Annotated in this window: 51 protein-coding genes and 1 riboswitch (1 of these 52 running past the window's edge); of the genes, 46 read left to right on the top strand and 5 right to left on the bottom strand. The window is 32.8% G+C overall.

Annotated elements, in window-relative coordinates:
• The 21 genes from KQI85_RS03895 to KQI85_RS03795 form a co-directional block, all read left to right on the top strand.
• On the top strand, nt 1-847 hold the 3' portion of the coding sequence (locus KQI85_RS03895) for a polysaccharide pyruvyl transferase family protein (RefSeq protein WP_216574783.1). 275 nt of this gene lie to the left of the window's left edge; the window shows 847 of its 1,122 coding nt (coding positions 276-1,122); its start codon lies off the left edge, out of view; the stop codon is at nt 845-847.
• Between the two features lie 2 nt (nt 848-849).
• The gene (locus KQI85_RS03890; RefSeq protein ID WP_216574782.1) at nt 850-1,989 is read left to right on the top strand and encodes a Coenzyme F420 hydrogenase/dehydrogenase, beta subunit C-terminal domain; all 1,140 of its coding nucleotides are present in this window, start codon (nt 850-852) and stop codon (nt 1,987-1,989) included.
• Between the two features lie 11 nt (nt 1,990-2,000).
• Entirely contained in the window at nt 2,001-3,017 is a 1,017-nt protein-coding gene (locus tag KQI85_RS03885) for a glycosyltransferase (protein ID WP_216574781.1), read from the top strand.
• A 106-nt stretch (nt 3,018-3,123) separates the two neighbouring features.
• Entirely contained in the window at nt 3,124-3,813 is a 690-nt protein-coding gene (locus KQI85_RS03880; RefSeq protein WP_216574780.1) for a DapH/DapD/GlmU-related protein, read from the top strand.
• 75 nt (nt 3,814-3,888) lie between these two features.
• Nucleotides 3,889-4,881: a glycosyltransferase gene (locus tag KQI85_RS03875; protein WP_216574779.1), complete on the top strand. Its 993-nt coding sequence runs from the start codon at nt 3,889-3,891 to the stop codon at nt 4,879-4,881.
• Nucleotides 4,882-4,944: 63 nt separating this feature from the next.
• Entirely contained in the window at nt 4,945-5,820 is an 876-nt protein-coding gene (locus KQI85_RS03870; protein WP_216574778.1) for a beta-1,6-N-acetylglucosaminyltransferase, read from the top strand.
• A 55-nt stretch (nt 5,821-5,875) separates the two neighbouring features.
• Nucleotides 5,876-7,027 carry a hypothetical protein gene (locus KQI85_RS03865; protein WP_216574777.1) on the top strand — a complete coding sequence of 384 codons (1,152 nt, stop codon included), beginning with the start codon at nt 5,876-5,878 and terminating at the stop codon, nt 7,025-7,027.
• A gap of 583 nt (nt 7,028-7,610) precedes the next feature.
• Complete coding sequence (locus tag KQI85_RS03860; protein ID WP_216574776.1) at nt 7,611-9,716, top strand: transglutaminase domain-containing protein; 2,106 nt, start codon at nt 7,611-7,613, stop codon at nt 9,714-9,716.
• Nucleotides 9,717-9,844: 128 nt separating this feature from the next.
• Nucleotides 9,845-10,843 (top strand): glycosyltransferase, encoded by a 999-nt coding sequence (locus KQI85_RS03855; protein ID WP_216574775.1) that lies wholly within the window; start codon nt 9,845-9,847, stop codon nt 10,841-10,843.
• A 178-nt stretch (nt 10,844-11,021) separates the two neighbouring features.
• On the top strand, nt 11,022-12,929 hold the full coding sequence (locus KQI85_RS03850; protein ID WP_216574774.1) for an asparagine synthetase B family protein: 1,908 nt from the start codon (nt 11,022-11,024) through the stop codon (nt 12,927-12,929).
• Nucleotides 12,930-13,096: 167 nt separating this feature from the next.
• Complete coding sequence (locus KQI85_RS03845; RefSeq protein WP_216574773.1) at nt 13,097-13,249, top strand: hypothetical protein; 153 nt, start codon at nt 13,097-13,099, stop codon at nt 13,247-13,249.
• A gap of 94 nt (nt 13,250-13,343) precedes the next feature.
• Nucleotides 13,344-14,258: a hypothetical protein gene (locus KQI85_RS03840; RefSeq protein ID WP_216574772.1), complete on the top strand. Its 915-nt coding sequence runs from the start codon at nt 13,344-13,346 to the stop codon at nt 14,256-14,258.
• Nucleotides 14,259-14,350: 92 nt separating this feature from the next.
• Nucleotides 14,351-15,592: a nucleotidyltransferase family protein gene (locus tag KQI85_RS03835; RefSeq protein ID WP_216574771.1), complete on the top strand. Its 1,242-nt coding sequence runs from the start codon at nt 14,351-14,353 to the stop codon at nt 15,590-15,592.
• Nucleotide 15,593: 1 nt separating this feature from the next.
• Nucleotides 15,594-16,031, top strand: coding sequence for a lasso peptide biosynthesis B2 protein (locus KQI85_RS03830; protein ID WP_216574770.1), 438 nt, complete (start codon nt 15,594-15,596; stop codon nt 16,029-16,031).
• A gap of 255 nt (nt 16,032-16,286) precedes the next feature.
• A riboswitch (cyclic di-GMP riboswitch) is annotated at nt 16,287-16,387 on the top strand.
• Between the two features lie 82 nt (nt 16,388-16,469).
• Nucleotides 16,470-18,935 carry a hypothetical protein gene (locus tag KQI85_RS03825; protein WP_216574769.1) on the top strand — a complete coding sequence of 822 codons (2,466 nt, stop codon included), beginning with the start codon at nt 16,470-16,472 and terminating at the stop codon, nt 18,933-18,935.
• A 192-nt stretch (nt 18,936-19,127) separates the two neighbouring features.
• Nucleotides 19,128-19,283 carry a hypothetical protein gene (locus KQI85_RS03820; protein ID WP_216574768.1) on the top strand — a complete coding sequence of 52 codons (156 nt, stop codon included), beginning with the start codon at nt 19,128-19,130 and terminating at the stop codon, nt 19,281-19,283.
• Nucleotides 19,284-19,784: 501 nt separating this feature from the next.
• Entirely contained in the window at nt 19,785-19,937 is a 153-nt protein-coding gene (locus KQI85_RS03815) for a hypothetical protein (protein WP_216574767.1), read from the top strand.
• A 134-nt stretch (nt 19,938-20,071) separates the two neighbouring features.
• Nucleotides 20,072-21,349, top strand: a complete 1,278-nt coding sequence (locus tag KQI85_RS03810) for a nucleotidyltransferase family protein (RefSeq protein WP_216574766.1) — start codon at nt 20,072-20,074, stop codon at nt 21,347-21,349.
• A gap of 37 nt (nt 21,350-21,386) precedes the next feature.
• Entirely contained in the window at nt 21,387-22,547 is a 1,161-nt protein-coding gene (locus tag KQI85_RS03805; protein WP_216574765.1) for a hypothetical protein, read from the top strand.
• 11 nt (nt 22,548-22,558) lie between these two features.
• Nucleotides 22,559-24,673 (top strand): glycosyltransferase family 2 protein, encoded by a 2,115-nt coding sequence (locus KQI85_RS03800; RefSeq protein ID WP_216574764.1) that lies wholly within the window; start codon nt 22,559-22,561, stop codon nt 24,671-24,673.
• 441 nt (nt 24,674-25,114) lie between these two features.
• Nucleotides 25,115-26,143 (top strand): DUF3137 domain-containing protein, encoded by a 1,029-nt coding sequence (locus tag KQI85_RS03795; RefSeq protein ID WP_253293737.1) that lies wholly within the window; start codon nt 25,115-25,117, stop codon nt 26,141-26,143.
• Between the two features lie 84 nt (nt 26,144-26,227).
• Here KQI85_RS03795 and KQI85_RS03790 read toward each other — a convergent pair whose 3' ends face one another.
• Nucleotides 26,228-28,183 carry a glycoside hydrolase family 5 protein gene (locus KQI85_RS03790; RefSeq protein WP_216574763.1) on the bottom strand — a complete coding sequence of 652 codons (1,956 nt, stop codon included), beginning with the start codon at nt 28,181-28,183 and terminating at the stop codon, nt 26,228-26,230.
• A 92-nt stretch (nt 28,184-28,275) separates the two neighbouring features.
• Nucleotides 28,276-29,094: a metallophosphoesterase gene (locus KQI85_RS03785; RefSeq protein ID WP_216574762.1), complete on the bottom strand. Its 819-nt coding sequence runs from the start codon at nt 29,092-29,094 to the stop codon at nt 28,276-28,278.
• 134 nt (nt 29,095-29,228) lie between these two features.
• On the opposite strand from KQI85_RS03785, the gene KQI85_RS03780 reads away from it, so the two are divergent.
• From KQI85_RS03780 to KQI85_RS03760, 5 genes are all read left to right on the top strand, one after another.
• Nucleotides 29,229-30,170, top strand: a complete 942-nt coding sequence (locus KQI85_RS03780; RefSeq protein WP_216574761.1) for a glycosyltransferase family A protein — start codon at nt 29,229-29,231, stop codon at nt 30,168-30,170.
• A 281-nt stretch (nt 30,171-30,451) separates the two neighbouring features.
• The gene (locus tag KQI85_RS03775; protein WP_216574760.1) at nt 30,452-31,423 is read left to right on the top strand and encodes a glycosyltransferase; all 972 of its coding nucleotides are present in this window, start codon (nt 30,452-30,454) and stop codon (nt 31,421-31,423) included.
• A gap of 37 nt (nt 31,424-31,460) precedes the next feature.
• Nucleotides 31,461-32,609 carry a glycoside hydrolase family 5 protein gene (locus tag KQI85_RS03770; protein WP_216574759.1) on the top strand — a complete coding sequence of 383 codons (1,149 nt, stop codon included), beginning with the start codon at nt 31,461-31,463 and terminating at the stop codon, nt 32,607-32,609.
• 236 nt (nt 32,610-32,845) lie between these two features.
• The gene (locus KQI85_RS03765) at nt 32,846-33,811 is read left to right on the top strand and encodes an acyltransferase (RefSeq protein ID WP_216574758.1); all 966 of its coding nucleotides are present in this window, start codon (nt 32,846-32,848) and stop codon (nt 33,809-33,811) included.
• Between the two features lie 357 nt (nt 33,812-34,168).
• Nucleotides 34,169-35,560, top strand: coding sequence for a sugar transferase (locus KQI85_RS03760; RefSeq protein ID WP_216574757.1), 1,392 nt, complete (start codon nt 34,169-34,171; stop codon nt 35,558-35,560).
• A 139-nt stretch (nt 35,561-35,699) separates the two neighbouring features.
• Here KQI85_RS03760 and KQI85_RS03755 read toward each other — a convergent pair whose 3' ends face one another.
• Nucleotides 35,700-35,978 carry a PqqD family peptide modification chaperone gene (locus KQI85_RS03755; protein WP_216574756.1) on the bottom strand — a complete coding sequence of 93 codons (279 nt, stop codon included), beginning with the start codon at nt 35,976-35,978 and terminating at the stop codon, nt 35,700-35,702.
• A 142-nt stretch (nt 35,979-36,120) separates the two neighbouring features.
• On the opposite strand from KQI85_RS03755, the gene KQI85_RS03750 reads away from it, so the two are divergent.
• Genes KQI85_RS03750 through KQI85_RS03735 form a run of 4 tightly spaced genes read left to right on the top strand, consistent with a single transcriptional unit; the run spans nt 36,121 to nt 39,430 of the window.
• Entirely contained in the window at nt 36,121-36,609 is a 489-nt protein-coding gene (locus tag KQI85_RS03750) for a S24/S26 family peptidase (RefSeq protein ID WP_216574755.1), read from the top strand.
• On the top strand, nt 36,596-36,877 hold the full coding sequence (locus tag KQI85_RS03745) for a PqqD family protein (RefSeq protein ID WP_216574754.1): 282 nt from the start codon (nt 36,596-36,598) through the stop codon (nt 36,875-36,877). The genes KQI85_RS03750 and KQI85_RS03745 overlap by 14 nt, the downstream gene beginning before the upstream one ends.
• A gap of 1 nt (nt 36,878) precedes the next feature.
• A complete protein-coding gene (locus KQI85_RS03740; protein WP_216574753.1) occupies nt 36,879-37,724 on the top strand; it encodes a hypothetical protein in 846 nt (281 codons plus the stop codon).
• A 2-nt stretch (nt 37,725-37,726) separates the two neighbouring features.
• Nucleotides 37,727-39,430, top strand: coding sequence for an ABC transporter ATP-binding protein (locus KQI85_RS03735; RefSeq protein WP_216574752.1), 1,704 nt, complete (start codon nt 37,727-37,729; stop codon nt 39,428-39,430).
• A gap of 214 nt (nt 39,431-39,644) precedes the next feature.
• On the opposite strand, the gene KQI85_RS03730 is transcribed toward KQI85_RS03735, so the two are convergent.
• On the bottom strand, nt 39,645-40,475 hold the full coding sequence (locus KQI85_RS03730) for a sensor histidine kinase KdpD (protein ID WP_216574751.1): 831 nt from the start codon (nt 40,473-40,475) through the stop codon (nt 39,645-39,647).
• Between the two features lie 16 nt (nt 40,476-40,491).
• On the bottom strand, nt 40,492-41,178 hold the full coding sequence (locus KQI85_RS03725; protein ID WP_216574750.1) for a response regulator transcription factor: 687 nt from the start codon (nt 41,176-41,178) through the stop codon (nt 40,492-40,494).
• 160 nt (nt 41,179-41,338) lie between these two features.
• Between KQI85_RS03725 and KQI85_RS03720 the strand changes: the two genes are divergently transcribed.
• The 16 genes from KQI85_RS03720 (at nt 41,339) to KQI85_RS03645 (ending at nt 57,469) form a co-directional block, all read left to right on the top strand.
• On the top strand, nt 41,339-41,797 hold the full coding sequence (locus KQI85_RS03720) for a bacteriohemerythrin (protein WP_216574749.1): 459 nt from the start codon (nt 41,339-41,341) through the stop codon (nt 41,795-41,797).
• 109 nt (nt 41,798-41,906) lie between these two features.
• The gene (locus KQI85_RS03715) at nt 41,907-42,530 is read left to right on the top strand and encodes a CDP-alcohol phosphatidyltransferase family protein (RefSeq protein ID WP_253293736.1); all 624 of its coding nucleotides are present in this window, start codon (nt 41,907-41,909) and stop codon (nt 42,528-42,530) included.
• A gap of 85 nt (nt 42,531-42,615) precedes the next feature.
• Nucleotides 42,616-43,083: a hypothetical protein gene (locus KQI85_RS03710; protein WP_216574748.1), complete on the top strand. Its 468-nt coding sequence runs from the start codon at nt 42,616-42,618 to the stop codon at nt 43,081-43,083.
• Between the two features lie 67 nt (nt 43,084-43,150).
• The gene (locus KQI85_RS03705; RefSeq protein WP_216574747.1) at nt 43,151-44,419 is read left to right on the top strand and encodes a D-alanyl-D-alanine carboxypeptidase family protein; all 1,269 of its coding nucleotides are present in this window, start codon (nt 43,151-43,153) and stop codon (nt 44,417-44,419) included.
• Nucleotides 44,420-44,623: 204 nt separating this feature from the next.
• Nucleotides 44,624-45,967, top strand: coding sequence for an MATE family efflux transporter (locus KQI85_RS03700; protein ID WP_216574746.1), 1,344 nt, complete (start codon nt 44,624-44,626; stop codon nt 45,965-45,967).
• Between the two features lie 108 nt (nt 45,968-46,075).
• Nucleotides 46,076-47,524, top strand: a complete 1,449-nt coding sequence (locus KQI85_RS03695; protein WP_216574745.1) for an acyl-CoA carboxylase subunit beta — start codon at nt 46,076-46,078, stop codon at nt 47,522-47,524.
• A 14-nt stretch (nt 47,525-47,538) separates the two neighbouring features.
• A complete protein-coding gene (locus KQI85_RS03690) occupies nt 47,539-48,339 on the top strand; it encodes an OadG family protein (RefSeq protein ID WP_253293735.1) in 801 nt (266 codons plus the stop codon).
• 27 nt (nt 48,340-48,366) lie between these two features.
• Nucleotides 48,367-48,738, top strand: coding sequence for a biotin/lipoyl-containing protein (locus KQI85_RS03685; protein ID WP_216574744.1), 372 nt, complete (start codon nt 48,367-48,369; stop codon nt 48,736-48,738).
• Between the two features lie 43 nt (nt 48,739-48,781).
• Nucleotides 48,782-49,930 carry a sodium ion-translocating decarboxylase subunit beta gene (locus tag KQI85_RS03680; protein ID WP_216574743.1) on the top strand — a complete coding sequence of 383 codons (1,149 nt, stop codon included), beginning with the start codon at nt 48,782-48,784 and terminating at the stop codon, nt 49,928-49,930.
• A gap of 34 nt (nt 49,931-49,964) precedes the next feature.
• A complete protein-coding gene (locus KQI85_RS03675) occupies nt 49,965-51,377 on the top strand; it encodes an oxaloacetate decarboxylase subunit alpha (RefSeq protein ID WP_216574742.1) in 1,413 nt (470 codons plus the stop codon).
• Between the two features lie 211 nt (nt 51,378-51,588).
• Complete coding sequence (locus KQI85_RS03670; protein ID WP_216574741.1) at nt 51,589-52,515, top strand: MurR/RpiR family transcriptional regulator; 927 nt, start codon at nt 51,589-51,591, stop codon at nt 52,513-52,515.
• Nucleotides 52,508-53,740 (top strand): NAD(P)/FAD-dependent oxidoreductase, encoded by a 1,233-nt coding sequence (locus tag KQI85_RS03665; protein WP_216574740.1) that lies wholly within the window; start codon nt 52,508-52,510, stop codon nt 53,738-53,740. The genes KQI85_RS03670 and KQI85_RS03665 overlap by 8 nt, the downstream gene beginning before the upstream one ends.
• Before the next feature lie 193 nt (nt 53,741-53,933).
• Entirely contained in the window at nt 53,934-54,593 is a 660-nt protein-coding gene (cmk, locus tag KQI85_RS03660; protein ID WP_216574739.1) for a (d)CMP kinase, read from the top strand.
• A gap of 156 nt (nt 54,594-54,749) precedes the next feature.
• Nucleotides 54,750-55,595, top strand: coding sequence for a 4-hydroxy-3-methylbut-2-enyl diphosphate reductase (ispH, locus tag KQI85_RS03655; protein WP_216574738.1), 846 nt, complete (start codon nt 54,750-54,752; stop codon nt 55,593-55,595).
• A complete protein-coding gene (gene rpsA, locus KQI85_RS03650) occupies nt 55,576-56,655 on the top strand; it encodes a 30S ribosomal protein S1 (RefSeq protein ID WP_216574737.1) in 1,080 nt (359 codons plus the stop codon). The genes ispH and rpsA overlap by 20 nt, the downstream gene beginning before the upstream one ends.
• 37 nt (nt 56,656-56,692) lie before the next feature.
• Complete coding sequence (locus tag KQI85_RS03645; RefSeq protein ID WP_216574736.1) at nt 56,693-57,469, top strand: protein-glutamate O-methyltransferase CheR; 777 nt, start codon at nt 56,693-56,695, stop codon at nt 57,467-57,469.
• Nucleotides 57,470-57,671 lie beyond the last annotated feature (202 nt).

The raw sequence follows: 57,671 nt of genomic DNA, 5'->3' as shown, positions 1-57,671 counted from the left end.
AAAATATCTTCCTATGATAGGAGTTACATCTGAGAAAAAATACAATACAAAAGAAGATGTAATAGTTATAGGAAGTGATGAAGTATTTAACTGCGTTCAGTCTAACCCTGATGTAGGTTTTTCGCCTGAACTGTTTGGAGCTCATAGAAATGCAAAAAGAGTTATAAGTTACGCCGGTTCATTTGGTAATACAACAATTAATGAGATTGACAGACATGGTAAAAGAGAAGAACTTACAAGATATTTTAATGATTTTTCAGATATATCAGTACGTGATAAGAATTCAGTCAGTATAATACAAGAACTTACAGGCAAGACACCAGAATATCATGTCGATCCGGTATTCTTATATGATTATGAGAATGAGATACCTAAAAAAGCACCACAAAAAGACTATATTGTGGTATATGCATATCAGTGTCGTCTGAAAAAAAGTGAATGTAGGGAGATAAGTCGTTTTGCAAAGAAACATAATAAAAAAATAGTATGTCTGTGTGGACCACAAAGGTACTTAAAAGGATATGTTGCAGCAGATCCATTTGAAGTATTATGGTATATAAAAAATGCAGATTTTGTTATTACAGATACATTCCATGGAAGTGTATTTTCAATCAAATTCAACCGACAGTTTGCAGTACTTTTAAGAAAAGGCAATGGAAAAGTATATGGTAATAATGAAAAACTTTTTGACCTGTTAAGACGCTTTGGCGTTGAGGACCAAGTAGTAAATGGAAGAAAAATTGACGATGTTATCTTTAATAAAATAGATTACAAATCAATCAACGAGCAGATAAAAAGAGAACGAGAAAATAGTCTTAATTATCTGAAGAAAGCGATTGGAGAATAGAAATGGAATTATGTAAGAAAGAAGATTGTCTTGGTTGTTTTGCATGTATGAATGCATGCCCAAAAGGAGCAATATCAGTTACGCATGACAGACTTGGCAAGACAATTCCTACAGTAGATGCTAATAAATGTATCTACTGTGGAGCATGTACGAAAGCATGTCCTGTACTTAACGAATCTGAATATCATATAACAGATGAATGTTATGCTGCATGGACTAAGAATGAGAATGACAGAAAGAATTGTGCATCAGGCGGTATAGGAACGGCTATATCAAGATATGTAATAGATAATGATGGAGTAGTAATTGGTACATATTTTGATGATGATGCCAAGCTTATATTTGATTATGCTGATACGCCTGAACAACTTGAGCGATTTAAAAGTTCAAAATATGTTCAGGCATATATTGGATATTCATATAAGAAGGTAAAAGAGTTCTTAAGACAGGGACGGCTTGTGCTATTTATAGCAACGCCCTGTCAGATAGATGGACTTAATCATTATCTTGGTAAAAAGTATGATAATCTTATAACTATAGATATTATATGTCATGGAACACCACCAATTACATATCTTAAAGAGCATATAAAAGCCAAATGTGCAGATGCTAAGATTACTAATGTAACATTTCGAGGTGAGAATGATTACCATCTGTGTGTATATTCAGATGAAAAGCTTATATATAGTATGAGAAGTGATATGGATGAATATTTTATGACATTTCAGAATTCATCAATAAACCGAGATAATTGTTATAATTGTAATTATGCAAGACATGAGAGAATATCAGATATTACAATCGGTGACTTTTGGGGAATTAACAGAGAAGACCTAAAAGAACAGTATGATGGTAAGATCTCTAGTATAATAATAAATACAGAAAAAGGTAAGAAACTCATAAGTATGCTTGATAAGTATATATATATGGAGAAGTGGGATATAGATATAGCGTATAGATATAATAATCAGCTTAACAATCCGGCAGTTCCAGGAAGATATAGAGAAACTTTTGTAAAGAATTATGAGAAGGTGGGATTTGAAAAGGCGGTTAGGAAGTCAGGCGTTAGTACAGCTATTGCGATTAAAAAAGCCAAAGATTCAAAGATTGCAAAAGCAGTGAAGAAAGTTATAAAGAAATGAGGTTTTTATCTATGGAACCATTAATCAGTGTTATTGTACCTGTGTATAATGTAGAAAAGTATGTTACAAAGTGTGTTAATAGTATAATAAATCAGACATACAAGAATCTTGAAATTATACTTATTGATGATGGCTCAACAGATAATAGTGGCAATATATGTAACGATTTACAGAAAAAAGATGACAGAATAAAAGTGATACATAAGAAAAATGGTGGATTATCAGATGCGCGAAATTGTGGAATTGATATAGCAAATGGAGATTATATAGCATTTGTGGATTCAGATGACTATATACATAACAGGATGTATGAGATACTTATGTATAATGCTCTTGATAAGAATGCAGATATATCAATGTGCGGTTATATGGAAGCAGATGATTATACATTAGGAGATGCGACTATTGTAGATGAGATGGAAGTGAATAATAGTGATATAAAAATATATAAAAGCAGAGAAGAAAAATTATTATGCATATTTCCATCTAAGATAAGGTTTACAGTTGTCTGGAACAAGCTATATTCAAAACAGATATGGGAAGAGTATAGATTTAAGACAGGCGAAGTATATGAAGATGAGCAGATATACTATAAGATATTGTATAATTGTAAGAAAATAGTGACCTGTGAAGATAAGATGTACTATTATGTGCAGAGAGAGAATAGTATAACAGGTAATGATATTACTCTAAAAATAGGATATAAGATAAATGCTTATGAGAACAAGTTTTACTACTTTTTAGAGAAAAATGAAAAAAAAGCAGTAAAAAGTGCTCTGTTTGAATGGAAATCATTACTTGTTGACTCATATTGCAAGAATGAGATATTTAAAAGTGGTGAAGAAAGAAAAGCAATCAAAAAGCTTCTAGAAAGAAAGAAGAAAAGATTTGCATATGAGCTGATAGCAAAAAAGAATTACCATTTTTTGAATAAGGGAGAGATAAAGAGTTATATAATGTTCCTTATATGTACGGATATATATATAGAGCATTTTAGCAAAAAACATAGGAATATATATTGTAAATAATGTATTGATTTATAGTGTATATTAGTATATAGTTATAAGATGTTGGAAAAATATAAAACTGCAAATAGTTTTTTGATTCCAAAGATAGGTTTGAAGAGGCGAAGATATGTTAATTGAAAAATTAAAAAATGCATATATATGGTTATATTCAATAAGAATCAATAAAAAGATTTTTGCAAAAGACATTGCTAAAAAGTGTCCATTAAGGATTATGCCCGGAACAAAGATTAAAGGGTTATATAAAGGCTGTATAGAGATAGATACAGACAATATATACAAAGGTATGATTCAGTTTGGCATGGAACAGGGTTCTTTTGGAAAGAGAGCAAAAAAACAATCTGTGCTTATGTTTGAAGATAATGGCAAGATAGTATTTACTGGACGTGCAGATTTTGCAGCTACAGCAGAAGTTACAGTATATAAGGATGCTGTGTTACGGATTGACGATGGCTTTTTTAGTAATAGCAATGTCGTAATCAATGTGACAAAAGGTGTTCATATAGGAAAGAATGCTCAGATAGGCTGGAATGTCGAGATAATTGACACAGACGGTCATGATATATGCGATATGGATGGCAACAAGATTAATTATGATAAACCGGTTATTATCGGCGATGATGTATGGATTGGTGCGAGAGCATCGATTCTAAAAGGAGCAGATATACCTGACGGATGTATCATAGGTTATGGCAGTATAGTGACTAAGAGATTTGATGAGCCACATTCCATTATTACAGGTATACCGGCAAAGCAGATTAAGAATAATATAACATGGCGAAGAGAAAAAACTATATAGATTATATTAATTACAAAAGAGATAAAAATAAGAAATGGCAGTAAATAATATACTGTTTGGAAAGGATAAGATAGTATGTTAGTAACAGTTATTATTCCGGCATATAATGCACAGAGATATTTAACAAGATGTCTTGACAGCATATTTACAATAGAAGAAGAGATAGAAGTTATTGTTGTAAATGATGGTAGCAGGGATAAGACAAAAGAGATATTAGACAGTTATCAGGAAAAACATAAGAATCTTGTATGCATTCATCAGAATAATTCAGGTGTGTCATATTCAAGAAATGTAGGACTGAAAGCTGCAAAAGGAGAATATATAATGTTTGCAGATGCAGATGATATATTTGATAATGAGATGTTTAAGCGGCTTATAATGCCACTTAAAGAGAAAAAATATGATTTTGTATTTGGAGACTATGAGACAATTAGTGAGAATGACGAATTATATGATTACATGAAGATTGAGAAAAAACTTATAACACTCAAAGATATCAAAGAATATTTTTTAAGCTATACAGATCTTAATACATGCTGGGGCAAGTTGTTCAAAAAAGATATAATACTACAATATAAGATACATTTTGATACAACAATACACATTGGTGAAGATAGGGCATTTGTAGGTGATTATATAACTCATATTAATAATTACTATTATACAGATAATTCTGTATACAAATATAGAATAGTGATTGACAGTGTAATGGGTAGTTCAAGAACAAGTATAAGTGACAGTAAGATTAGTGATTTTGTAAAAGGTTTTAGACATAGAAAGAAATTTGCAGATAATAATAGAATTGATAAGAAAGCATTATGTGAAGAAGTAGCTTCAGAGACGATAGCTATGATTAATATAATGTTGCATGGCAGACGTCCATATAGAGTATCCAATGCAGAGGCTCATAATCTGCTTATGGATAAGACTATAAAGAACAATCTGCATTATGTATCAAAATTAAGAACGGTTGATAAAAAAAGACGAATTGTATGTAGGTTACTTACACATAATATAGGAATAAGCCTATATGTGTTTATAAAGTATCTTGTTAATAAAATAAAATAGATTACAATATCTTTTAGCTATGTATTATAGTTAAGATAAGAATGTATAAAGGTGGATTATATCATGCAGGCATTAATAATAACAGCATATCACGATTATTCAAAGCTTGAGAGAAATCTTAAGCTATATTCAAAAGGATTTAATTGCTATGTGCATATAGATGCGAATTCAAAAGAATTTGATGAACAAAAGATAGCAAAGCTTAATGAGATAGACAATGTATATGTCATATCAAAATATAAGATTCTATGGGGAAGTTATCTTCATATGATGGCGATAATAGAATTGATTGAAGAAGCACTTAAGAATAAAGATAATACATATTTTCATATAATAAGTGGAGATGATTTTCCTACAAAAGATTACAGCGAGTATTATAATTTCTTTGAAAAAGATGGGAAGAAATATAATTATCTTGAAGTTACTGATATATCAGATATGCCTGTTATGCAAAAAAGATATAAAATATTTCATTTTATGCATATATTAAATAGAAGAAGCAGACATAAGTCAGTAATATTGCTAGATAAATGTTTAAGACATATACAGTATCATCTTCCGATTAAGAGAAAAAGAGTATTTAATTACAAAGGACTTGTATGGTGTTCGCTTACTAGAGAAGCTGCAGAATATACAGTTAATACAGTAAGAAATAATGGAGATATTAAAGTATTAAAATATTGTGAGATAGCAGAAGAGTTCCTATTTTCTAATACATTACTTGAATCTAAACAGTTTAGAGATACAGTAATATGGGACAAGAAACGTCTTACAATATGGGAGAATGAACACTCAACAGGACCAAGAAAATTAGATATTAATGATCTTAAGCAGATAAGGGAAAGTGATTGCTACTTTGCAAGAAAGATAGTATATAATGAGAATAATCATGAGTTATATGACAGTCTATATTCAAAGTTTGAAAAATCACTTTTGTAAAAACTAAAATATTCCGATACTCCCTTTATGAAACCAATGTGAAGGGGGTATTTTTATGCCAGAAGAAAAGAAAAGTTCAGGGATTGGACTAATAGTCGTTATCCTGATAATAGCAGCATTATTATTAAATGGGCTTAACCATATGAGAACATCAGCAGCAGATCTTGAAGAACAAAGTGGTGATACACTTGTAACTGAGACTGTTATAGCACATTTTGCAATACTTAACAGAGGATATGTAAGACCTGTTGAGACCAAATCAGAAGCACAGAAAAAATATACAAAAGTTGGCGATGGAAAGATATATAAAGCAGAGAAGATAGATAATGATGATGTAGCAGTTCTTGCTAATATAGCTAAAGTGCCAGATGTCTCACAATACCTTGAAGAAGGTGAAACAGTTGTATGGTATGTATGTAAAAAAGAAGCCGACGGCTGGCATGTAGATGGTGAGATAGTTAAGAAAAGCAGTATGCCTGAAGAGACTACAACACAGGAGCCTACGACACAGGAAGTTACAACAGAGAATGAGACAACGATAGAAGCAACAACTGCTTCGCAGGAACCTACAACAGAGATTGATATTACAAAGCTTACAACAGTACATTTTGCAATACTTAATGATGGGTATACACGACCTGATGTGACTAAATCAGAGGCACAGAAGAAATATACCAAGGTTGGTGATGGCAAGATATATGAAGCAAAACTTATAGAGAATAATGACAGACTTGTAGAAAAGAACATTGCGAGTTTGCCAGATATTACAGGATATATAGATGATGATGAAAATGTTATATGGTATGTATGTAAGAAAGAAGCCGATGGTTGGCATATAGATGGTGAAGTTGTTAAAAATGATGAAATTAACAGAGATTTTGCAGATATATATTACGAAATGCTGATTAATGGAGATGATTCTACAGTTGATATAGAACAATATAAGCTTAATTATAATGAACTTAAGGATATAATTGAAGATATCAATGATAATGAAGGTTATCCGGCATATTATATTTTTGACAGTTTTGATTATGATATTACACAGAAAAAAGGAATTGTAACAACTTTGACTTTAAAAAATATACCGGATGATTACGAAACTAAATATGAACAGATAGTATCCAAACTAGATGATATGCTATATGGCAGGAAACTAACAGACAAGGAAACCGTAGAGTTTATTAAAAAAATGTTGCAAAAATGATAAAGTGCGTAAAAAACACTTTACAAACATGTAACAATTATGTAATATATAAGAGACATAGTTGCTGGCAGATGCTAGACATAATATAAGGACATATAGTTTGACATTTTACAGACTCATTAATTATAGCAGTTTTAATTATAGTATTTATAGCCGACTGTCCGGGGAGTGTACAGATAGTTTATAGATGCTGTATAAGTAATTAATAAGGGATTAGAGTTCACTGATGAGATGTCATTAGTGAACTTTTTTTATGCAGAACAATGAATAGTAACGGATGATATAACAGCTTGTAGTGAATTACAGCTTTCTGCATAAGATGTGGGAGAAGAATTGTTATGATTAATAGTCCCAGGTTACTATGTTAAGGGCAATATAATAATTAATATGGACGTTATTATGGGTATTAAAAAGAATGAATATATGAATGACAGTAGGAAAAAGAATGCTTACATAGTACATTCATACATTCAGGGGGATATTTTTTAGGTGTTCTTTACTTAAAAAATCATATTTAACCTCAGGAAAAATAAGAGGCTTAAAACAAATGCAAAAAAGGTTTGATATTTGAAAGGAGTTCAATATGACAGTAAGAGTGAAGAAATTATTAAAAGAGATATGTTCATTTATCTTAGTGGTATCGGTACTTATAAGCCTGATACCATCCAATCAGGTATTTGGTGATACGGGAAGCACCACACCTGTAGAAGCAGTGTTCTATGTATTAAAACCAGGAAATGAAAGACCTCTTGGTGTAACATCACAAAAGCAGGCTAAATATCAAAAAGCCGGAACTGGTACAATAGCAAAAGCTATTAATATCAGTGAAAATGATGAAGGCGTTGCACAGAACATTGTAATTGAGCCAGACGTATCACAGCTTATAGGCGATGATGAAAAAGTCGTATGGTATGTGTGTAAAAAAGAATCAGACGGATGGCATGTTGATGGTGAAATAGTTAAAGTTACAGAGGAAACTACACAAGAGGAGACAACAGAAGCTGAAACTGAGGTAGTTACGGAAGAAACAACAACTGAAAAAGCCACAGAAGAGACAACAACAGAGAAAGTTACTGAAAAAGTAACAGAAAAAACAACAGAAGAGACAACAACACAGAGAGCTACTGAAAAAGCTACAGAAGCTACAACTAAAGCAGAGACAACAACTGTAGCTAACAAAGCAGTTACAACAGCACATTTTGCAATATTAAAAGAAGGATATCAAAGACCTAAGACAACTAAGTCAGAATCAGCATCTAAATATACTAAAGTTGGTGATGGTAAGATATATCAAAAAGTTAAGATTGATAATGATGATGCTAAAGTAAGTGCTAATATAGCAGTAGAACCTCAGATGGATAAATACTTAGATGAAGATGAAACAGTTGTATGGTATGTATGTAAAAAAGAAGCAGATGGCTGGCATATAGACGGTGAAGTCGTAAAGACTGAAACTGAGACAGAACCATCAGGTGAGACTACTGAAGAGACTAAAGCTGAGAGAGAAACAGAGAAACCTACAGCAGAAGAGCCTACTACTCAGAGAAAACCAGCAGAAGAACCTACTACTAAGAAGCAGGAAGTTACAACAGAAGAGCCTACTACTAAGAAACAGGAGGCTACAACAGAAGAGCCTACTACTAAGAAGCAGGAGCAGACAACAGAGGAAGTAACCACTAAGGCTACTGAACCTGAGACAACAACAGAAGAACCTACAACAGAAAAAGCAACAACATCAAATAGCACAGACAAAGATGTAGCCGAAGTAAGAGCGATTATGAAACAGATGATTCTTACAGGCGATATGACTAAACATGATGTATCAAAATACAATTTCAAGTTCCAGCAGTATGATGCAATATGGACAGATCTTGTTAATAACGAATGTTATCTTGCGGCACATTCATATTATATGTCATTCTTATCAGTTGTAAAAGATTCCAATGGTAAGATACAGCAGATATACATATATGGAGCAGATGCAGAATTTAAGGCAAGATATGAAAGAGTAAAAGCTAATGTTGCCAATGCAATGGCAGGAATTGATCCTAGAATGTCAGATCTTGAAAAAGCATTATATTTACATGATTATATTGACACACATGTATATTATAAGATGGTAGGAGACAGGACATATTATTCAGGAAGTGCATTAGGTGATGGATATGCAGTATGTAGTGGATATGATGCCGCATACAGAGTACTTCTTCATGAAGCAGGAATAGAGTCAGCAGTACAGTCAAGTACACCAATGAATCATGCGTGGACATATATAAAACTTAATGGACAGTGGTATCATGCAGATTCAACATGGGATGACAACAGAGATGGATATGAGACAATTCATACATGGTTCATACGTAATGACAGTGAATTCACATCATCATCTGCAACACCTAAACCTCACCATAGCTGGTACTCATCAATGGTAAGTGAGAAGTCAACATCAACAGCATATACTAATTGGTTTGTTCATGATGTAAAAGGTGCTATGTATTATAGTAATCGTTACTGGTACTATAGAGATGTCAACACTAATTCAATTAAGTGTGCACTTATAGATGGCAGTGAGATGACAACTGTAATAGACGGAAGTGCTATTAATAAGAAAGTAACAATTGTATCTGTAAAAAATGGTCTTTTGACATACAAAATCGGAGATACAACTTACACAAAAACAGTTAAATAGCAAAAAATGATAAAAAGTATCGGAAAGTATTACTTAAAAGTAGTACTAACCGATACTTTTTTACTATATCTTTTATTAAATACCTGTGCTAAGATATAATGAATAGTTATAAAGGAGAGGTTGTATTAATGGGCAGTAATGTGGATGAAAAGATATCGGTTATAATACCGGTCTATAATACAAAAGAATATCTTGAAAAATGTGTAAGTTCAGTAACAAGTCAGACATATAAGAATCTTGAGATATTTCTTGTAGACGATGGCTCTACAGATGGAAGTGATAAGTTATGTGACAGATTAGCACAGGATGATTCAAGAATAAGAGTTATACATAAAGCTAATAGTGGAGCATCAGATGCGAGAAATGCAGCACTTGATGTAGCAACAGGCGAGATAATTACATTCGTTGACAGTGATGATTATATAGATGATAACATGTATGAAGAACTTATGAAGCTTATGAGAGAATATGATGCAGATATAGTAAGCTGTGCTTATCGTGCCATTAATGGAGATGATATACAGGAATATACAGATGATTCAGTAACAGTATTCAAAGATAAGGAGATGTTTGCTGAATATATAAGACCTACAAAAGGATGTATGCCATCACCTGCAGTATGGAATAAGATATATAAGAGACATATATTTGACGGATTAAGATTCATAAAAGGAAGAATATATGAAGACAAAGATATGAGCTGTCAGGTACTATCAAGATGTAAAACAGGTGTGTTCGTAAGTCATGCATATTACAACTATATATATAGACAAAAGAGTGCCTCACATCTTCCTATGAATGTAAAGAGTGCAGATGATTTTGTATATATGTACAGAATACAGCTTGATATGGTTAAAAAATATCTTGATGAGAAGACATATACCAGATGTATGGAGATATATTATATGTTGCTTCTTGACAGTTTTTGCAGAGTATATAAGAGAGACAAAGCAGCAAGAGAACTTCTTGCTACAGAGATGAGAAGAGTTAAGAGTGAAGCAAAACCAGCAGTTATTGCTAAGAAAAGCGATATGCCAAAGAGAGATTTTAATCTTATAATGAAGTCTTTTAGTTCACCTTATCTATATTATTATATGAATAAGATAGATAATAAGTTACATCGATAGAATATATCTCTTATATAAGATGATAATAATTAAGAATATAATATAGCACATACCGAATGTCTATATAGAGATTAGAAACAGAATGTAGCGCAGCTAGATTGCTCTATTTATATGTAAATATATCTATATGAGAGCAATTAAGTATAAAATGTAATAAAGTTAAGAAAGAGGAATAAGAATGTCAGCAATATGGGGAATAATTGATTTTGACAAGAAGATTATTACAGAAGATGAAGGGCATAGAATGAGAAAATCATTCGACAGATGTATAATAGATAGATATGAAGAAAGCTGTCAGGATAATGTATATATGGGATGTGGAATTCAGTATTTTACACCTGAAGCTAAGAATGAGACGTTACCAATAATAGAAGATGGAGTATACTTTGATGCAGATGTTGTAATTGATAACAGGGAAGAACTTATGACAAAGTTGTCAATAAGTGATAAGTCAATTACAGATGGAAGATTACTCTATGAGATGTATAAGCGATATGGTAAAGATTCGCTTGATATGATGCGTGGAGCTTATGCATTCGTATATTATGACAGTAAGAATGGACAGGCAGATGTCGCAATAGACTGTACAGGAGAGAGAGTTGTATATTATAAAAGAGATGGCAGCAGATTATACTATTCATCACTTATAGAACCACTTAGAGATACAGAGACTAAGAGCGATATTAATGGAGAATGGCTTACAGATTTCTTATCAATGGATCACTTGTATATGGTATGTGAGACAGAGAATACACCTATCAGTAATGTATTTCGAATTGCACCTGCACAGGTAGTTACATTTACTAAGAAATCAATAGATAAAAAGACTTACTGGAATCCTGGTAAGAATATAAAAGTAAAAGATTATAAGACAGATGAAGAATATAAGAGAGAATTCCTTGATATATTCACAGATGCTGTAAAATGTATGATAAGAAGTGAAGATGAGATATCTGTTATGTTAAGTGGTGGACTTGACTCAACAGCAGTTGTATCAGTTGCAGCACCATATCTAAAAGAACAAGGAAGAAGAATACATTCATATACATCGGTTCCTGAAAAAGGTCTAAAGAGCAATGATGGCGGATATAATATTAATGATGAGACAGAATATGTTAAATCAACAGCGAAGTATTTTGGCAATATTGATACTACATTTGTCGATATGCCGGGAATGAATGCATGGGATTACAGAAGTGATGAACTACGCAAGATGGAGATGCCATATAAGTCAGTACAGAATCTTTTGTGGATATGCGAGTCTATGCGTCAGGCATACAGTAATGGTTCAAGAGTTGTACTTAATGGCTCATTTGGTAATACAACAATATCATTTGGTGATTTGACATTATATATGAATCAGTTATATAAGGAACACAGATATATTAAGTTATTAAAAGAACTTACAGCATTCCAGTCGACATTTGGATATAGTAGAAAATATGCATTAAAGCAGATAATAAAAGATAATAAAAAAGAAATAGTGCTTAATGAATCAGAAGACATGCTTGGACATTCTTATGTAAGAATAGAAGCAGTTAGAAAATATGGTTCATGCAAGCGACTTGGACAGATGACATATAATATGGAAAAATCATTTGTTAATATGGATGAGTATAGAAAATCTATGATAGATTATAAAGCATTCAGACAGATTGGTGAAACTGGAATGAAACACTCTCTTGCAACAGGTGTATTGTTAAGAGATCCTACAAGAGATAAGCGAGTAGTAGAATTCTGTGTAAGCCTCCCAATATCGCAATATGTTAAGAATGGCGAAGATAGAAGACTTGCAAGTGTATATATGAGAGATATAATGCCACCGAAAGTTATAAAGTCAACACAAAAAGGAAAACAAAGTGCAGATCTTAAAGAGAGATGTGTCAGAGAATCAGACAGGATAATTAAGGAATGGCTAGAGATATACAGAGCTAATATGAATAATGAATTCGTAGACTGTGCCAAAGCAATATCTGAATTAGAGAACATACAGACACTCAATGATATAAGAGAATATGACATAGTAAGGCACATATATACATTAAGTGTTATAGAATATGTGAATAATATAAGAAGAACATTATAAGAAGAATAATGTAAGGCGGAGAATACTATAAAAGTTATTATCGGCATAAAAAATGAAAAAATTATAGCGAAAAATTACAAAACTGCAAGAAATGTTGATCTTATGTAAATTAGAATCTATACTAACAGAGTACTTAGGTACTAAAACAGGAAAAGAGGTAATTTACAATGAAAAAAACATGGGAAGTTCCTTCAATGGAAGAATTAAACATCAACACAACAGCTAACGGTCTTAGACCAAACGATAACTTCGATGATGTATGGGTACAGATCAACGGATTATGGTACAGACCAGGTGATGGTAAGACATCAGATAAATAATTTTGATGTTCCTAGGAGTCATGCAGTTTTGCATGGCTCTTTTTTTATATAAGTAATTAGCAGAAATAAGTGATAACAAGTGGGAGGAAAATAAGTGTATTATTATAGAATATTTGGTTTGAATATATGTTCAGATCTTGAGATTACAGAAGCAAAAGAGATAGATAAGACTGATAATATCGATCTTAATATACATTATGAAGAGATGAAGAGAGAATATGTACAAGAGACAGAAAAGGAACTAAAAAAAGACTTTGGATGTATATTTGGATATGGTAAGACCGAGACATTCATACGTTATGTGCATCAGGGAGCATTTTTTATAAGAAATGGCAATGAGATAACATATAATATTAAGCCAGATGCTAGTATGAATTATGTTAAACAGATAATATTATGCTTTACAATGTCGGCAGCACTTGCACAGAGACAGATTCCTGTTATGCATGGAAGTGGAGTCGTAATTAATGACAAAGCGTATGTTATAAGTGGAGATAGTGGAGCAGGTAAGTCAACACTTACTGCTGAACTCCTTAACAATGGAGCAGGTTTTATGTCGGATGATATGGTAGCACTTGATATTACTGGTGAACAGATAAAAGCGATACCATCATTCCCACTTAGAAAGCTGTGTCCTGATGCAGTTGAACAGTTTGGATATAAAAAAGAAGATATAATATATCTTCCTGATGCAGGCAAAGAAAAATATGCAATAAGAATTCCTGATGAAGAATATACAGATACTAAAAAAGTACTTGGCGGTATAGTAGTAGTGTCAGTAGGTGATTGCGATGAACCAATACTTACTGAAGTGAAAGGTATTATGAAGTTAAAAGTACTCACTGATAATATATACAGATCAGATGCGTATGCTGATATGGGATATGATAGAGAACTGTTAAATTCATGTATGGCAATTATACAATCAGTTCCAATATATAGACTTGTAAGACCAAGAGATAAGATGACAGTAAAAGAGCAAGTAGAAGTACTATTTAAGAAGTTGTAAAAATGTGGTACTAAAGTTTGATTTACAAAGTATTTTGCTTATAGTACTATTAAAATCTAATTAGATAAATGCTTTATTAAAAGGTGGTAAAAATGAGGGAAAATGACAGACAATTCTTACGCATGATAGACAAGATGATAATTGGAGATTTACAGAAAGAAGACTTATTTAGAGATACGAATTGGGGTGAGATGTTTGCATTAGCACATAATAGTAATATGGAGTCAATTCTTTTTGATGTCGCAGACAGTCAGCAAGGTATGGATAATGAGTTAAGAGCACAGTGGAGCCGATTCCGCATGTTAACTCTTATTAGTGAAAAGCAGAAACTTTTTTCACTTCAGCGAGTACTTGATAAGGCAAAAGAGAAGAATATTGAATTCACAATTTTTAAAGGATGTGTACTTGCAGATCTATATCCTGTATATGCACTTAGAACATCAAGTGATACAGATATACTTATAAGCCGAGAAGATGAAGAAACTGCAATTGGCATATTTAAGGAATGTGGATATGAATTTAACGAGGAACATTCAAAAGGAAATGTATATATATTCTATAATCCACAGTATAAGCATATGGTTGAATTACACTTTAGCTTATATGAAGATTATGAAGGTGCTAAGATTGAGATGCTTAAGAAGATGGAACTTGATAGGAAAGAGAGCAGAGTTCATATTAATGCATGTGGCATAGAAGTTACAACACTTGGATATGAAGAACATCTTATATATCAGTTATTTCATATAATTAAGCACTTTACTGTTGAGGGAGTTGGAATAAGATATCTTTCAGATATAACATTATACATTAACAGATATTTTGATAAGATAGATTTCAAAGATTTTTGGAACAAGATGAAAAAGCTTGGCTATACAGTATTTTGTGAGAAGTTTTTCGCAATATGTGTAGATAATCTTGGCATGGACAAGAGAGTATTTGATGATCATAGATGTGATGTTAAAGAGCAGGACTACATTCTACTCCTTGAAGACTTACTATGTAAAGGTAATATTGATTCAGATAGAGAAGCTTCATGGCAGATACTTGGAATTATGACACCTTATCTTGTTGGTAATGAGAGAGTAAGTGAGAATAAGTTAATAAGAAAGATGCAGGTTCTTTTTCCATCAGCAAATAATCTTCCTGATGAGTTTGCTTATGCAAAGCGTCATAAGTGGTTACTTCCTATAGCATGGATACATAAGTGTATAAGATATGTGATAAGAAGAACCAAGCATGCGGATGCATGGTATACACCTAATCAGAAACTTAGTGCAGCAGAATACAGACTTGCACTTGTGAAAGACACAGGACTTACAGGAGATAGATAATATGAGAATAATCAGACGTATATATAATTTTATGAAATATAATAAGAACAAAAGACTTTGCATAAGAGCTACCATATTGTCATTATATTATAATATATATATCAAGGTTGTTCCAATGGAGAAGGCGAAAAAACATTTTGGAAAAGCCGGAGTTGAGAGTGATTATGAAGATACAACGGAGAATATATTAAGAGGAATGAGACTATCCCATGTTGTTGATGCTGTATGTACAAAGGTCCCATGGGATTGCAAGTGCCTTGTAAGAGCACTTACAATAAGAACACTCTTAAAACGAGATAAGATAGATTCAACTATGTATCTTGGAATCAAGAGGGATGAGAATGGTAAGCTTGATGCTCATGCATGGGTAAGATGTGCGAAGTTCTATCTCTCTGGTGGTAATGGTGCAACTTATGCTGTTGTAGGTAAGTTTATGTAATGTTTATCATTGACTGGCTTTTTTTTAGCAAGTTAGAATAATTCAATAATGTTTAAAAATGCAGATGTAATATTCTATCTGCATATCGTTAGTTAAAGTATATAACAAAAAAGAGTTCATAGATAATTCATTAAGTGAATAATCTATGAACTTTTTCTTTATTTTATTAATAAAATAGTATTGTAATATTAAATTTATCTAACGCAGATAAAAAATGTAATATAAAAGTCTCAAGGATCGATAACCTAATAGAATAAAGGAAAATGGCAAACCGTTTGAAAGAACGGGACGCAAAGCTGAGAACCTAAAACACATAAATAAGCAACGGGATGTGTCAAGGCAGTCTGGCTACCCAAATATTAGAAGTACCATAATGGGTTTTTCTTTGCTTTTCATTATTAAGTCGGCTAATAATAGCCGCAGGAAAGGAGAATATATATGAGTGGAAAGTTAAGGAAATTCTGGGTAAATGTGTGTGCATTGGTATTAGTTGTTACATTGGTAATTAATCCTAATATGATGAGCAATGTACGTGCAGAGGATACATTTACACCAATTAAGACAGTTTTTTATGTATTAAACAGAGGTTATGAGAGACCATTTGGAACGACATCACAGAAACAGGCTAAGTATACTAAAGTTGGCGAAGGATATATCAAATATGCTATAAATATCAGCGAAGATGATAGTGCAGTAGCAGATAATATCTACATAGAGCCGGATTCATCTAATATAATAGAAGATGATGAGAAGATAGTATGGTATGTCTGTAAGAAAGAATCAGATGGATGGCATATAGATGGTGAGATTGTAAGTAAGGAAACTGATGATGCGGTTATAGAAACTGCAACAGAGATTACTACAAGTAAACAACCAGAGACATCGACAGTAGAAGAAGAGACAGAACCATCTAATGGTGAATTAGAGGCAGAGACAACAGATATTAGTAAGAGCCTTATAACTGCACATTTTGCAGTATTAAAAGATGGATATACAAGACCGTCAGAAGCAAAATCCGATAAACAGTATAAGTATATAAAAGTTGGAGACGGTAAGATATATAAAGAGATAACAATATCTAATGATGATAAAGCAGTACTAGCCAATATTGCAAAAGTTCCGGATCTTACAGATTATATACCAGAAGGTAAAACAGTAGTATGGTATGTCTGCAAGAAAGAAGCAGATGGCTGGCATATAGATGGCGAGATAGTCGAGAAAGAAGCAGAGACTAGTGTTACAGAAACAGAAGTATCAACTACAGAAGCAGTAACCAAAGAAACTGATACATCGACTATAGAAACTAGTACAACAAAAGAGACAGAATCAGTTACAACAAAACCGGTAATAAAAGAGACAGAGTCAGTTACAACAGAAGAAGTGACAAAAGCGACAGAGCCAGTCACAACAGAAGAAGTAACAAAAGCGACAGAGCAAGTTACAACAGAAGAAGTAACAAAAGTAACAGAGACAGAGCCTACTACAACAAAAGCACTCACAACAGCACATTTTGCAGTTCTAAAAGATGGATATACAAGACCATCAGAAGCAAAATCAGATAAACAATATAAGTATATAAAAGTCGGAGATGGCAAAATATATGATGCAGTTAAGATAGAAAAGAATGATGCAGCAGTGCTTGCTAATATCGCAAAAGTTCCGGATCTTACAGATTATATACCAGAAGGTAAAACAGTAGTATGGTATGTCTGCAAGAAGGAAGCAGATGGCTGGCATATAGATGGTGAGATAGTAGAAGATGAGAAGATAACTGAAGAAGTTACAACCAAGGAAACAGAAGAAGAGACAACAGAGGAAGAGACAATTAAGGCAACAAGACCAGAGCCAACAGAAGAAGAGACAACTAAGGAAGAGACAACCAAGGAAACAGAAGAAGAGACAACTAAGGAAGAGACAACCAAGGAAACAGAAGAAGAGACAACAACAGAGGAAGAGACAACAGAAGTTCAAAAGAGTAATGAAGAGTTACTTCGTGAAGAGATGTATCAGATGTTAATAACAGGTGATACATCAGAACATGATATATCGAAGTATCATTTTACATATATTCAGATGGATAAGATATGGGAGAAGATGGTTGCAGCAGAAGGATATATTGCAAAACATGCAACTGGAATGGCATATCTTAATGTTACAAGGAATTCAGATAATACAATAAAGACAATATATTTTGAGAATATGGACAGTGATTTTGTTAATCGTTATAACAGAATGTTAACAGCGATTAATGAGATAAAAGCAGCAACATCAGATCCTACAATGACAGATCTTGACAGAATTATGTATGTACATGACTATCTTGTTGAGAGAGCGACATTTAAGGAAACCGGTTTCATATCTCATACAGCAGGTGGAGCATTAGGAGATGGACTCGCAGTATGTCAGGGATATACAGATGCACTTCAGGTAGTATTCCATGAGATTGGAATTGATACCTATTATGTAACAAGTAATGCAATGAATCATGCATGGATATATGTAAGGCTTGATGGAGAATTATATAATATCGATGCAACATGGGATGACGGCAAAGAATATAATGGTGGAATATCAAGAATGTATATGCTAAGAAGTGATTCAGAATATTATGGCGGATTAAAACATTATAGCTGGAATGTATATGGAACAGATGAAAAAGCAACATCGGGCAAATATTACAAATGGTTTGTGCATGATATTGAAGGCAAGATGAGATATTATAACGGATATTGGTACTATGTTGATACGACTGCTAATTCAATTATTAAAGCTAAATCTGATGGCAGTGAGATGATAACAGTGCTTGATGGAAGTAAACTTAATACACTTACAATAGATGACATAACAGATGGCAGACTTAAGTATTTTGCAGGAAATACAGAGATGACAATGCCACTTAATTAAAATTAGCAGATAGTATGAATATTGACTGAATTGTATGTAAGATATAATAAAATTTTTATAAAAAAGATAAAAAAACCATAATAAAAACCATAACAATATCTCAATAAAAAGTTGACTTATAGTGCGATAAGTGATAAGATAAAACAGTAATAACACTGAGTGTTATAAGTAATATGAAAGAGGGTAATACTAATGAAAAAGACATGGGAAGCACCAGTAATGGAAGAACTTCAGATTAGTGCAACAGCTAACGGAAAGGCACCAAGCGACAACTTTGATGACGTATGGGTTCAGATTGGCGAAAAGTGGTACAGACCAGGCGATGGCGCTGCATCAGAAGCTAAATAATCTTAGACAGAATTAATAATACTAGACATTTAACAACAAAAACAGAGTCATGGCAGATATGAATAACATATCACCATGGCTCTTTTTGATAATGTATCAAATGCTATAGGTTGTGAGTGGGTTAAGGTTTTGGCTCTTTGTCAAGAGTTGGGGTAAATTTTTGAAAGTTCAAATTTGGCTCTTTGTCAAGAGCGAATGTAAAATGTTTTTATTAAGATTATGTATAACATAAGTAAGTTAATCTAATCTAATACTAAAGCAAAAGAACATGCAAAGTATATTGATAAAAAAGGTTGAAAAGAGACATATTTTGATAAAAAAACTAAGTCAATTAATATTAGTATCCATTAAAATGTAGGCAGATAGCTTTGATTTGTAATATTTTATCTATGAAAAGAAAAAAATATTACAAAATTGCAATAATTACTGACTTTTATAATATATTATGATAATATAAGCGAGTAGTTAAATAAAATATTCAAGAGAGAGAAGGTAATTATAATGAGAAAGACATGGGAAGCACCAGTAATGGAAGAACTTGTAATTAATGCAACAGCTAACGGACTTGCACCAAATGATAACTTTGATGGCGTATGGGTTCAGATTAATGGTAAATATTACAGACCAGGCGATGGAAGAATTTCAGACAAATAGTAATAACTAAGTAGAGTCGTGGAAGTATCGTAAGATACTTTCATGGCTCTTTTTTCTTGATCTTTTTTACTATATAACGTATACTAAAAAAGTTGTACAATGTGAGTTATAATATATAAATAAGGGTAATTAAGATGAATAAGGAAAAGAAGATTTTTTTAGATATATTAAAGTGTCTTGTCAATAATTCGAGATTCGGACTTAATGATAAGATTGAGGTAGATGCTAAGGCAGCTGACATTAACAGACTCTATGATTATGCAGTAAGAAGTAAGCTAATCTGTGCGACATTTGATGCTATCAGATTTGTTAATGCCAACGATAATCCAATATATAGGATATGGCAAAAGTATGCTTTTGAATTCGGGTTAAAACAGATTAACAGGAATAATGCGACTAATAAGATATTAGAAGCAGCCAAGACAGAGAATACAAAGGCAGTTGTATTCAAAGGAATGGTGCTTGCACAATTATATAGAACGCCTGAACTTCGTGTATCTAGCGATACAGATATTCTTACTGACAGAGAGAATGAAGATAAGATGGTGTCAGTGCTTGAGAGACTAGGATATGTTAAGCTTGTTGATAAATCCAAAGATGAGGTATACAATTATTACAATGAAGAGTTTTCGCATCTTGTTGAATTACATTTTTGTCTGTGGGAAGATTTTAAAGGTGAACGTATGGAGATTCTTAACAGCCTGAAACTTGACACGAGAACAGAAGATGTGATGATTAATGGAATAGAAGTAACAACGCTTACGACAGAAGCACATCTTGTATATATGATGTTTCATCTTGTAAAACATTATATATTAGAAGGAGCTAACTTAAAGTTCTTATTTGATATGGCACTTTTTATTAATCGATATTATGATGAGATTGATTGGAAGTTCTTTGAAGAGAGCATGGAAAGTCTTTCATATATAGAATTTGCTAATAGTATATTCTATATAATGGTGAATTATATGGGACTTAGAGATGATGCTATGAGTCATGTTAAGTTAAGCAAAAGCAAAGAGACAGAGGCAATAGAACTTAGTATAACTGATACGATAGAAGTTATACTTGATGATTTATTAAAAGGTGGTGTTCGTGGTGATGGCAGCAGCAGCTTTCAGATGCTTGGAATAATGACACCATATCTTACCGGAGAGACTGATAATGATAGTGATAATGGATTAAAGCGTAAGCTTTCAATAATATTTCCATCAGTTAAAAGACTTGATGCTAAGAGATTCTGGTATGCTAAGAAGATACCACTTCTTCTGCCTGTTGCATGGGTTCATAAGTGGCTTAATTTTATATTTTACAAGATCAGACATCATAATGGAACATATTCAGCAAGTGAGAAGTTAAGAGCAGCAGACAAAAGAATAACATTATTAAAGGACAGCGGACTTTTGAAATAGAAAGCTAAAAGAAGAGAGATATAAAGAGGAATATATTATGAATGATAACAGATTAAGTTATTATGAGAAGATCTATCTTATAGGTATTTCAATAATAACATTTAAGATAACATTAGACTCATCAGCTATAATATCATGGCCAGGAGCAATTGATAACTTGATAATAGCAGCATATCTTGTATGTATGATATATAAGGTATTGCATCAGACATATTCGCCATATACGATTGTATTATATGCACTTTTGGGCGTATTGTGTCTATATACATGTAAGAGTGCAGATAATTTTTATCTGGTATTTACATATTTTGCAATTATATGCTTGCAAAATGTTGATATTAAGAAAGTAATTAAGACTACTTTTACAATAAAAGTATCTATACTTGCATTTCATGTAGTCTATTTTTTGATTATGTATGTTGTTGCAAGAGGCTCAATTCCATACTTTTATCGTAATGGTGTAAGGCGAGTAAGTTTTTATATGGGACATCCTAATACATTTACAGCATTCTTATGCTGGGTATGTCTTGAATATATATATCTTAACTATAAGAAGATTAATTGGAAACAGCTCATTGCCGTATGGGGAGTTAACTATATATTCTATATGTTTACTAACTCTAATACCGGACTTATAACGATGACAATGACAATATTCTTTGCAATACTTGATAAAGCGAAGGTAAAAGCATTTAATAAGTTACTATATTTTATGGCAAAATATGGTTTTGCATTCTGTTCAATATTCTTTGCATATATAGTAATATTCTTTAGAAGTTTTGGACAGGGAATGATGACAGTATATAATCTGCTTAACGATTTCTTCACCGGCCGTCTCTTATATGGAGTATGTACTTATGATATGTATGGGCTAAGCTGGCTTGGAAGAACGATTCAGTTTCCACCTAAGCAATTTTGGAATGGATATTGGATAGATAAGATGGTATTTGATAATTCATATATATGGATGCTTGTGTTATATGGTACAGTATATCTTTTTATAATATCAGCATTATTTTTCTATATTGGCAAAAAGACAACTAATATAGAGAAGATTCTGATTGTTGCCTATGCTTTTTATGCTATAATGGAATCATATGCGATTAATGTAGTTATATGCTTCCCATTACTTTTTGTTGGTAAATACATGCATGCAAAGAGAAATGTGATAGGATATACAGGAAATGAAGAGGAGTAAAGGATATAAGAATGGGCAAATTAATAACAGTTATTATTCCGGTTTATAATAGTGAACAGACTATAGCAAGGTGTATTGAATCCGTTATTAATCAGACATATAGAGAACTTGAGATTATAATAGTTAATGATGGTTCTACAGATAATACTCTTTATATATGTGCGGAATATGCTAAAAAAGATAGTAGAATAGTAATTATTGACAAAGAGAATGAAGGTCCTTCAAAAGCTCGTAATGTTGCTCTTATGAAAGCAACAGGAGTATTTGTGATGTTTGCAGATAGTGATGACTATGTCGATGAGAATTGGTGCAGGCATCTGTATGATGCTATAAAGTCTAAGAAATCATCTCTTGCACTTTGTACATATTATGAGATAAGCGACAAAGAGAAGAGAAGATGCCGAGATGCATATTCAAAGCAATATAGCAGACTGCCATACAGTATGGAGATATGTCGCAATCCAATATCATACTATCATGGCGTATTGTGGAATAAGATATATCGTCATTCAGTAATTCGTAAGAATGGAATAAGATTTGATGAAGAATTGGAATTTGGCGAAGATTTTGTATTCAATCTTAATTATCTTGAACATGTGTCTAAGATAATAAGTATTGATGAACCACTCTATAACTATGTGAGCAGTACAGCAGATTCGCTTTCAAGATATAGAAAAGAGATATATAAGAGAGTCGATGATAGAGCAGCACTTTTTGAGAGATATGTAAGATATTGGAAAAATATTGGATGGTACAGACTTTTAAAACCGGCAGTTGATTCTTATATTGTTCAATTTTATATGTCTGAGATTAAGCGTACTAAGAAGCTTTTTCGTGCTAATGAAGTTGATGAATATGAGAAGTATAAAGAATATATAACTAAGGTATGTATTGACAGATATAATGTGAGCAGATTTACAATATTTTTGTTTGAGAAATATAAAGCAGCTCGTAATGCATATTGGAATGTGAAGAATTATGGAATAGATGAGTGTATTCATACTAGAAGTATGCGAAAGCGAAGAAAAAAGTTATCAAACGAGCAGACTAAGAGAGTATTAGTATATTGTGATTCAGTTGAATATGAGAGAGATATTGCTGACTTTTATAATATTGTAAAAGAAATAGAAGATGTTGAGTACTATCTATATTATGGTAATCTGGAATATAGTGATAATATGCAATACAAAGAGCGTGCGATAAATATGGCTGACGAACTTAATATGACTCTTGTAAGTGATATAAGACAGATAAAAAAAGATATATATTCACTTTGTATAACATGCAGTTATGCTATTCCAAAAGGGATAAGTTCAAGAACGACACCTGTTATGTGCATATCTCCATATATTAATAATATATGTGGCGAAGATGCCAAGATACCACATATATATGATTATATGGTTACAGGAGAAGAAAAGCAGATACCACGTTTTACAGATATATTTGAATCAAATAGAAGATATGCATCAATTATTGCAGGTAAATATGAAGTATTCATTGGAGTACCTCATTTTACCGGATTAAAATGGTCAGAACAATTATATAATAATCCAGGATATATTGGAATGGCAAGGCAGCAGCTTAATATAGATGATAGCAGCAAGAATATATTCATTAATTATTCAGTTAAGAATATAGAGAATATAGAGAATGATCTGAATAAATTATATGGATATCTATTTGGCAGAGATAGTGTTGATGATAAGCTGCTTGCAATTATTAATTCACAGAATATTGTATTAACAATGAGTTTTGAATGTTATGAATATTCATGTGATTATAAAATAGAGATGTATATTAATGAACTTGCAACCAGATACAAAGAAGCAGGATTCGCTGTAAGAATGCCGGGAGAAGACAGAATACCTTATATTGCTGCATGTGATGAGATATATACTAATGGTAGTGGAATAGCAGAGCTTGCGATGTTTGCAGAGAAGAAGATGACTATGTTCGCAGATTCAGAAGATATATGGACAAAGTCTAATCTGTATGAATCACTTAATGGTAATGCACTGTCTAGACGAAAGTGCCAGTCAGAGATGGTTGTATTCAAAAAAGAATATGATGAGAATATAAGAAAACTATACCAAAAAAGTCTTAATACGGATTTTGAGATATAGATTTTTAAATTTATACTTATGCGAAACTCATATATAGGTTATCTAAGATTGCCCAGAGTATAGATAGCATCAACAAAAACACGCTTGCACTAAGTGCCGACGATTACCACATTGTTTTCTTTTGATGCTATCCATACTCTGACAATCCAATTTACGTTTCGATGAGTTTCGCAGCTACGTTTTCGCACAATATATACATTTACATATATATTTACGAAAAATATCTAAAAATTTACAAATCTATAAAAACAGAATATTCACAAGATATAATAATAATGCTTAGCATAATTGTATATCGTAAGCCAATAACTCATTTAAAAATTTCTGAAAAACGTATATTAATCCAGGCGTAGCATAAAAGCGATAATACATAAAGAGGGATAAACAATTGACAATGTTTTTAATACATATTAGAAAATGTGTACAGAAAGGAAAATAATTATGGAAGACAATAATAAAACTGATTTTCAGGAAGCCATGAGACAGATCAGAAATGTTATTTTGACAAGGGATGCCAATACGGATTTTAAATATTCTTCGCCTAAGGATGACGCAAATGCAGATGTTAAGAATGGTATAAAAAAGAAGAAGGTGTATATCGTTCTTTTTGTAGTGTGGTTTTTCATATTATCTGTTATTGTAGCAGCAGGAAATGTATTGATATTAATGAATGGTTCACATAATTATGGAATTTTGGTTGTGATTGTATTTGTGGGATTTCTTGTCTTTGCTCCGGTTGCATGGAGCTGGTATCGTTCATCGAAAAGGACTAAGGAATTATATGATAATACAATTATTGTAAAAGCTGTGGAAGAGAGTGTTCCGGGAGCAAAATGTGATCCTAATGGACACATAGATGCTGTTAAATTATATGCGTCAGGTGTAGTACCGGCATTTAGCAAGGCAGATGGAAATTATCTAGTCAGTTACAACAAAAACGGAAAAATGTGCTATTTTTCGAATATATCATTATCAGAATCAGTATACAATAGCAGAGAAGATGACTATGACTATGAAAATCTTTTTACGGGACAAGCATATGTGCTTAGTTTTAAATCCAATCTACAAGGAAATGTAAGAGTATTTTCAAAAAAATACAGAGGAGCTCAATATTACAAAGGCAATAAAAAAGCAGAACACAGAATACATATGGAAAATTCAAGATTTGACAATGTTTTTGAAGTGTATGCAACAAATGAATATGAAGCTTTTTATGTTTTAACACCTTATGTAATGGAGCAACTATTGCTGATATATAATCAGTATGGTGGTTTTGGAATGGCTGTGGTAGGCGATCAGATTGCAATTGCATTGAACACAGGATACTACCTATTTGCAATGCCTTGGGAATATAAAGAAATTGACAAAATGTCTCTTGAAAATTCCAAAGAGATGGTTCGACAGATTATGTCTTTTGCTCAAAAATTGGAAAATGCTATAAATAGCAAATCTGAAAGTGAAACTATGTAAAGTATATGCTATGCAATATCAAATAATAAAAACTTTCCCTTGTAGATACCTCATAAGGGTAAAAACAAGGGAAAAGGATGATAGTTATTGAATCTTGTTGGTTATGTTGATGTTAAAATTTGCAATGTAATGAAGAATAGAACTATCACTTAGGTATGGAGCAGATGTCTTGTGAAGTGAAAGCGTTACGTATGAAGTCTTAGAATCTGTTGTGAATGTAGTATTCTTATTGAATTTGGACGAAGATATGAGATTATAATCTTTGTCATATTGATTAATGATAATTGCCATTCCACCAGAATAACTGATATTGTATGAATGACCTGGTTCGCAGGATAGATAATCGTTAGTACATATTCTTGTTGAAGAAGAATTATATCTTCCACTAAAACGATTGTAATATCCAGACTGCCATGAAGCAATATCAGTATAATCAGTATCTGATAATTCGCAAGATATAGAATCTGTATTGTCTAATCTTTTAGAAGATTCAACCATAGCATTAGCGATATCCTCAAAGTACCATTTGCAGGTATTTCGATTAATTATAGCATAATTAGATACTTTTTCTGGTGATTGGAATATTCCACCGTCATCCCACCAAAAGCAAGTGATATTATTAGCTGCTGCAGTTGATACATATTTATTAACATAATCAATTCTCGCAGAAAGATTTGACACAGAAGTATTGTTAGTCTTGCCAAACTCTCCGATTATAACAGGTATTCCTTTTGATAAAAGAGAACTTTTGATACCTGCGAATAATGAATCAACAGAATTAGTTCCGACATAACTGTGTACAGATGCAATTAGTCTGTCTTTTGCACTGTCAGTTGGAAGTTTAAATCCATTCATAACATTAACTTCAGCACTTGCTGCGTATGTGCTTACAATAAGATATCTAGAAGCATTGTTACCACCACTTCTTCTTACAGTGTCAACAAAGACCTGATTAAGAATATTAGCAGCTTTGTAGGCATCATCACCGGCATAATTCCATTTACATTCAGAGTTAAGAATCTCATTAAAACCTTCAAAGAGAAGATGATTGTCATAATTTTTAAAATAATCGGCAACCTGAGACCATATAGAAGACAGAGAAGCACTATGCTTATCTATATCGCTAAGATCAGCTCTTAACCATCCATTAGCACCGGTGTCATGGTGAACATCAATTATGCAATACATATTATTATCAATAATATAATTGACAATTTCATCAATTCTATTTAACCAGTCTTTGTCAATAGTTCCATCAGAGAATATATGATCATAATAAGTTATAGGAACTCTTATAGCATTAAATCCTTTATCTTTTACAGCTTTAATAAGAGCTTTTGTAGTCACAGGATTGCCCCAGAGGGTTTCATAATATGATGAAGTGGCAGTATTAACGTCTGTTCTAGTGCTGATTGGATAATCATTGATAGTTATTGTGAGTGAAAGAGTACCACCTTTTACATCATTAGTAGTAGCAAGTTTTGAGATTTTTTCAAGGTTGACAGTTGCGTATGAAGTAGTATTGTTAGTGATTACACTTGAAAAAGTCTTATTAAATTCATCAAGTTTTATTATATCACCTGATGCTTTAGTGAAAGTTGCATTGCTAATAGTATATGTGAGTGTATCATTACCGGAATTCTTAAGAGAATTGTTAATAATCTGAAGTCCGAATACACCACAAGTTCCCGTAGCAGAAGAATTAAGTGAATTAATCTTCCATGTTAGATTACATACATTGCCAGAAAAATATGGACATGCAGAAGCATCCCATCCACTATAATATTTGGTTGAATAGGTTGCCATTGCCTGATACTGTTTTTTGAATTTGAGTATCTCCTCACTGTTATTTTTTTGTAAATCGTAACAGCAGAGTGCATTGCCAAGATTCCATCCGACTCTCATATCATCAACAACGCCCTGTGCAGTTGATGGAACAGAATCAGAAGCTTTAACTGTGTCAGGTTTTATAAATATAAGATTAGTAAGAACAGTAAAAGCGGTAATTGTGCATAGAATTGCCTTTTTAAAAGAATACATAAAAATCTCCTCCTGTCATAATTTGAAATATATGCATTTTTATTACAAAAATGTATACTTATATTTTCGACAGCAGGAGATAGAGATATTATTTATTTATACTTTTTTAATGTTATTATAACAACTTCAGGACGGTTGTTGAATCGTGGAAGTATAGCATCACCAAGTCCGGCACTTACAACAAGTTTTGAACCGGATTCTGATGTGAAGACACCTTTGTCATACTTTGGAAACAGTTTGCCTGTTGTAGCAACAAGTCCGCCTATAAATGGAAGTCTTATAAGCCCTCCGTGTGTATGCCCACCAATTACAAGATCATAGTGAAGATATTGAAAGTATAAAAAATATGCAGGATCATGATACAGAAGAATATGGTAGCCATCAGCACCGATATCAGGTACATATTTTTGAATATCATAAAAAAGGTACTTTTTACCATGAAGCCATATAGAGTCATTGCCACGGGTAATCTTAGCATCAGCATCTTCTAATACATTAACATTGTATTCTTTATATAGTTCTAATGTCTTTTGGTACAATTCTTCACTGTCAAATTCGTGATTACCAGAGATAGCATATATTGGTGCAATATCTTTAATACCTTCAAGAAGTATAGAAGCATTATTAAGACTGTGACTGTCATCAGTGAAATCACCGGATATAATTATTATATCAGGGTTGCCATCCTTTATGTGTTTTATGAGCTCTTCTTCATCTTTACCAAAAGACTTGCCATGAAAATCTGATATCTGGCATATTCTATAGCCATCAAATGAATCAGGCAATTCACTACTCTCTATAGTATAATTAGTAGTCTTTAGCCTTACATCAAAACCGATGATAAGGATAATAGCAATTAGTAATGTTATAGTGATAATAATGAAAAAACGGTATTTTTTTATGCGAAACATAAAATATCCTCCATTAAATTAAGTTTGTATTTTATTTTTTATAAGAATATGATAAAATGTGGATATTTGCAAGATAAAATGTTAAATATTTCTTGTTAATTGTTGTTCAATCATAGAAAGAGTGGAGATATATAATGAATAATCTAGTTAGTATAGTTGTACCGGTTTATAATGTAGAGGAATATCTTATGAGATGTGTTGATTCACTCACAGCTCAGACATATAAGAATATTGAGATAATCCTTGTTGATGATGGTTCAACTGATAAAAGTGGAGACATCTGTGACTACTATGAAAGAGAAGATATGCGAATAAGAGTATTGCATCAGAATAATGGCGGACAGTCAAAAGCACGCAATGAAGCTCTTAAGATAGCAAGAGGTGATTATTACTGTTTTGTAGATTCAGACGATTATGTACCTTGTAATTATGTTGAAAAACTGTACAATCTTTTAAAAGATAATGATGCAGACCTCTCAATGTGTGAATTTACAATGTTTACAGGAGAGAGAGCAGATGGTGCATTTGATAATCCAAAAGAGTCAGTTGTAAAAGAATATGATAATGTAGAACTTATAAAGAATATGCATACAATAGCAGGTGAACTGTATGTTGTTATGTGGGGTAAATTGTTCAAAAAGGAACTTGTCACAGGAATACAGTTCCCAGAAGGGCGAATTTGTGAAGATCTTGCAGTACTCTATAAGATGTATGACAGAGTAAAAAAGGCAGTATATTGTAACGATATCATGTACTACTATTATAGAAACAACAAGAATAGCTCAACATATAACATTAATAAAAAGTTCTATGATGATGTATTTATGGCACTTGAAGAAGAGATAGCATATATGGAATCGAATAGAAGAGAACTTTTGGAGTATCCAAAGAAGACATATATGTATTGGCTGTTTGATTATTATAAGAAATTATATAATAATCATGAAAAGGTGAATCTTGCGAAATTGCATAACAGATATAAGAAGATGTATAGAGAAGTTAAGAATTTGCCAAAAGAGAAGTTTTATACAGTCTTTTACTATGCACCAAGTCTATATCTACGATTAAAACATTAATAGATAGAAGTGATAATTATTGAATAATATAATGTTATAATATATGTTATACAATTCAAAAATATAATATTCTAATATATGTTATACAATTCAAGAGTATAATATTGTAATGTATGTTACATAATTCAAGAATATAGTATTATATGTAGGTTTTACAATTCGAACTAAAATCTGACAATATAATGCGTTTATATGTGTTAGATGGAAGTTAGATGATAGATTATTAAAATTATAAAAGAAAGGAATGTTAAAAACATATAGTTTTTGACAAAGAATAGTATATGCAGGAATTAGTATCAGTAATGATACCTGTGTACAATGCACAGGATCATATAAGAAAGTGTTTGGATTCATTATTAGTGCAGACTTATGAGAATATTCAGATAGTAGTTGTCAATGACGGATCAAAAGATTCTTCAGGACAGATATGTGAAGAATATGCAAAAAGAGATAGCAGAGTTAAACTTATCAACCAGCCAAATGGTGGAGAAGGTGCAGCAAGAAATACAGGACTTCGTGAAGCAGATGGTGAATATCTGTGCTTTGTTGATGCAGATGATTATGTAAAACCTGATTTTGTAGAAAAATTATATAATCTTCAAAAGCAGAACAATTCAGGACTATCAATCTGTGGTTTTACAGAATTAAAAGGCGATACTGTAATTAATGAGACACATGGTGATATAGAGAGAATGAATCAGGCAGAAGCTATGGAGAAACTCTTAAGAGAAGATTCATTCAAAGGATATGTATGGAACAAGATGTTTCGAATGGATATTATAAGAGAAAATAAGCTAAAATTTGATATAACACTTGCAGTATGGACAGATGTATTGTTTGTATTTGACTATATGCAGCATATAGATAGCGTAACATTTGATCCAACACCGGAATACTATTATATATATGTTGAGAATTCAGCATCACATGAGAAGAACCATGTTCTTGGTGTAGCAAAATCATATAGTGCAGTGAGAGCCAAAGAACAGATGATAGACAGAATACCGGCAGAATATACAGGCGTAAGAAGACAGATATGTATAAGATTTGTACAAAGTGCGCTTGCTGTACTTCGCAATATTGGATATCTTCAAAATGGTGAAAAATCAGAATATTATACAGGAAGTATAGCTGTGATTAAAAAATATTATTCTGAGATATATACATATCTTAGCCAAAAAGAGAAGATACTTGTTAAGCTGTGTCTGCATTGTCCTGGAATACTTATGATGATGTACAGACTGAAAAAATAAACAAATAAACATTTTATAACTAATCGGAGGACTTATTATGAAGAAAAATATATTGATTATTGCTTTATCATTGGTACTAGTATGTGTGAATACAGCATGCCAGACATCGAATGAACCAGAATATGTTACTCATTCAACAACAGAAGCATCAACAGAGATGACTATTAATGTTGAGCCAATTGCAATTAAGGAAGATGACAATTTTATATATACGGCTAAAGAGATTGTAGAGAAGATGGGAATGGGATGGAACCTTGGTAATACACTTGATGCATGCGATTATAGTGGTTCTAAAGAGATTGATGAGACTGCTTTTGGCAATCCTGTTACCACAAAAGCGATGATTGATATGGTAAAAGAAGAGGGATTTCAATCAGTTCGTATACCGGTATCGTACTATAATCACATGGATGAAGATGGCAATATAGATGAAGAATGGCTAAATAGAGTAAAAGAAGTAGTTGACTATGTTGTTGAAGATGATATGTATTGTATCATTAATGTTCATCATGATACAGGTAATGATGGCTGGCTTACAGCAGATGCATCATCCTATGAACAGAATAGTACAAGATTTAAGGCAATGTGGAAACAGATTGCAGAATATTTTGCGGATTATGATGAAAAACTCTTGTTTGAAGGATACAATGAGATTCTTAACAGCGAGAAGAAGTGGTCATGGGCTGGTGAAGAATCATATAATACAGCAAATAGTCTTAATCAGGATTTTGTAGATACTGTAAGAAGTACAGGTGGCAATAATGCTAAGAGATATCTAATTGTCAATACTTATGCTGCAAGTGCAGAAGAGGAAGTGATGAATAATTTTGTTATGCCATCAGATGTTGAAGACAACAGACTTATAGTGGAAGTGCATACATATGTACCTTTTGATAAGATACCAGAGACTTTTGACATGATTAATGCAAGATTTTGTGAGAACAATATTCCGGTAATTATCGGAGAGACAGCATGTGGTAAAGATAAGAGTATAGAAGAACGTACAGAGTATGCTAAACTTCTTAATGTAAAGTCTAAAGAATATAAGATTGCAATATTCTGGTGGGATGATGGTAATTATTCTGATAATTCTTCATCTGCTGAAGATGTATGTAATTATGCTTTATTAAACCGAGTACTTATGCAATGGGCATATCCTGATATTGCACAGGCATTTACAAACTAGTTAATTTACAAAGCTATCAATTATCTGTATGCGAATAGTTAATTGCAAAGCTATATGTATCTGCATGTGAATAGTTAATTGCAAAGCTATATGTATCTGCATGCGAATTAGGTAATTGCAAAGCTATTAGTTATCTGCCTGTGAATTAGGTAATTACGAGATTATTAAGATATTTGCTTATTAGTATAAATTTTGTAATTATCAGTTAGTGGGATAGATAAAGGAGAAAAAGTTATATGAATTATTCTATTATAGGAAAGCACAGAAGAGAACTAATGGGAATATCTATGCTATTGATTGTTATATATCATACATCGATATACCTGCCAGAGACACTTTATAGATTCAAAGCACTTACAGATATAGGTGTATCGATGTTCTTTTTCCTGTCAGGATATGCAATGCTATATTCCTGGGATAAGAATCCGGATGCGAAAGCATTTATTATAAAGAGGTTAAAAAGAATATTTAGGACAACATTGCCTGTTGTATTTGTATGGTGCCTGCCACAGGTTATAATAGGAAGAATAGGAATTGGTGAGTTTGTTGCGAAGTGTATGTCAATATATTATTGGTACAATGGTAATTTGCTATATTGGTTTATCAGTGCAATAGTAATGCTATATCTTCTCACACCTGGGTTTCTTACGCTATATCGTAAGAATAGAAAAGCTACAATGACGGTAATAGGTATATTGTATGTAGTTATTGTGGTTGCAGGACGCAATGGATTTATGAACCATATTATACAATTTTCATATAGGTTTATTATATATTTTATTGGAATGATATGTGCAGTTGCAGCAAAAGAAGAAAAGAAGATTTCAAGATCTGTATGGATAATAAGTGCAATTCTTTTCATAGTTCCAGTAGTATTAATGTTGGTATTCAAAGATGCGGTATACAGTGCAGGATTTCGATATGTTGCTGAGACAATGATGACGGTTTTTCTAATTATTACAATTACACTTATATTGGAAAAAATTAGAATAGATATGAAAATATCAAAAATGCTTGGAGATTATACACTTGAGATGTATCTTTTTCATGAGAAAGTTTTGTATATTTTTACATTTATATATTTTAAGATAGGAATACAGTTTGACAGATTTGGTGTTGTGACTAATGTATTATCAGTGCTTGCGGCATTTGGAATATCAATTATCTATAAGAAAATTATAGGTATGGTTTTGAAAAAATGATCCTAATAGACTATCTAAGTCAGATGTATGGTTTTGCAAAAATAGTCCTAATAGACTATTTAAGTTAGATGTAAAGTGTTGTACTATAATAGCTAGTGTAGACGCACTAGCGCACGGACCCTTATAATAGACGTATAATAGAGAGATGCCTTAAGTGCATTGAGACAGAATAAGTGATTCATGATAATGGATCACTTTATTTTATGAAAAAATGTTAAATAAGATTACCTTAAAGATAAAAAAAGTTAAGAAATGTACAAAATTTAACCTTATATTAAATTACGAATAGACAATTCAGTATTTATAGACTATAATTAATAATGCGCACTATATAGGGTTAAATGCGGAGGAATGGTTATGAACAAAACTAATGTCAATGCAACCACTAATACAGGTCACATATTACTAGATATATTAGTCGGAGCATGTGCCTTCCTTATAAGTCTGGTACTTGGGGGAGGAATCGGCGACAGTGTCGCTAATTTGCAATCGACCATAGTGTATGGGGTATTTATATTGATTTACATTTTGTCGAACAAAGAAGAGCGTATATATAATATTACAACATTCTTTTATATAGACAGAATGGTAAAAAGAACAGCCCGTTCATTTGCGATTGCAGCAGTTTCTACATTAGCACTGCTTAATTTTGTAGGTGGTAATGCAGAAAAAAGAACGCAGTGTTTTATTATTTTTCTTGTAATAGGTTATATTGCACTTCTTGCAGATACGTTTATTGTCCGTATACTTGGCAAATTTAGCAAAAATCAATATATTGCAAGAACAATACTTGCAGGTAACAGGGAAGACTTTGATAAGTTTACATATTTTGTCAATAAGACTAATATCAAGATGAATATTCTTGGATATATAACTTATGATAAGGATTATGATACAGCCCGTTATCTTGGAAGCGTTGATGATCTTGAGCAGATTATCAGAAAAAAGAGTGTGGATCAGGTGTATTTTATGCGTAATACAGATGACACACTTACACTTCAGCCATTACTTGATATATGTCTTGAGATGGGTGTTACAGCACGAGTAGTTATGAACTTCTACAAACCTCGAAGCGCTAACAGTTATGTAAGTTCTATTGGTACATATCCTGTTGTAACATATCATACTATATCATTTAATAATGCTGAAAAAGTTGTAAAGAGAGCATTAGACATTATTGGTGCCACTTTTGGAATCCTCATCAGCTCACCGATTATGCTTATAGCAGCTATTGCTATTAAGATTGACTCAAAAGGACCGATATTTTTTAAACAGGTGAGAGTCGGGATGAATGGTAGAAAGTTTAAGATCTTTAAGTTTAGAACAATGTGTGTTGACGCAGAAGCGAAGAAAAAAGATCTTATGCAAAAGAATGAGATGGGAAACGGTCTTATGTTTAAGATCGAGAATGATCCACGAGTTACAAAAGTAGGAGGATTCTTACGAAAGACAAGTATTGATGAACTTCCACAATTTTTTAATGTACTTAAAGGAGACATGAGCCTTGTAGGGACAAGACCACCTACGGTTGATGAAGTATCAGCTTATGAGAGAAGCCATTGGCGAAGAATCAGCATAAAGCCTGGTATTACAGGAATGTGGCAGGTAAGCGGTAGAAGTGATATCAAAGATTTTGAAGAAGTAGTAAGACTTGACACACAGTATATAGACGATTGGAGCGTTTGGCTTGATATTAAGATACTGATAAGAACGGTATTACTTGTATTTAGCCACAAAGGCGCCTATTAATAGATACCAGTTGAGAATTATAGGAATTGCATAATTATTAAAAGAGAACCGGTTGCGAACTGTTCATAACGCAATCGGTTCTCTTTTAATAATTGCTTTTGTAAGCTGATAGTTGTTAAATCATAAAGGTTATGTCGGATTAATCTATTACTTCAATAAAACCATTAGAATTCATCTTATCAAGGAAAGTCATAGTTTCCTTAAGACAAGTATCTTCATCTACATCATAAATATCAAGCAAATTAGATTTTATCTGAGCAACTGAGATTGGCTCATTACCAAGCATGTCCCAGATATCGTTGCCGCTTCCAACTAGTACAAAATATTTGCCAGTTGAAAAATCTATCATTACTTTTTCACCTGACAGTTCTGTTACGTCAAGAGCTTTGATTAACTTAACTTTACTATTTTCTGTCATTATATTCCTCCTAATACCACTGACCATACAAAAATATACTAACATATTTTTATAAAAAAGACAATGTAAATTAATATATTTTTATTGATTTTTATTGTATAGTGGGATAGAATATAAAAGATTGTTTATGGAGGAAGTATGTATGACAGATGAGGATTATATAGGAGCAGACGACTGGATACCGGTTATGCTTGAATTTGTTAATGATGGTAAACTTTTTAAGTTATCGCCAAAGGGAATCAGTATGTATCCTCTTATTGTTGGAAAACGTGATTTTGCGAAACTGAAGAAGATAGAGTTTCCATTGAAGCGTGGAGATATATGTCTTTATCGTAGAGATAATGGTAAATATGTATTGCATAGAATATATAAAGTAGATTACGATAAAAGAGAATATTACATGATGGGAGATTATCAGAGGATAATTGAAGGCCCTCTGAGAGAAGAACAGATGTTAGCAGTTGCCGATTCCATAGTAAGAAAGGGAAAAGAGATTTCCTGCAGTGACAAACGTTACAGATTTTGGACTTCATTATGGATGATACTTAGACCAGTAAGACCATATATACTTAAGATATATGATATGCTTAAGAGAATTTTTTGGAAAGGGTATAGAGATGAGAATAAATAATGGATATGTAGTAAAAGAGATCGCTGGTAAATATGTTATTATACCAGTAGGACAGAATGTTGTTGATTATAAGAATATGCTTCACATTAATGATACAGCAGCTTTTATTCTTGAATGTATGAAAGAAGATACGACAAGAGAGAATATTCTTGCTAAGATGATTGAAAAATATGAAGCAGAAACAGAAGATGATAAGGCTGTACTTACTAAAGATCTTGATGAATTTATTGCTGCAGCAATAGAATATGGAGCAGTAGTGGAGGAATAAAGTGAAGTATTTAATAGCAGATATCATTTTGGAACTGATAATAGACAGAACAGAATATCTTTCAGATGATTTGACAGAATTCGAATATAGTGGTGACAAAAGTGCAGATTGCATTATTGACATAAGAGATTATGATGATTTTCTGATAGATGATGAAGATAAGACTCTTGTTGATTGTAATAGAATACATGTTACTGAGAACGATAAAGAATATAAGCTTGAATATAGAAATCTTCCAGTTAATGGAAGTATAATCTCTAAGGATTTGAAGAATGCACATATATATGTCAGATGGGATGATTATCTTGAGTATCCACTTTTTTGTGCGATTAGAGACATATTCTTTTTTAAAGTTCAAGAGAGAGGAATGATAGCAGTACATTCATCTTCTATTGTATACAGAGATAAGGCGTATGTCTTTTCTGCATCATCCGGAACAGGTAAGACTACACATACGAATATGTGGATTCAAGAGACAGATGCCAGGATTCTTGATGGAGATCTTTGCGTACTTACAAGAGAAGGTAATGATGTATATGCTTATGGACTTCCATGGGCTGGTTCTTCAAGACGTTTTATGAATAAAAAAGTGAAACTTGGTGGAATTATTTTTCTTGTCAGGAGTAGAAAAGATGTTGTTAAAAAACCAGACATACTGAATGGAATTCTGATGCTTACAGCTAGATGCTTTACACCTACATTTACGCCTGAGATGGTGTCGATGAATACAGATGTAAGTGCTGCTATCGGGGAAGTAACAGATATGTACATACTTGAATGTACTAAGAAAAAATCAGCTTTTAGAGCTGTTAAGGCAGCTATTGATGAGGCATTTAGGGAGGAATAGAATTGAGTTCGAAATTAACTGATAACAGATATACAAGGTTCATAAAAGATTTTTCGAATCAGCAAAAATATATAAAATGGCTGATGCATTATACAAAGCCATATATTCCAAAGTTAACATTTATGATGTTATTATCTATATTTGGAACTTTTGCATCAATATGGACAACTATTATTACACAGAAGATAATTGATGGTGCCAGTGGTGGTAAGACACTTGTTGATTATATAATATTGTATGTAGTTGTAGTTGTTGCATCAGAAGTAGTGTCAGTGTTAAGCTCGCTGATGGGCGTAATGGTCAATGAGAAGTTCTCATTTGGTATACGAAAGCAGGTATATGACAAGATACTCGATACAAAATGGGCTGAGATATCAAAATATCATACCGGAGACCTTATGACAAGGCTTACAAGTGATACTAATAGTATAGCTGATGGTATCGCTAATACAATTCCAACGATCATAATATTAATAGTGCAATTGTTTGCTACATTTTTTACACTTTTAAGCTACAATGCGGCTCTTGCATTTTTTGCACTTATATTTGCACCATTTGCAGTACTTGCAAGTGCATTTCTTGGAAGAAAATTGAAATATCTTACTGTCAAGGTACAGGAATCAGAATCAAGATACAGATCATTTATTAATGAGAGTCTTAGCAATATTCTTATAATTAAGACTTTTTGCGATGAAAAATACTCATCTAAACGTTTAAAACAGCTTAGAGAAGAAAGGTTTGGATGGGTACTGAAAAAGACAAAGGTAGGTCTTGTTGCATCTACAACTATGAGCATGACATTCCAGATAGGATATCTTGTTGCATTTGTATGGGGAATATATTGTATATCAAAAGGAGAGATAACATACGGTACTATGACTGTATTCTTAACTCTTGTTAACAGAGTTCAGGCACCTATTATAAGTCTTGCTAATTATGTGCCAAAAGTAATTGCAATTCTAGCATCAGCAGGACGAGTTATGGAGATTCAGAATCTTGAAGCTGAAGAGAGGACCTGTACAGAGATTATACCGGAGAATGTCGGACTAAGAATTAATAATCTTTCATTTGGATATACTGATGAGATGGTAATTGATGAAGCAGATCTGTCAATTAATCCGGGCGAATTCGTTGCGATTGTCGGTGAATCCGGAATAGGTAAGACAACACTTGTAAGACTTATTATGTCATTTGTTACAAAAGTATCAGGTAATATAGAGTTCTATGATAATTATAGATCAGAAAGTGCTAATGCAGGTTCACGAGAATTCATATCTTATGTTCCACAAGGTAATACACTTTTTAGTGGAACTATAGCATCATGTGTACGAATGGGTAACAGAGATGCAAGTGATGAAGAAGTTATAGATGCTTTGAAAGCAGCATGTGCTTATGATTTTATAAAAGAACTTCCAGATGGTATAGAGACTGTAATAGGCGAGAGAGGACATGGTTTGTCAGAAGGACAGGCACAGAGAGTCTCAATAGCAAGAGCGCTTGTAAGAAAAGCTCCATTCTTAATTCTTGATGAAGCAACATCTTCTCTTGATGAAAAAACAGAACTTAAAGTATTACAAAGTATAAGAGAATATAAGCCATCACCTACATGTCTTTTGATAACTCACAGACGATCAGTGCTTAATTATTGTGATCGAGAGATTAAGCTTGAGAATAAGAAGATATTAGAAGAAGAACTTAATATATAGTAATATAATGATGCCAGTGTCAAAAGATCTAAACTCACGTGAGCTTGCTCACAGGTGGGTGAAAGGGCTTTTGACTCCGATATCATATAATTAAAAAGGCTAATATAGATTTGGTAAAGTGATATTTACTAATCTATATTAGCCTTTAGTATTAATGGCATTTTGAATCGTGTTAATTAATAATAATCTTTAATAATAATCTTTATGAATAATCTTATCTTTTATCTGATGGATCTGAAGCAGCAGCTTTTTTTAGTGTAAAGTAGAAAGTGCTTCCTTTTTTAGGGATACTTTCACACCATACTCTGCCATTATGTTTTGTAATTATCTCTTTTACAATAGCAAGACCAAGACCACTTCCGGATGAAGAATCAGGAGTCCTTGCTCTTGAAACAGTATAAGAACGTTCAAATATTTTATCGATATAATTCTTGGCGATGCCTATTCCGGTATCTTTCACATATACAAGAACTTCATTATCTTCACAAAGAGGTGTGAGGAGACCGTCTTTGATACCAATTGTTATAGAATCATTATCATGGGAATATTTTTTTGCATTAGTAGTTAGATTATCTAGAACTCTTAATATTCTCTTAACATCAGCATTAACAGTGAGAATAGCATCACTGTCACAATCTAGCGAAAGATTACGATTGCAATAACTGTCATCACTTAGAAGTGTATAATAGTATTCTTCAATAAGTGGAGTAAGATTAATAGATTCATATTTGAAATGGCCACGCTTACTATTAATAGATATAAGATAAAATAAATCATTAACAAGCGTTTCGAGGACAGACAGACGTCCATCCATTATATTTAAAGTATTTTTTAATTCATCAGAAGATATAGTATCATAAGATTGATTAAGATAATCTACACTACTTCTTATCGTTGTGAGAGGAGCACGAAGATCGTGAGATATATTGCTGATTATCTCATTTTTTTGCTTTTTCTCATTTTCAAGATTTTTGTTGGCGATAAAAAGCTTTTTTGTCAATTCTTCAACTATGTCAACATCAGGTTTTTGATATTTTTTTTTCATAATATTATTCTCCATGTTATCTTTGTCTAAATTTGAATATGTATCCTTTAGACCATACTGTTTCAATATAATTTTCAAGACCATCATACATACTGAATTTTTTTCTTAGGCGGCTCATATTAACCATTATAGATTGCCTGTCGGATGAAGAGTAACCTCCCCAAAGACTATTAGAGATCTCTTCAAATGTTATAAGTTCGTTAGGTTTATCTATAAGGATAGCCAAAAGCTCATATTCTCTGTTGCTAAGCTTGATCTCTTCATCATTACACATAACTTCGTGTGTAATAGTGTTGATACTTAATGGCGGAAATGAGAGCATATTATCCGGTTTTGAATATGCAATGGTTCGTCTGATATTAACTTTTATACGCACAGAAAGTTCTCTTAGACTATAAGGCTTGATAAGATAATCATCACCACCAAGAACCAGTCCTTTTATCTTATCTTCTTCAGATGTAAGCCCTGTAAGGAAGATAATTGGTGCTTTTGTAATTGTTCTCATCTTTTTGCAGGCTGCAAAACCATCAAGTGCCGGCATCATTACATCAAGCACTATACAGTCAGGAATTATACAAGATAATTCTTTTATTGCTTTTAATGGGTTGTCATATGTGAAAACTTGAAAATGGTCACTTTCAAGATATTTTTTGTTGATTTGTAAAGTTTCCTTATCATCATCGATAAGCATAATCTTGTACATAAAAAAATGTCCTCCATAGAAATAAATAGTTTCCATCTGAGTGTATCATAAAAAAACAATTTTATCAATTAAGACTTGCAATTGTTAGTAAAAGTGCCGAAATATATGTAGAATAAAAATGTGCGAAACACATAAAAAGTAACTATTGGAGGTTGGATGCATGTTTGACTTTAAATTTGACTGGAGTGCAGAAATGGAACTTGGAATTCCGATACTTGATGAACAACATAAGGAGATATTTAGAATAGCAAGAAATATTGAACAGCTTCTTATACAGAATTGTGAGAATGTAAAACCAAGGGACTTGGTTAATATAGTATGTGAACTTAGAGAATTTGTATCATATCATTTTTATGAAGAAGAGCGAATGATGGAAAAAGCGGGTTTTGACAGAATTATTCTAAAGGAACATAAGAAAAATCATATGTATTTCTATACTTATGTTCAGCAGATAGATTTGCCAAAGATGGCGAAAGATCCAAATGGGGAATTGAAAATATTACGAGATAATATTCAAGACTGGATATTTTCCCATATGCTTTGCGAGGATGTTACTATTGTAAAGACACTTAAAGAAAACCTTACGGAAGAAGAATTAAAGAATGGTATTACCAATTAAAAAATATTCTGTGAAACTTGTTGAAAAAAGTTGACATATTACGAAAAGTGTTGTTAAAAAACAACACTTTTTTTGCGAAAGTATGCTATAATAAATACAGAGGATTCTGATGAGTGAGATATTATCCATTCAGAATACAAATCAAATAAGACAATGGAGAAAAGTTATGAAAAAAGAACTTAAAAAACAGATTTTTTCGATACCAAATATTTTAAGTTACATAAGATTTATTCTTGCGTTTTTATTTGCGTATGTATATCTTAATGCGAATGAGACAAAAGACTATTATATTGCAGCAATAATAATTGCAATTTCAGGGCTAACAGACTGTATGGATGGTTTTATAGCAAGAAAATTTAATATGATAACAGAAATTGGTAAGATTGTAGATCCGATTGCGGATAAGGTTACACAGGGAATGTTAGCATTATGTCTTATGAGCAGATACAATATGATGATACCATTACTTGTACTATTCTTTGTAAAAGAGTCATATATGGGGATAGCAGGACTTAAAGTTATAAGACAAAGTGGTGAGAATCATGGAGCAATGTGGTATGGTAAGATTAGCACAGTAGTATTATATGCAGTGATGCTTATATTACTTATATTTCCTGATATTAATGTAGTGCTTGCAGATGTACTTATAGCAGTATGTATATTCTTTATGGCACTCTCATTTGTAATGTACATTATGAGATATAATAAGATACTTAGAGAAAGTGGTGAATAACAGACTACTGATAATAGTATATTAAGGAGTGTGATGAACGAACAGATAATAGAGAATGATATATATTTGAAAGGGAAGGTAGAATATGGCGGTTAGTTTATGCACAAAGGGTGAGGTACTTAAACTTAGATATGATGAATTTGGTCTTTATAAAGTAAGACCACAGCTAAAGATGGAATATGATAAGGCTTTAGCTAAGGTCAAAGAAGCAGATTCACTTTTTAGAAATAATGTTCAGAATGAAGAAAAGTGTACAATGGCATTAAAGATTGCGGTAAAAGGTGTCAGAGATTTTATGACATATCTTGCAAGAGAAGATGACGGCAATTATGCTCTTACACTTGCAAAATATAAAAAAGAGGGTATTAAGATCTATTCGGATATAGAGATAATTATCAAACGCTTTTGTAATCTTGGTATAGGAACACAGACATATATGGGATCGTGCCTTGAACAGGAGGTAGTATCTGTTACAGATATTCAATTTATACTTGGGCTTACAAGGATCGCTGTTGATTATATGTATAAAATAGAGATGGAAAGTTTGAAATAATTAGTCATATATGAGGAATGTCCATACATAAAATTGTAGAAATACAGATATGGGCAGATGAGCAAGAGTGACAATTAACATAATTAAAACGGACATAATACGAAAACTTAGACAGAACAGGTTGTTAAAATTAATAATTACTATATTTTTACCGGCTGTTATTGTTATGTGGCAGCCGGTAAAAATATATGTATATGGACAGTCTGAGATAAAAGATAATGATCTATATGCATTGTCAGCATGCCTTATGGATGCAGACAGTGGTCGTGTTCTGTATGAGAAAAATGGATATGATGAACGTGCAATGGCAAGTACAACCAAGATAATGACACTTATAGTAGCACTTGAGAATGTAGAGGATGACTTGATAGTAAAAGTAAGCGAAGAGGCAGCTTCACAGCCAAAAGTCAAGCTTGGCATGAATAGTGATGAAGAATTTTATATAGGAGATCTATATTATTCACTTATGCTTGAGTCACATAATGATACTGCATTTGCAATAGCACAGGGAGTATCAGGAAGTGTTGAAGAATTTGCAAAGCTGATGAATAAAAAAGCTAGGGAGATAGGTGCTTATAATACATATTTTATTACACCTAATGGACTTGATGCAACAGATGAATCAGGTAAGCATCATACAACAGCTGTCGATTTAGCTAAGATAATGAGTTATTGCATCAATGAGTCGCCATCAGCAGAAAGGTTCATTGAGATAACAAGAACTTCAGATTATACTTTTACTGATATATCAGGTGAAAAAAGTTATTCAGTATATAATCATAATGCTTTTCTTAATATGATGGAGGGCGTTATAAGTGGCAAGACTGGTTTTACATCAGAAGCAGGTTATTGTTATGTATGTGCACTTGAAGATGAAGGCAGAAGATATGTAGTCTCTTTGCTTGGATGTGGCTGGCCATCTAATAAGAATTACAAATGGTCAGATACACGAAGACTAATGGAATATGGAATAGACAATTATCAAAAAAATAATATATATTCAGATACTATAATTGATGGGACTGATATATATTCTGGTAATTCACTTACTGGTAATATACATATTGACTTTGAAGTAGAAAAAGATGCTGATGAGAAAATAGAGATGCTTATATGCGGGGATGATTTTTACAAAAAGAATATTAATATAAAAAAAGATATAATGCTACCGGTAAAAAAAGGCGAAATAATAGGTAATGTTGTCTATTATCTTAACAATGAAGTGATAGCAGAATATGATATATATATTCTTAATGATGCAAAAAAAACAACTTTTGCAGATATTTTGAAGATTATAACAGGAATATATTTTTGCAAGAATATAGTTAGCAATTAATATATTTTTAAAATATTAAAGTGAATAATAAGAATATAGCTCTTATTGTAGAAATATGATATTTTGTATAATGAAGTATTAGATAATAATAGATTTAGATTATCTTATAATACAAAAAAGATATTTGAATATCACACTATAAAAATAGACAATGATAAAAAAAACAGCAATTCAAATATCGTAGGAAATAGACGAGGAGTTAAAATGAAAGATCTTACAAAAGGAAACAGTACCAGACTGATAATTGAATTTGCAATTCCTGTATTAATTGGTAATGTGCTTCAGCTTTTATATAGTCTTGTTGATACAAGAATAGTTGGTGAAACACTTGGTAATAAAGCACTTGCGGCTGTTGGGGCAACGAATCCTGTTAATACACTTATAGTAGGTTTTTTACTTGGACTTACTAATGGATTTGCAATTCAGGTATCCCGAAGCTTTGGTGCCGGTGATATAAAAGAGATGAAAAAAGCTGTAGCTGGAACAGTTAAGCTTGGACTTATGGTATCAGTGGTTTTGACGATATTGTCACTTGTATTTTTAAAACCATTACTTATATTACTTAATACAAAAGATGAATTGCTTAATGAATCTTATGCTTACATAAGTATAATATTTGCAGGAATGACTGCATCAATGCTCTATAATATATGTGCAGGTGTATTAAGAGCGATAGGTGATACAGTAACACCGCTTGTATTCCTTGGAGTATCGACAGCACTCAATATTGCAGGAGATCTATTCTTCATAAAGGTACTAAAAACAGGAGTAAGAGGTGCAGCAGCAGCAACAATAATTGCACAGATAATTTCCTTTGTATTATGCGTTATATATATCTGGAAAAGATATGATATTCTTCGCATAAACAGAAGTGACTTTAAAGTACCAAAGGAAATGGTTAAAAAAATGTTTCAGTCAGGACTTTCGATGGGATTTATGATGTCGCTTGTCTCACTTGGAACAGTAGCACTACAGGGTACAATTAATACATTTAATAATAATATAATTGTAGCACATACAGCAGCCAGAAAGATTACAGAACTCTATATGCTTCTGTTTAGTGTACTTGGTACAACCATGGCAACATTCTGCGGACAGAATCTTGGCGCAGGACAGATAGAGAGAATCAGAAAAGCACTTAGAAATGTAATTCTTGTGAGCTTTGCCTGGAGTATAATTATGATGATTCTAAGTTATACTGTAGCACCAACGCTTATTAAAATGGTTACTGCAACGGATGAAAAAGAGATAATTGATACAGCGTGTAAATATCTTAAAATTGACACACTTTTTTATTTCTTTCCGGCAATGATTTGTATTATAAGAAATGCTATGCAGGGAATTGGAGATCATATAACACCAATTGTATCAAGCTTCATTGAACTGTTTGGTAAATTTCTCATTGCGACATTTCTTGCACCACAAATCGGGTATATGGGGATAATTGTCGCAGAACCTATTGTCTGGGTTCTGATGGTTTTGCCGCTCATAGTACAGATAATTAGAAACCCTATGTTAAAAATACCGAAAAAATATAACGAACAGTAAAAAAACATATATTTTTCTTGATATTTTTTTGCTAAAGTTATACAATTATAAGCGGCAGAAATTAAAGTTTTTACTTTTGAAAATTTGGAGAAAATGGAGGGCTGAAAAATGAGTAATACAGCACAGGTATCAGCAAGTAAGAGAATTAATGCTTTACTTGATGATAATAGTTTCGTTGAAATCGGTGGTTATGTTACTGCGAGAAATACTGATTTTAACTTACAGCACAAAGAAACCCCTGCAGATGGTGTCATAACCGGATATGGTGTTATTGATGGCAATCTGGTGTATGTATACAGTCAGGATGCAACAGTACTTAATGGAGCACTTGGCGAGATGCATGCAAAGAAAATTGCAAAAGTTTATGATTTAGCTATGAAGATGGGAGCACCTGTTATCGGTCTTATAGATTGTGCCGGTTTAAGGTTACAGGAAGCTACAGATGCACTTAATGGTTTTGGAGAATTATATTTAAAACAGACAATGGCATCTGGTGTAATACCACAGATTACAGCAATATTTGGTAATTGTGGTGGTGGACTTGCAATAATTCCAACACTTACTGATTTTACATTCATGGAAGAGAAGAATGCAAAACTGTTTGTAAATAGTCCTAATGCACTCTCAGAGAATAAATCACAGGATACAGCAGGTGCAGACTTCCAGAGCAAAGAAACAGGAATTGTTGACTTTACAGGAGATGAAGATGCAGTAATTGAACAGATAAGAACACTTGTTAATATCTTACCTGCCAATAATGAAGATGATAATTCATACGATGAATGTACAGATGATCTTAACAGAGTATGTTCAGATCTTGCTAATGCAAAAGGTGATACATCAATTGCATTATCTAACATATCAGATGATAATTTCTTCTATGAAGTTAAAAAATCATATGCTAAAGATATGGTTACAGGTTTTATAAGACTTAATGGAATGACAGTTGGTGCAGTTGCAAACCGTACAGAAGTCTATGATGATGAGATGAATCTTACAGATTCATATAAGCCTGAATTAACAACTAATGGATGTGAAAAAGCAGCAGAATTTATTAATTTCTGTGATGCATTTAATATTCCGGTATTAACACTTACTAATGTTAATGGATATAAAGCTACTGTAGATGAAGAAAAGACAATAGCAAAAGCAGTTGCAAAACTTACATATGCATTTGCTAATGCAACAATACCAAAAGTTAATGTTGTAATTGGAGAAGCATTTGGAAGTGCTTATCTTGCAATGAACAGCAAGTCAATAGGTGCAGACATCGTATATGCATGGCCAGATGCCAAGATTGGTATGATGCAGGCACAGTCAGCAGTTAAGATTATGTATGCAGATGAGATTAATAATGCAGATGATGCTACAAAACTTATCTCAGAAAAATCAGCAGAATATGAGAAACTTCAGTCAAGTGCATTAGCCGCTGCAAAGAGAGGATATGTTGATGATATAATCGAAGCTTGCGATACAAGAAAACGTATAATAGCAGCATTTGAGATGTTATATACAAAAAGAGAGGACCGACCAGCTAAAAAACATGGTACGATATAGTGAGGTGAAATAATATGAAAAATATGAAAAAAGTAATATTAATGATTACCTGTATGATTACCATGATTGTCTGGGGTGGAGCCGGACAGGTATTCGCAAGTGCTAAAACGATTGATCCAAGCGTTCTTGGTGGCGAAGAGAATGTAATAAGTTATGTTGATTCTTTTATTACATCAGCAGTTGCTGAAGAAGAGGACAGTATCGAATCATATATTGACAGCGTTGAATCATCAGGATATAGCGAAGATGCAAGTTCTATTTTGAATTTTTATAAAGAGATCAAAGAATGTGGCGAATACACAGGAACAACAGATTATAGCATAACATATACTGAAGATGGTTTTGAAGCTAAGTTTATTGTTAACTGCAGCGAGAGAAATGTTGAAGCAAAAGCAGACTTTAAACTCATTCTCTCATCATCAACTAACCAGTATCAGGCAGTGCTTACATCAGCATCAGCATCAGCTATATATACATTTGGTGAGAAGATGGAAAAAGCAGCACTTAATACACTTATGGGTATGGGTACTGTATTCATTGTTCTTATATTTATGACATTCATATTCTCATTATTTAAGTATATTAGCAGATTAGAGAATAAGCTTAAATCTAAGAAAGTAGAAGTAAAAGAAACTGCATCTAATGTAGTAGAGCAGATAACAAAGACTGAAGAAGTTGAAGAAGATCTGGTTGATGACCTTGAACTTGTAGCTGTTATAACAGCAGCAATTGCAGCATCAGAGAATACTTCTGCAGATGGTCTTGTTGTAAGATCTATTAAGAGAGCAGGCAATCAGAGATGGCGCAGAGCCTAATTAAGGATTAAACAGGAGGATATATTCATGAAGAGTTATACAATTACTGTAAATGGAAACGTATATGACGTAACAGTTGAAGAAGGTACATCAGGAGCAGCACAGACACAGTCTGCACCAGTTAAAAAAGCAGCACCTAAAGCAGCACCAAAGGCAGAAGCACCAAAAGCTACAGGTGCAGAAGGAAGTGTTAAAGTTAATGCTCCAATGCCAGGCAAGATTCTTGCAATTAAAGCTAATGAAGGCCAGACAGTTAAAAAAGGTGAAGTAATCTTAATTCTTGAAGCTATGAAGATGGAAAATGAAATCGTAGCTCCACAGGACGGAACAGTAGCCAGTGTTAATGTAGCAGTTGGTGATTCAGTAGAAGCAGGCGCAGTATTAGCTACATTAAATTAGTACATGACAATGTACAAAAAACACTAAGCTAGGAGGTTATACAATGGAATACTTTACAGAGACCATGGGAAATCTGATACATCAGACAGCGTTCTTCAGTTTGACATGGGGCAACGTTCTTATGATATGCGTAGCACTGATTTTCCTTTATTTTGCAATAAAGAAAGAGTATGAACCATTACTTTTAGTTCCTATTTCTTTCGGAATGCTACTTGTAAATATGTTCCCTGACATTATGGCGTCTCCAGAAGATACCTCAAATGGCGTGGGCGGTTTACTACATTATTTTTATTTATTAGATGAATGGAGTATTTTACCTTCATTAATCTTTATGGGTGTTGGTGCGATGACAGACTTTGCACCACTTATAGCTAACCCTGCAAGCTTCTTACTTGGAGCTGCAGCACAGTTTGGTATATTCGCAGCATACTTTTTTGCGATTATGATGGGATTTGGTGATAAAGCCGCAGCAGCAATATCAATTATCGGTGGTGCTGACGGACCTACATCAATCTTCCTTGCTGGTAAGCTTGGACAGACAGAATATATGGGGCCTATAGCGGTTGCAGCATATTCATATATGTCACTTGTTCCAATCATTCAGCCACCAATTATGAGACTTTTGACAACAAAAGAAGAAAGAGCTATTAAGATGGAACAGCTAAGACCTGTTTCAAAACTTGAGAAGATTCTATTCCCAATAATTGTAACAATCATTGTAGTACTTATTCTTCCTACAACAGCACCACTTGTTGGTATGCTTATGTTAGGAAACTTATTCAGAGAAAGCGGTGTTGTTAAACAGCTTACAGAGACAGCATCTAATGCTCTTATGTATATAGTTGTAATTCTTCTTGGTACATCAGTAGGTGCTACAACAAGTGCTGAAGCATTCTTAAAAGCTACAACACTTAAGATAGTTGCACTTGGACTTATTGCATTCGCAATTGGTACAGCAGCCGGTGTACTGTTTGGTAAGTTAATGTGCAAAGTTACACATGGCAAAGTTAATCCACTTATTGGTGCAGCCGGTGTATCAGCAGTTCCAATGGCAGCCAGAGTTGCACAAAAAGTTGGAGCAAAAGAAGATCCTACAAACTTCTTATTGATGCATGCGATGGGACCTAACGTTGCCGGTGTTATTGGTACAGCGGTAGCAGCCGGTGTATTTATGGCGATATTTGGAGTATAAAAGGAATATATAGAATTCAGGAGGATAATGAGTCATGGCAGAACAGGTAAAAAAACCATTAAAAATTACTGAAACTGTATTGCGTGATGCACATCAGTCTCTTATAGCAACAAGAATGACAACAGAAGATATGCTTCCGATTATTGATAAGATGGATAAAGTTGGTTATCATTCAGTAGAATGCTGGGGAGGTGCAACATTCGATGCATCACTTCGTTTCTTAAAAGAAGATCCATGGGAAAGACTTAGAAAGTTAAGAGATGGATTTAAAAATACAAAATTACAGATGTTATTCAGAGGTCAGAATATTCTTGGATATAATCATTATGCAGATGATGTTGTAGAATATTTTGTACAAAAATCAATTGCCAATGGTATTGATATCATTCGTATCTTTGACTGTTTTAATGATCTTCGTAACTTACAGACAGCTGTAAAAGCAGCTAACAAAGAGAAAGGTCATGCACAGATTGCACTTTCATATACACTTGGAGATGCATATACACTTGACTATTGGAAAGAAACAGCTAAGAAAATTGAAGATATGGGTGCTGATTCAATCTGTATTAAAGATATGGCAGGACTTTTAGTTCCATATAAAGCAACTGAACTTGTTCAGGCATTAAAAGATGGTACAAAACTTCCAATTCAGATTCATACACATTATACATCAGGTGTTGCTTCAATGACATATCTTAAAGCTGTTGAAGCCGGTGCAGATGTAATTGATACAGCAATCTCACCATTCTCAATGGGAACAAGCCAGCCGGCAACAGAAGTTATGGTTGAGACATTCAAGGGAACACCTTATGATACAGGCCTTGATCAGAATCTTTTAGCTGAGATAGCTGATTATTTCAGACCAATGAGAGAAAAAGCATTAGAGACAGGGCTTATGAATCCAAAAGTACTTGGTGTTAATATTAAGACATTATTATATCAGGTACCAGGTGGTATGTTATCTAACCTTGTATCACAGTTAAAAGAAGCAAAACAGGAAGATAAATACCAGGCAGTTCTTGAAGAGATACCAAGAGTTCGTAAAGACTTTGGTGAACCACCACTTGTTACACCATCATCACAGATTGTTGGTACACAGGCAGTTCTTAATGTATTACAGGGCGAGAGATATAAGATGGTTACAAAAGAGTCTAAGAAAGTTCTTATGGGAGAATTTGGACAGACAGTTAAACCATTTAATGCTGAAGTACAAAAGAAGTGTATTGGTGATGAAAAAGTAATTACATGCCGTCCTGCAGACTTAATTGAGCCACAGCTTCCAAAATTTGAGAAAGAATGTGCACAGTGGAAACAGCAGGATGAAGATGTACTTACATATGCGCTTTTCCCACAGGTTGCAAAAGATTTCTTTGAATATAGAGAAGCTCAGCAGACAAAAGTAGATCCTAAGTCAGCAGACAAGGAAAATAAGGTATATCCAGTCTAAGAAAAACGAATTATAGACATTGTGTCTATTAAAAATAATTAAATAAAACTCAAAAAAGAGTAGAAAAACACCATCATCGTTGTTATAATGAATGATGGTGTTTTTGCGTAATATGCAATTATATAGATATAAAGAAGTATCCATACAGATATATGCGACATATAATGCCAGGCAGAGATTATGCCAAATATAAAGATAACGAGGTGTGAATATGGGGAATTCAGACGATTTAATGAGTCGGTTGTGTGAGAAGATGCCCACTTTTAGCAAAGGACAAAAAAGACTTGCCAACTATATAATGACAAGTTATGATAAAGCAGTATTTTTAACAGCAGCAAGGCTTGGCAAAGCAGTTGCAGTAAGTGAATCAACAGTAGTAAGATTTGCAATGCAATTAGGATATGAAGGATATCCACAGTTTCAGGAAGCATTAGAAGAGTTAGTAAGGACGAAACTTAATTCAATACAGAGAATAGAGATTGCATCAGGACAGATGAGCCAGTCAAAAGTGTTAGAATATATACTTGACGCCGATGCAGAGAAGATAAAACTTACTAAAGATGAGATAGATAAAAAAGCATTTGAACAGGCAGTTGAGACAATATCATCTGCAAGAACAATATATGTCATTGGAATACGAAGCTGTGCTCCAATTGCAAGTTTTTTATCTTTTTATCTAAATCTCATATTTGATGATGTAAGGAATATTAATACGAATAATAGCAGTGAATTGTTTGAACAGATGATACGAATTAATGAGGAAGACGTAATAATAGGAATAAGTTTTCCAAGATATTCGGTAAGAACACTGAAAGCCTTGGAATTTGCCAATAATCGCAATGCCAAGGTTATAGCCATAACAGATTCAAAACATTCCCCAATGAATCTGTATTCATCATGTAATCTGCTTGCAAGAAGTGATATGGCATCAATCGTAGATTCTTTGGTTGCACCACTTAGCGTTGTTAATGCTCTTATAGTTGCATTATGTATGAAGAAAAAAGATAAAGTAATTAACAATTTGGAGACACTTGAAGAGATATGGGATGAATATCAGGTATATAACAAAGATGAGCTTGATGTTGTAAGTGAGAATGTTGTTGAAAAATTTAGAAATATAGGTGAAAAAGATGAGTAAAGTAGTAGTTGTAGGTGGCGGAGCTGCCGGAATGTTTGCGTCAGTTTTTTATGCAAAAAAAGGCAATGAAGTTCATGTGCTTGAAAAAAATGAAAAACTGGGTAAAAAGTTATATATAACAGGAAAAGGCAGATGTAATATAACTAATGCATGTGATACAGAAGATTTATTTAACAATGTTATATCTAATAAAAAGTTCTTATATAGTGCATTTTATACATATAACAACCATGATGTGATGAATTTTTTTGAAGAAGAAGGATTAAAGATTAAAGTTGAACGAGGAAACAGAGTATTTCCAGAATCAGACAAGTCACAGGATGTTATTAATACACTTAAGAAAGCTATGCATAGATATGGCGTTGAAGTACATTATAATACAGAAGTTAAGGAACTTATAATCGAAGAAGGAACAGTAAAAGGAGTTGTACTTGCAAATAATAAGAAGATTATGGCAGATATTGTTACTGTTGCAACAGGCGGATTCTCATATCAGTCAACCGGAAGCACAGGAGACGGATATCGATTTGCAAGAGAAGCCGGACATACAATTGTTCCTTTATCACCGTCACTTGTTCCATTCAATGTAAAAGAAGAATGGATAAAAGACTTACAGGGATTGTCACTTAGGAATATTGAAGGAACTATATATTGTGGCAAGAAAAAGATATATTCAGAATTCGGAGAACTTTTGTTTACACATTTTGGTGTCAGTGGTCCGATAATAATAAGTGCAAGCAGTTATGTTATCAAATATGTAGACAAGGAACTCAAACTTGTAATAGATCTTAAACCGGCACTTACTACTGAACAGTTAGATGATAGAATATTAAGAGATTTTGATAGTAATATTAATAAGTGCTTCCGCAATTCATTAGATGCACTTTTGCCAAAAAAAATAATACCGATTATAATTCTTAAATCAGGTATTGATGAAGATAAGAAAGTTAATGAGATTACCAAAGAAGAAAGACACAATCTTGTTAATGTAATTAAGAACTTTGAACTTACGCTTAATGGATACAGAAGTTATAATGAAGCAATTATAACAAAAGGTGGAATATCTGTAAAAGAGATTAATCCACAGACAATGGAGTCAAAGTTAGTACATAATCTTTATTTTATAGGAGAAGTACTTGACCTTGATGCACTTACAGGTGGATTCAATCTTCAGATAGCGTGGTCTACAGCATATATGGCAGCTATGGCAGATGAGATGAACTAGAATAGTAAGAGCAGAATCCGTAAGAACAGGATAATATAAGAGCCTGATATAGCAGTATAGATTAGAAAAGTAATTATAAAATTGAGATGACAAAGCATATTAAAATATAATACAAATTTTCACTGTATATATACAGATATATGCTTTATAAAAGTTAAATAGCATAAAAAATAATTGAAAGGAAAAGGATATTATGTCAAAGAATATAGCAATAGATGGGCCAGCAGGAGCCGGAAAGAGTACAATAGCTAAGAGATGTGCAAAAGAATTAGGATATATCTATGTTGATACAGGAGCAATGTATAGAGCAATGGCAATACATTTTATAGACAGAGGAACAGATGTCACAGATGAAGATGCCATAAAAGCTGAATGTGCAGATGTTAAAATTGATATTCAATATGAAAATGGTGAGCAGCAGGTTATCCTTAATGGAAAAAATGTAACAGGAAGACTTAGAAAAGAAGAAGTTGGCAAGATGGCATCAAAGACATCAGCATACAGATGTGTAAGAACTAAACTTGTAGAGTTACAAAAAGAGATTGCTGCAAAAGAAAATGTAATAATGGATGGAAGAGATATAGGAACTTGCGTGCTTCCTAATGCTGACCTTAAAATATATCTTACTGCATCAGCTGAGAAAAGAGCAAAGAGAAGATATGATGAACTTGTTGCAAAAGGTGAGACACCATCTCTTTTAGAACTAAAAAAAGATATCGAAAATAGAGATTATCAGGATATGCACAGACAGGAATCACCACTTAAACAGGCAGATGATGCAATTCTTGTAGATACATCAGATATGGGAATAGAAGAAGTTACAAAGAGAATTCTTGAGCTTTTTAACAAATAGAATAATATGATTATAAGATAAAATGGGCAGTAATCTTTTCGATGTTTATAGGTAATATTAAAAAATTATTATAAAACAAAATTGAAAAAAATATGCTTGAAAAAATCATGATTATACGTTAATATGTTAAACAATATAAAAAAGAAAGGCAGAGAAATGAAAGTAATAGTAGCTAAGACCGCAGGCTTTTGCTTTGGAGTTGAAAAGGCTGTTGAAAAAGTGTATGAAAATGTAGGAAAAGAATCATTATATACATATGGTCCTATAATTCATAATGAAGAGGTTGTAAAAGACCTTGAAAAAAAAGGAGTACAGGTTATTAATGGAATAGATGAAATAGACGATATAACAAATGGTACTGTAGTTATTAGATCCCATGGTGTATCTGAAGATGTTTATGATAAGTTGAAAAGCAAAGGACTTGATATTGTTGATGCAACATGTCCTTTTGTTCAGAAAATTCATCGTATAGTATCAAAAGAGAGCATGGAAGGTAGAACGATAGTTATTATCGGTAACGAAGGGCATCCTGAAGTTGAAGGAATTAAGGGTTGGGCACATTCTGACACATATGTTATAGGAAATAGTGAAGACGCCGAAAATCTTTCTCTTAAACAGGGTGAGAAAGTGTGTATCGTATCCCAGACAACATTTAATTTTAAGAAATTTAAAGATTTAGTTGAAATTATTCAAAAAAAGGGTTATGATATAAAGTGCTTAAATACGATTTGTAATGCTACCGAAGAAAGACAGCGAGAAGCTAGAGAGATTGCTTCAAAGGTTGACACTATGATTGTAATCGGTGGTAAGCATAGTTCTAACACGCAAAAGCTTGTAGAAATATGTAAAAGCGAATGTAAAGATACTTACTATATACAGACACTTGGTGACCTTGACTTATCAATGCTGGGATCCGGAAGTAGCGTAGGTATTACAGCGGGGGCATCAACCCCTAAAAAAATTATTGAGGAGGTTCATACTAATGTCAGAATTAAGTTTTGAACAAATGCTTGAAGAATCATTAAAGACAATACGTACGGGAGAGGTTGTAGAAGGCTCAGTTATTGACGTCAAAGAAGATGAAATCATCTTAAACATTGGTTATAAGTCAGACGGTATAATTACAAGAAGTGAATATACAAATACACCTAATGTAGACCTTACTACAATGGTTTCCGTAGGAGACACAATGCAGGCTAAGGTACTTAAGGTTAATGATGGCGAAGGCCAGGTATTATTAACATATAAGAGATTAGCAGCAGAAAAAGGAAGCAAGAGATTAGAAGAAGCTTTCAACAACAAAGAGGTACTTACAGCAAAAGTATCACAGGTATTAGATGGAGGATTAAGCGTAGTAGTTGATGAGACTCGCGTATTTATTCCAGCTAGTCTTGTATCAGATTCTTATGAGAAGAATCTTGATAAATATGCAGGACAGGAGATCGAATTTGTTATCAGTGAATTCAATCCTAAGAAGAGAAGAATCATTGGTGACAGAAAACAGCTTTTAGTAGCTAAAAAAGCTGAATTACAGAAAGAATTATTTGCAAAATTAAGCGTTGGCATGACTGTAGAAGGTACAGTTAAGAATGTAACAGATTTTGGTGCATTTATTGACCTTGGTGGTGCTGATGGTCTTCTTCACATCTCAGAGATGTCATGGGGAAGAGTTGAGAATCCAAAGAAAGTATTCAAAGTTGGAGATAAAGTTAAAGTTCTTATTAAAGAGATCACAGGTGATAAGATTGCTCTTAGCTTAAAATTTGATGATACTAATCCTTGGAAAGATGCAGATAAAAAATATGCTGTAGGAACAGTTGTAACTGGTAAAGTTGCAAGAATGACAGATTTCGGTGCATTTGTTGAATTAGAGACAGGTGTTGATGCATTATTACATGTATCACAGATCTCAAAAGAACATGTTGAGAAGCCATCAGATGCATTAAAAGTTGGTCAGGAAGTTACAGCAAAAGTTGTTGATTTTAACAATGAAGACAAAAAAATCAGCTTAAGCATCAAAGCATTAGATACAGCAGAAGAAGCTGAATCAACAGAAGAATAATTAGTTATTCACTTACACAGGTAAAGGGGATGCATTTATGGCAGACGATTATGAAAGCTTTAAAGTTAAAGTCCTTGGTCTGACTAAGATAGATTTGAATGCTTACAAAGAGCGTCAGATGAAGAGACGTATAGATTCTCTTATAGCAAAACATAACTATAAGGGATATGACACGTATGTTGAACAGCTTAAGAAGGACAAAGAGTTATTTGAAGAATTTGTAAATTTTTTAACCATTAATGTATCAGAGTTCTATAGAAATCCTGAACAGTGGAAGATACTTGAGACAATAGTATTTCCAGAATTAGTTAAGAAGTATGGCAATAATATTAAGATATGGAGTGCTGCATGTTCTACAGGTGATGAGCCTTATTCACTTGCAATGCTTTTATCTAAGTTCATACCAACTAATAGGATTAAGATTATTGCTACTGATATAGATAACCAGGTATTAGATAAGGCAAGGCTTGGTCTGTATAACCAGAAGAGTCTGGCATCACTTCCAAAAGAATTTGTTGACAAATATTTTACAAAAGTTGGTGCAAGTAATTATCAGATATCTGATGAGATTAAGAGATGTGTTGAGTTTAAGAAACATAATCTTTTAACAGATCAATATCCAACAGGCTGCAATATGATTGTATGCCGTAATGTATTGATTTATTTTACTGAAGAAGCCAAAGATGAGATATATCGTAAGTTCTATAATGCACTTGCTAATGATGGTATCTTATTTGTTGGAAGTACAGAACAGATAATTCAATATAGACAATATGGATATGAATCAGACAGATCTTTCTTTTATAGGAAATAATGATTATTCATAAGCTTAATTAAGCATGTATGACAAAATCCTGCAAAGACATATTAGATATGTTTTTGCAGGATTTTTTAGGCTCGTGTGCCTAGCGGCGCACGTTTCTAACGGGTTAAAGTCCCGAATCCACCCGGTAGTGGGAAGGATATAGCCGAAGGCAAGGGTGTCCACCGTGAGGCGGAATCTGAAGGAAGCTGGA

This window comes from Falcatimonas sp. MSJ-15, from assembly GCF_018918265.1.
Classification (GTDB): Bacteria; Bacillota; Clostridia; order Lachnospirales; family Lachnospiraceae; genus Falcatimonas.
The sequence above is the reverse complement of the archived record's forward strand: the minus strand, read 5'-3'. Positions and strand labels throughout refer to the sequence as shown.

What these genes read in the sequence shown, in the direction of transcription:
- KQI85_RS03670 (WP_216574741.1), top strand. Translation starts at nt 51,589, where the DNA reads ATGGGGAATTCAGACGATTTAATGAGTCGGTTGTGTGAGAAGATGCCC.
- KQI85_RS03795 (WP_253293737.1), top strand. Translation starts at nt 25,115, where the DNA reads ATGGAAGACAATAATAAAACTGATTTTCAGGAAGCCATGAGACAGATC.
- KQI85_RS03875 (WP_216574779.1), top strand. Translation starts at nt 3,889, where the DNA reads ATGTTAGTAACAGTTATTATTCCGGCATATAATGCACAGAGATATTTA.
- KQI85_RS03785 (WP_216574762.1), bottom strand. Translation starts at nt 29,094, where the DNA reads ATGTTTCGCATAAAAAAATACCGTTTTTTCATTATTATCACTATAACA.
- KQI85_RS03760 (WP_216574757.1), top strand. Translation starts at nt 34,169, where the DNA reads ATGAACAAAACTAATGTCAATGCAACCACTAATACAGGTCACATATTA.
- KQI85_RS03700 (WP_216574746.1), top strand. Translation starts at nt 44,624, where the DNA reads ATGAAAGATCTTACAAAAGGAAACAGTACCAGACTGATAATTGAATTT.
- KQI85_RS03890 (WP_216574782.1), top strand. Translation starts at nt 850, where the DNA reads ATGGAATTATGTAAGAAAGAAGATTGTCTTGGTTGTTTTGCATGTATG.
- KQI85_RS03880 (WP_216574780.1), top strand. Translation starts at nt 3,124, where the DNA reads ATGTTAATTGAAAAATTAAAAAATGCATATATATGGTTATATTCAATA.
- KQI85_RS03730 (WP_216574751.1), bottom strand. Translation starts at nt 40,475, where the DNA reads ATGAAAAAAAAATATCAAAAACCTGATGTTGACATAGTTGAAGAATTG.
- KQI85_RS03850 (WP_216574774.1), top strand. Translation starts at nt 11,022, where the DNA reads ATGTCAGCAATATGGGGAATAATTGATTTTGACAAGAAGATTATTACA.
- KQI85_RS03810 (WP_216574766.1), top strand. Translation starts at nt 20,072, where the DNA reads ATGAATAAGGAAAAGAAGATTTTTTTAGATATATTAAAGTGTCTTGTC.
- KQI85_RS03710 (WP_216574748.1), top strand. Translation starts at nt 42,616, where the DNA reads ATGGCGGTTAGTTTATGCACAAAGGGTGAGGTACTTAAACTTAGATAT.
- KQI85_RS03695 (WP_216574745.1), top strand. Translation starts at nt 46,076, where the DNA reads ATGAGTAATACAGCACAGGTATCAGCAAGTAAGAGAATTAATGCTTTA.
- KQI85_RS03845 (WP_216574773.1), top strand. Translation starts at nt 13,097, where the DNA reads ATGAAAAAAACATGGGAAGTTCCTTCAATGGAAGAATTAAACATCAAC.
- KQI85_RS03675 (WP_216574742.1), top strand. Translation starts at nt 49,965, where the DNA reads ATGGCAGAACAGGTAAAAAAACCATTAAAAATTACTGAAACTGTATTG.
- KQI85_RS03685 (WP_216574744.1), top strand. Translation starts at nt 48,367, where the DNA reads ATGAAGAGTTATACAATTACTGTAAATGGAAACGTATATGACGTAACA.
- KQI85_RS03745 (WP_216574754.1), top strand. Translation starts at nt 36,596, where the DNA reads ATGAGAATAAATAATGGATATGTAGTAAAAGAGATCGCTGGTAAATAT.
- KQI85_RS03725 (WP_216574750.1), bottom strand. Translation starts at nt 41,178, where the DNA reads ATGTACAAGATTATGCTTATCGATGATGATAAGGAAACTTTACAAATC.
- KQI85_RS03865 (WP_216574777.1), top strand. Translation starts at nt 5,876, where the DNA reads ATGCCAGAAGAAAAGAAAAGTTCAGGGATTGGACTAATAGTCGTTATC.
- KQI85_RS03805 (WP_216574765.1), top strand. Translation starts at nt 21,387, where the DNA reads ATGAATGATAACAGATTAAGTTATTATGAGAAGATCTATCTTATAGGT.
- KQI85_RS03830 (WP_216574770.1), top strand. Translation starts at nt 15,594, where the DNA reads ATGAGAATAATCAGACGTATATATAATTTTATGAAATATAATAAGAAC.
- KQI85_RS03790 (WP_216574763.1), bottom strand. Translation starts at nt 28,183, where the DNA reads ATGTATTCTTTTAAAAAGGCAATTCTATGCACAATTACCGCTTTTACT.
- rpsA (WP_216574737.1), top strand. Translation starts at nt 55,576, where the DNA reads ATGTCAGAATTAAGTTTTGAACAAATGCTTGAAGAATCATTAAAGACA.
- KQI85_RS03885 (WP_216574781.1), top strand. Translation starts at nt 2,001, where the DNA reads ATGGAACCATTAATCAGTGTTATTGTACCTGTGTATAATGTAGAAAAG.
- KQI85_RS03855 (WP_216574775.1), top strand. Translation starts at nt 9,845, where the DNA reads ATGGGCAGTAATGTGGATGAAAAGATATCGGTTATAATACCGGTCTAT.
- KQI85_RS03680 (WP_216574743.1), top strand. Translation starts at nt 48,782, where the DNA reads ATGGAATACTTTACAGAGACCATGGGAAATCTGATACATCAGACAGCG.
- KQI85_RS03770 (WP_216574759.1), top strand. Translation starts at nt 31,461, where the DNA reads ATGAAGAAAAATATATTGATTATTGCTTTATCATTGGTACTAGTATGT.
- KQI85_RS03815 (WP_216574767.1), top strand. Translation starts at nt 19,785, where the DNA reads ATGAGAAAGACATGGGAAGCACCAGTAATGGAAGAACTTGTAATTAAT.
- KQI85_RS03825 (WP_216574769.1), top strand. Translation starts at nt 16,470, where the DNA reads ATGAGTGGAAAGTTAAGGAAATTCTGGGTAAATGTGTGTGCATTGGTA.
- KQI85_RS03665 (WP_216574740.1), top strand. Translation starts at nt 52,508, where the DNA reads ATGAGTAAAGTAGTAGTTGTAGGTGGCGGAGCTGCCGGAATGTTTGCG.
- KQI85_RS03870 (WP_216574778.1), top strand. Translation starts at nt 4,945, where the DNA reads ATGCAGGCATTAATAATAACAGCATATCACGATTATTCAAAGCTTGAG.
- KQI85_RS03750 (WP_216574755.1), top strand. Translation starts at nt 36,121, where the DNA reads ATGACAGATGAGGATTATATAGGAGCAGACGACTGGATACCGGTTATG.
- KQI85_RS03860 (WP_216574776.1), top strand. Translation starts at nt 7,611, where the DNA reads ATGACAGTAAGAGTGAAGAAATTATTAAAAGAGATATGTTCATTTATC.
- KQI85_RS03690 (WP_253293735.1), top strand. Translation starts at nt 47,539, where the DNA reads ATGAAAAATATGAAAAAAGTAATATTAATGATTACCTGTATGATTACC.
- KQI85_RS03715 (WP_253293736.1), top strand. Translation starts at nt 41,907, where the DNA reads ATGAGTGAGATATTATCCATTCAGAATACAAATCAAATAAGACAATGG.
- KQI85_RS03780 (WP_216574761.1), top strand. Translation starts at nt 29,229, where the DNA reads ATGAATAATCTAGTTAGTATAGTTGTACCGGTTTATAATGTAGAGGAA.
- cmk (WP_216574739.1), top strand. Translation starts at nt 53,934, where the DNA reads ATGTCAAAGAATATAGCAATAGATGGGCCAGCAGGAGCCGGAAAGAGT.
- KQI85_RS03800 (WP_216574764.1), top strand. Translation starts at nt 22,559, where the DNA reads ATGGGCAAATTAATAACAGTTATTATTCCGGTTTATAATAGTGAACAG.
- KQI85_RS03755 (WP_216574756.1), bottom strand. Translation starts at nt 35,978, where the DNA reads ATGACAGAAAATAGTAAAGTTAAGTTAATCAAAGCTCTTGACGTAACA.
- KQI85_RS03820 (WP_216574768.1), top strand. Translation starts at nt 19,128, where the DNA reads ATGAAAAAGACATGGGAAGCACCAGTAATGGAAGAACTTCAGATTAGT.
- ispH (WP_216574738.1), top strand. Translation starts at nt 54,750, where the DNA reads ATGAAAGTAATAGTAGCTAAGACCGCAGGCTTTTGCTTTGGAGTTGAA.
- KQI85_RS03765 (WP_216574758.1), top strand. Translation starts at nt 32,846, where the DNA reads ATGAATTATTCTATTATAGGAAAGCACAGAAGAGAACTAATGGGAATA.
- KQI85_RS03775 (WP_216574760.1), top strand. Translation starts at nt 30,452, where the DNA reads ATGCAGGAATTAGTATCAGTAATGATACCTGTGTACAATGCACAGGAT.
- KQI85_RS03835 (WP_216574771.1), top strand. Translation starts at nt 14,351, where the DNA reads ATGAGGGAAAATGACAGACAATTCTTACGCATGATAGACAAGATGATA.
- KQI85_RS03645 (WP_216574736.1), top strand. Translation starts at nt 56,693, where the DNA reads ATGGCAGACGATTATGAAAGCTTTAAAGTTAAAGTCCTTGGTCTGACT.
- KQI85_RS03720 (WP_216574749.1), top strand. Translation starts at nt 41,339, where the DNA reads ATGTTTGACTTTAAATTTGACTGGAGTGCAGAAATGGAACTTGGAATT.